General features: G+C 60.5%; 58 protein-coding genes and 1 pseudogene (1 of these 59 running past the window's edge). 23 read left to right on the forward strand and 36 right to left on the reverse strand.

Annotated features, from left to right (window positions below):
* Positions 1-55: 55 nt before the first annotated feature.
* Positions 56-811: a spermidine synthase gene (locus HX786_RS02070; RefSeq protein ID WP_087693646.1), complete on the reverse strand. Its 756-nt coding sequence runs from the start codon at positions 809-811 to the stop codon at positions 56-58.
* Between the two features lie 118 nt (positions 812-929).
* On the opposite strand from HX786_RS02070, the gene HX786_RS02075 reads away from it, so the two are divergent.
* Entirely contained in the window at positions 930-2,276 is a 1,347-nt protein-coding gene (locus HX786_RS02075) for a class II 3-deoxy-7-phosphoheptulonate synthase (RefSeq protein ID WP_178911669.1), read from the forward strand.
* On the opposite strand, the gene HX786_RS02080 is transcribed toward HX786_RS02075, so the two are convergent.
* Together HX786_RS02080 and HX786_RS02085 are read right to left on the reverse strand one after the other, a co-directional pair.
* Positions 2,266-3,483 carry a winged helix-turn-helix domain-containing protein gene (locus tag HX786_RS02080; RefSeq protein ID WP_178911670.1) on the reverse strand — a complete coding sequence of 406 codons (1,218 nt, stop codon included), beginning with the start codon at positions 3,481-3,483 and terminating at the stop codon, positions 2,266-2,268. The two genes, HX786_RS02075 and HX786_RS02080, sit on opposite strands and share 11 nt — an antisense overlap.
* Before the next feature lie 45 nt (positions 3,484-3,528).
* Positions 3,529-3,735, reverse strand: a complete 207-nt coding sequence (locus HX786_RS02085; protein ID WP_003218685.1) for a DUF1127 domain-containing protein — start codon at positions 3,733-3,735, stop codon at positions 3,529-3,531.
* A gap of 70 nt (positions 3,736-3,805) precedes the next feature.
* Between HX786_RS02085 and HX786_RS02090 the strand changes: the two genes are divergently transcribed.
* Positions 3,806-4,687 (forward strand): LysR family transcriptional regulator, encoded by an 882-nt coding sequence (locus HX786_RS02090; protein ID WP_023659060.1) that lies wholly within the window; start codon positions 3,806-3,808, stop codon positions 4,685-4,687.
* Here HX786_RS02090 and HX786_RS02095 read toward each other — a convergent pair.
* Entirely contained in the window at positions 4,677-5,426 is a 750-nt protein-coding gene (locus HX786_RS02095; RefSeq protein ID WP_032899680.1) for a sulfite exporter TauE/SafE family protein, read from the reverse strand. The genes HX786_RS02090 and HX786_RS02095 overlap by 11 nt on opposite strands.
* A gap of 108 nt (positions 5,427-5,534) precedes the next feature.
* Between HX786_RS02095 and HX786_RS02100 the strand changes: the two genes are divergently transcribed.
* From HX786_RS02100 to HX786_RS02115, 4 genes are all read left to right on the forward strand, one after another.
* The gene (locus HX786_RS02100; protein WP_008437773.1) at positions 5,535-6,485 is read left to right on the forward strand and encodes a LysR family transcriptional regulator; all 951 of its coding nucleotides are present in this window, start codon (positions 5,535-5,537) and stop codon (positions 6,483-6,485) included.
* A 77-nt stretch (positions 6,486-6,562) separates the two neighbouring features.
* Positions 6,563-7,015 (forward strand): MarR family winged helix-turn-helix transcriptional regulator, encoded by a 453-nt coding sequence (locus tag HX786_RS02105; protein ID WP_003218693.1) that lies wholly within the window; start codon positions 6,563-6,565, stop codon positions 7,013-7,015.
* Positions 7,016-7,268: 253 nt separating this feature from the next.
* Positions 7,269-7,688, forward strand: a complete 420-nt coding sequence (locus tag HX786_RS02110) for an organic hydroperoxide resistance protein (protein ID WP_003218695.1) — start codon at positions 7,269-7,271, stop codon at positions 7,686-7,688.
* Positions 7,689-7,713: 25 nt separating this feature from the next.
* Entirely contained in the window at positions 7,714-8,730 is a 1,017-nt protein-coding gene (locus HX786_RS02115) for an alpha/beta hydrolase (RefSeq protein ID WP_177117298.1), read from the forward strand.
* A gap of 67 nt (positions 8,731-8,797) precedes the next feature.
* Here the strand turns inward: HX786_RS02115 and HX786_RS02120 are convergent, their stop codons facing one another.
* Both HX786_RS02120 and earP read right to left on the reverse strand, forming a co-directional pair.
* The gene (locus tag HX786_RS02120) at positions 8,798-9,370 is read right to left on the reverse strand and encodes an elongation factor P (RefSeq protein ID WP_003218698.1); all 573 of its coding nucleotides are present in this window, start codon (positions 9,368-9,370) and stop codon (positions 8,798-8,800) included.
* A 49-nt stretch (positions 9,371-9,419) separates the two neighbouring features.
* Positions 9,420-10,553: an elongation factor P maturation arginine rhamnosyltransferase EarP gene (gene earP, locus HX786_RS02125; protein WP_177117297.1), complete on the reverse strand. Its 1,134-nt coding sequence runs from the start codon at positions 10,551-10,553 to the stop codon at positions 9,420-9,422.
* A 131-nt stretch (positions 10,554-10,684) separates the two neighbouring features.
* Between earP and HX786_RS02130 the strand changes: the two genes are divergently transcribed.
* Together HX786_RS02130 and HX786_RS02135 are read left to right on the forward strand one after the other, a co-directional pair.
* Positions 10,685-11,053 (forward strand): hypothetical protein, encoded by a 369-nt coding sequence (locus HX786_RS02130; protein ID WP_003218702.1) that lies wholly within the window; start codon positions 10,685-10,687, stop codon positions 11,051-11,053.
* A 15-nt stretch (positions 11,054-11,068) separates the two neighbouring features.
* Positions 11,069-11,551: a GreA/GreB family elongation factor gene (locus HX786_RS02135; protein ID WP_178911671.1), complete on the forward strand. Its 483-nt coding sequence runs from the start codon at positions 11,069-11,071 to the stop codon at positions 11,549-11,551.
* Positions 11,552-11,556: 5 nt separating this feature from the next.
* On the opposite strand, the gene cysB is transcribed toward HX786_RS02135, so the two are convergent.
* From cysB to HX786_RS02160, 5 genes are all read right to left on the reverse strand, one after another.
* On the reverse strand, positions 11,557-12,531 hold the full coding sequence (cysB, locus tag HX786_RS02140) for an HTH-type transcriptional regulator CysB (protein ID WP_003218707.1): 975 nt from the start codon (positions 12,529-12,531) through the stop codon (positions 11,557-11,559).
* A 104-nt stretch (positions 12,532-12,635) separates the two neighbouring features.
* Positions 12,636-13,136 (reverse strand): universal stress protein, encoded by a 501-nt coding sequence (locus tag HX786_RS02145; protein ID WP_003218709.1) that lies wholly within the window; start codon positions 13,134-13,136, stop codon positions 12,636-12,638.
* A 63-nt stretch (positions 13,137-13,199) separates the two neighbouring features.
* Positions 13,200-14,117: a 5'-nucleotidase gene (locus tag HX786_RS02150; protein WP_003218711.1), complete on the reverse strand. Its 918-nt coding sequence runs from the start codon at positions 14,115-14,117 to the stop codon at positions 13,200-13,202.
* A 14-nt stretch (positions 14,118-14,131) separates the two neighbouring features.
* Complete coding sequence (locus HX786_RS02155) at positions 14,132-15,094, reverse strand: putative 2-dehydropantoate 2-reductase (protein ID WP_102368441.1); 963 nt, start codon at positions 15,092-15,094, stop codon at positions 14,132-14,134.
* On the reverse strand, positions 15,091-15,483 hold the full coding sequence (locus tag HX786_RS02160) for a thioredoxin (RefSeq protein WP_102605075.1): 393 nt from the start codon (positions 15,481-15,483) through the stop codon (positions 15,091-15,093). Before HX786_RS02160 ends, HX786_RS02155 begins: the two co-directional genes overlap by 4 nt.
* Here HX786_RS02160 and HX786_RS02165 point away from each other — a divergent pair.
* Both HX786_RS02165 and HX786_RS02170 read left to right on the forward strand, forming a co-directional pair.
* The gene (locus tag HX786_RS02165) at positions 15,482-15,916 is read left to right on the forward strand and encodes a PilZ domain-containing protein (RefSeq protein WP_003218717.1); all 435 of its coding nucleotides are present in this window, start codon (positions 15,482-15,484) and stop codon (positions 15,914-15,916) included. The two genes, HX786_RS02160 and HX786_RS02165, sit on opposite strands and share 2 nt — an antisense overlap.
* A 133-nt stretch (positions 15,917-16,049) precedes the next feature.
* Entirely contained in the window at positions 16,050-17,126 is a 1,077-nt protein-coding gene (locus tag HX786_RS02170) for a 3-deoxy-7-phosphoheptulonate synthase (RefSeq protein WP_178911672.1), read from the forward strand.
* Positions 17,127-17,240: 114 nt separating this feature from the next.
* Here HX786_RS02170 and HX786_RS02175 read toward each other — a convergent pair whose 3' ends face one another.
* Complete coding sequence (locus HX786_RS02175) at positions 17,241-17,522, reverse strand: GNAT family N-acetyltransferase (protein WP_003189869.1); 282 nt, start codon at positions 17,520-17,522, stop codon at positions 17,241-17,243.
* A 626-nt stretch (positions 17,523-18,148) separates the two neighbouring features.
* On the opposite strand from HX786_RS02175, the gene oprI reads away from it, so the two are divergent.
* Positions 18,149-18,400, forward strand: a complete 252-nt coding sequence (gene oprI / locus HX786_RS02180; RefSeq protein ID WP_003172710.1) for an outer membrane lipoprotei OprI — start codon at positions 18,149-18,151, stop codon at positions 18,398-18,400.
* 132 nt (positions 18,401-18,532) lie between these two features.
* On the opposite strand, the gene HX786_RS02185 is transcribed toward oprI, so the two are convergent.
* From HX786_RS02185 to HX786_RS02195, 3 genes are all read right to left on the reverse strand, one after another.
* Complete coding sequence (locus HX786_RS02185; RefSeq protein ID WP_008437756.1) at positions 18,533-19,501, reverse strand: L,D-transpeptidase family protein; 969 nt, start codon at positions 19,499-19,501, stop codon at positions 18,533-18,535.
* A 72-nt stretch (positions 19,502-19,573) separates the two neighbouring features.
* Positions 19,574-19,867 (reverse strand): hypothetical protein, encoded by a 294-nt coding sequence (locus HX786_RS02190; protein WP_003218723.1) that lies wholly within the window; start codon positions 19,865-19,867, stop codon positions 19,574-19,576.
* Between the two features lie 58 nt (positions 19,868-19,925).
* Entirely contained in the window at positions 19,926-20,531 is a 606-nt protein-coding gene (locus tag HX786_RS02195; protein WP_178911673.1) for an arylesterase, read from the reverse strand.
* Between the two features lie 10 nt (positions 20,532-20,541).
* Here HX786_RS02195 and HX786_RS02200 point away from each other — a divergent pair, with 10 nt between their 5' ends.
* On the forward strand, positions 20,542-21,225 hold the full coding sequence (locus tag HX786_RS02200; RefSeq protein WP_003218726.1) for an ABC transporter ATP-binding protein: 684 nt from the start codon (positions 20,542-20,544) through the stop codon (positions 21,223-21,225).
* Complete coding sequence (locus HX786_RS02205; RefSeq protein WP_102605077.1) at positions 21,225-23,735, forward strand: ABC transporter permease; 2,511 nt, start codon at positions 21,225-21,227, stop codon at positions 23,733-23,735. The genes HX786_RS02200 and HX786_RS02205 overlap by 1 nt, the downstream gene beginning before the upstream one ends.
* Positions 23,736-23,781: 46 nt before the next feature.
* Here the strand turns inward: HX786_RS02205 and greB are convergent, their stop codons facing one another.
* A complete protein-coding gene (gene greB / locus HX786_RS02210; RefSeq protein WP_008437752.1) occupies positions 23,782-24,255 on the reverse strand; it encodes a transcription elongation factor GreB in 474 nt (157 codons plus the stop codon).
* A 152-nt stretch (positions 24,256-24,407) separates the two neighbouring features.
* Positions 24,408-25,637, reverse strand: coding sequence for a hypothetical protein (locus HX786_RS02215; RefSeq protein ID WP_177008076.1), 1,230 nt, complete (start codon positions 25,635-25,637; stop codon positions 24,408-24,410).
* A gap of 303 nt (positions 25,638-25,940) precedes the next feature.
* Here HX786_RS02215 and HX786_RS02220 point away from each other — a divergent pair, with 303 nt between their 5' ends.
* The 3 genes from HX786_RS02220 to HX786_RS02230 are packed head-to-tail and all read left to right on the forward strand — an operon-like array spanning position 25,941 to position 29,410.
* Complete coding sequence (locus HX786_RS02220) at positions 25,941-26,867, forward strand: ABC transporter ATP-binding protein (protein ID WP_023659064.1); 927 nt, start codon at positions 25,941-25,943, stop codon at positions 26,865-26,867.
* Positions 26,864-27,589 (forward strand): ABC transporter permease, encoded by a 726-nt coding sequence (locus HX786_RS02225; protein ID WP_003218734.1) that lies wholly within the window; start codon positions 26,864-26,866, stop codon positions 27,587-27,589. Before HX786_RS02220 ends, HX786_RS02225 begins: the two co-directional genes overlap by 4 nt.
* Before the next feature lie 15 nt (positions 27,590-27,604).
* Positions 27,605-29,410, forward strand: a complete 1,806-nt coding sequence (locus HX786_RS02230; RefSeq protein WP_178911674.1) for a Gldg family protein — start codon at positions 27,605-27,607, stop codon at positions 29,408-29,410.
* 4 nt (positions 29,411-29,414) lie between these two features.
* Here the strand turns inward: HX786_RS02230 and HX786_RS02235 are convergent, their stop codons facing one another.
* The 3 genes from HX786_RS02235 to HX786_RS02245 all read right to left on the reverse strand — a co-directional run bounded on the left by HX786_RS02235 (position 29,415) and on the right by HX786_RS02245 (position 31,939).
* Positions 29,415-29,723 (reverse strand): class I SAM-dependent methyltransferase, encoded by a 309-nt coding sequence (locus tag HX786_RS02235; protein ID WP_178911675.1) that lies wholly within the window; start codon positions 29,721-29,723, stop codon positions 29,415-29,417.
* Positions 29,724-29,978: 255 nt separating this feature from the next.
* Positions 29,979-30,413, reverse strand: a complete 435-nt coding sequence (locus HX786_RS02240; RefSeq protein ID WP_003218737.1) for a DoxX family protein — start codon at positions 30,411-30,413, stop codon at positions 29,979-29,981.
* Positions 30,414-30,517: 104 nt separating this feature from the next.
* Positions 30,518-31,939, reverse strand: a complete 1,422-nt coding sequence (locus HX786_RS02245; protein WP_003218738.1) for a transglycosylase SLT domain-containing protein — start codon at positions 31,937-31,939, stop codon at positions 30,518-30,520.
* A 238-nt stretch (positions 31,940-32,177) separates the two neighbouring features.
* On the opposite strand from HX786_RS02245, the gene HX786_RS02250 reads away from it, so the two are divergent.
* The 3 genes and pseudogenes from HX786_RS02250 to HX786_RS02260 form a co-directional block, all read left to right on the forward strand.
* Positions 32,178-32,984 carry a TatD family hydrolase gene (locus tag HX786_RS02250; RefSeq protein WP_003218739.1) on the forward strand — a complete coding sequence of 269 codons (807 nt, stop codon included), beginning with the start codon at positions 32,178-32,180 and terminating at the stop codon, positions 32,982-32,984.
* Positions 32,985-33,079: 95 nt separating this feature from the next.
* Positions 33,080-34,561, forward strand: coding sequence for a methyl-accepting chemotaxis protein (locus HX786_RS02255; protein ID WP_102605081.1), 1,482 nt, complete (start codon positions 33,080-33,082; stop codon positions 34,559-34,561).
* Between the two features lie 108 nt (positions 34,562-34,669).
* Positions 34,670-34,927, forward strand: a pseudogene (locus tag HX786_RS02260) (terminase); the annotation flags it as partial.
* A 19-nt stretch (positions 34,928-34,946) separates the two neighbouring features.
* Here the strand turns inward: HX786_RS02260 and HX786_RS02265 are convergent.
* The 3 genes from HX786_RS02265 to HX786_RS02275 all read right to left on the reverse strand — a co-directional run bounded on the left by HX786_RS02265 (position 34,947) and on the right by HX786_RS02275 (position 36,969).
* Entirely contained in the window at positions 34,947-35,744 is a 798-nt protein-coding gene (locus HX786_RS02265; RefSeq protein ID WP_008437738.1) for an acyl-CoA thioesterase II, read from the reverse strand.
* Positions 35,745-35,845: 101 nt separating this feature from the next.
* On the reverse strand, positions 35,846-36,610 hold the full coding sequence (locus HX786_RS02270) for a CHAD domain-containing protein (RefSeq protein WP_177036261.1): 765 nt from the start codon (positions 36,608-36,610) through the stop codon (positions 35,846-35,848).
* Between the two features lie 80 nt (positions 36,611-36,690).
* Positions 36,691-36,969, reverse strand: a complete 279-nt coding sequence (locus HX786_RS02275; RefSeq protein WP_003218744.1) for a hypothetical protein — start codon at positions 36,967-36,969, stop codon at positions 36,691-36,693.
* A gap of 217 nt (positions 36,970-37,186) precedes the next feature.
* On the opposite strand from HX786_RS02275, the gene HX786_RS02280 reads away from it, so the two are divergent.
* On the forward strand, positions 37,187-38,224 hold the full coding sequence (locus HX786_RS02280; RefSeq protein ID WP_008437733.1) for a patatin-like phospholipase family protein: 1,038 nt from the start codon (positions 37,187-37,189) through the stop codon (positions 38,222-38,224).
* Positions 38,225-38,352: 128 nt separating this feature from the next.
* Here HX786_RS02280 and HX786_RS02285 read toward each other — a convergent pair whose 3' ends face one another.
* The 6 genes from HX786_RS02285 to kdpF form a co-directional block, all read right to left on the reverse strand.
* Positions 38,353-39,048, reverse strand: coding sequence for a response regulator (locus HX786_RS02285; protein ID WP_003218747.1), 696 nt, complete (start codon positions 39,046-39,048; stop codon positions 38,353-38,355).
* Positions 39,049-39,085: 37 nt separating this feature from the next.
* Complete coding sequence (locus tag HX786_RS02290) at positions 39,086-41,737, reverse strand: sensor histidine kinase KdpD (RefSeq protein WP_134325985.1); 2,652 nt, start codon at positions 41,735-41,737, stop codon at positions 39,086-39,088.
* Positions 41,738-41,880: 143 nt separating this feature from the next.
* Complete coding sequence (kdpC, locus tag HX786_RS02295; protein WP_087693688.1) at positions 41,881-42,426, reverse strand: potassium-transporting ATPase subunit KdpC; 546 nt, start codon at positions 42,424-42,426, stop codon at positions 41,881-41,883.
* Positions 42,427-42,493: 67 nt separating this feature from the next.
* The gene (gene kdpB, locus HX786_RS02300) at positions 42,494-44,551 is read right to left on the reverse strand and encodes a potassium-transporting ATPase subunit KdpB (RefSeq protein WP_177080484.1); all 2,058 of its coding nucleotides are present in this window, start codon (positions 44,549-44,551) and stop codon (positions 42,494-42,496) included.
* A gap of 24 nt (positions 44,552-44,575) precedes the next feature.
* A complete protein-coding gene (gene kdpA, locus HX786_RS02305; RefSeq protein WP_087693686.1) occupies positions 44,576-46,273 on the reverse strand; it encodes a potassium-transporting ATPase subunit KdpA in 1,698 nt (565 codons plus the stop codon).
* A gap of 9 nt (positions 46,274-46,282) precedes the next feature.
* Entirely contained in the window at positions 46,283-46,372 is a 90-nt protein-coding gene (gene kdpF / locus HX786_RS02310) for a K(+)-transporting ATPase subunit F (RefSeq protein WP_003218754.1), read from the reverse strand.
* Between the two features lie 344 nt (positions 46,373-46,716).
* Between kdpF and eat the strand changes: the two genes are divergently transcribed.
* The 3 genes from eat to HX786_RS02325 all read left to right on the forward strand — a co-directional run bounded on the left by eat (position 46,717) and on the right by HX786_RS02325 (position 49,038).
* The gene (gene eat, locus HX786_RS02315) at positions 46,717-48,081 is read left to right on the forward strand and encodes an ethanolamine permease (protein WP_003218757.1); all 1,365 of its coding nucleotides are present in this window, start codon (positions 46,717-46,719) and stop codon (positions 48,079-48,081) included.
* A 110-nt stretch (positions 48,082-48,191) separates the two neighbouring features.
* Positions 48,192-48,359 (forward strand): DUF2897 family protein, encoded by a 168-nt coding sequence (locus HX786_RS02320; protein WP_008437727.1) that lies wholly within the window; start codon positions 48,192-48,194, stop codon positions 48,357-48,359.
* A 100-nt stretch (positions 48,360-48,459) separates the two neighbouring features.
* Positions 48,460-49,038, forward strand: coding sequence for a TetR/AcrR family transcriptional regulator (locus HX786_RS02325; protein WP_178903007.1), 579 nt, complete (start codon positions 48,460-48,462; stop codon positions 49,036-49,038).
* A 28-nt stretch (positions 49,039-49,066) separates the two neighbouring features.
* Here HX786_RS02325 and HX786_RS02330 read toward each other — a convergent pair whose 3' ends face one another.
* The 7 genes from HX786_RS02330 to HX786_RS02360 all read right to left on the reverse strand — a co-directional run.
* Entirely contained in the window at positions 49,067-49,399 is a 333-nt protein-coding gene (locus tag HX786_RS02330) for a ComEA family DNA-binding protein (RefSeq protein WP_008437725.1), read from the reverse strand.
* Positions 49,400-49,510: 111 nt separating this feature from the next.
* The gene (locus HX786_RS02335; RefSeq protein ID WP_008437723.1) at positions 49,511-51,505 is read right to left on the reverse strand and encodes a nucleoside-diphosphate sugar epimerase/dehydratase; all 1,995 of its coding nucleotides are present in this window, start codon (positions 51,503-51,505) and stop codon (positions 49,511-49,513) included.
* 164 nt (positions 51,506-51,669) lie between these two features.
* Positions 51,670-52,848 carry a DegT/DnrJ/EryC1/StrS aminotransferase family protein gene (locus HX786_RS02340; RefSeq protein WP_008437721.1) on the reverse strand — a complete coding sequence of 393 codons (1,179 nt, stop codon included), beginning with the start codon at positions 52,846-52,848 and terminating at the stop codon, positions 51,670-51,672.
* 99 nt (positions 52,849-52,947) lie between these two features.
* Entirely contained in the window at positions 52,948-53,574 is a 627-nt protein-coding gene (locus HX786_RS02345; protein ID WP_178911676.1) for an acetyltransferase, read from the reverse strand.
* Entirely contained in the window at positions 53,571-54,167 is a 597-nt protein-coding gene (locus HX786_RS02350; RefSeq protein ID WP_177008087.1) for a sugar transferase, read from the reverse strand. The genes HX786_RS02345 and HX786_RS02350 overlap by 4 nt, the downstream gene beginning before the upstream one ends.
* The gene (locus tag HX786_RS02355; RefSeq protein WP_177008088.1) at positions 54,164-55,381 is read right to left on the reverse strand and encodes a glycosyltransferase family 4 protein; all 1,218 of its coding nucleotides are present in this window, start codon (positions 55,379-55,381) and stop codon (positions 54,164-54,166) included. Before HX786_RS02355 ends, HX786_RS02350 begins: the two co-directional genes overlap by 4 nt.
* Positions 55,382-55,383: 2 nt before the next feature.
* Positions 55,384-55,622, reverse strand: the final stretch of a protein-coding gene (locus tag HX786_RS02360) for a heparinase II/III-family protein (RefSeq protein WP_371136004.1). The gene runs 1,306 nt beyond the window's last position; 239 of the gene's 1,545 nt are visible here — the last part of the coding sequence; its start codon lies beyond the right edge, outside the window; its stop codon occupies positions 55,384-55,386.

Raw genomic sequence — 55,622 nt, forward strand, 5'->3', positions numbered from 1 at the left:
AGCGGAACCATAAGCGGCCGCTACCGCAGCAACGGATATGTACACAATCAAAACCCTACGTAGCCGGCCGAATCGCCTTGATCAGCGACTGCAACGAATACCCCAACCGCGGCGCCAACGCCTCAGCCCGCGCAGACAACGCCGCCACATCAAGCACCTGATCCAGATCCGCCGGCACCAGCAAAATCACATTCCCCTCCTTCACCGGCAACTCCCAATAATGCCGGTGATACAACCCACGCAACAACGCCGCCCCCAAAGGCTTCCCATCATCCGTAGCCCACTGATTAATCACCAACCACCCCCCCGGGTTCAGCTTCTTCTGGCAATTCTCCAGAAACGTCCAGGCCAGGTGCCCAACCCCAGGGCCAACATCCGTATACAGGTCGACAAAAATCAGGTCCGCCGACTCAGCCGAAGGCAGCAATTCCAACGCATCCCCAACGCGGATATACAGCCGAGGATCATCATCCAGCCCCAAGTACTCAATGGCCAGACGCGGCACATCAGGCCGCAGCTCGATGGCTTCCACATCATCCAAAGGCAGAAACTTCAGGCAAGCCTGGGTCAACGTCCCAGCGCCCAAGCCCAGGAACAACGCACTCTCCGGCTGCTCATGGCACAACGCCCCAATCAGCATCGCGCGGGTGTAGTCATACTCCAACCAGCTCGGGTCAGCAGTAAACACACAACTCTGCTCGATGGCATCGCCAAACTCGAGAAAGCGGTAATCTGCCACTTCCAGCACGCGGATCATGCCGAAGTCATCATGGACCTCGGCCAGCAGGCGCTCGACGCGCTCCTCAGACATTGCAACTCCTAACGGCGTGCCAACGGGAAAGCCGGGATTGTGGGCGAACCGGCGGCAGCAGGTCACGTACTAATTGCTGATAACATGACGGCCCGACCGCAAATCACTCGAGTTCATGATGAGCCAACCCTGGAGCCCCGACAGCTGGCGCGCCCTGCCGATCCAGCAACAACCCCAGTACCCTGACGCCGCGCATTTGTCGCAGGTCGAGCAAACCCTGGCGAGCTATCCGCCGCTGGTGTTTGCCGGTGAAGCCCGTGAGTTGCGCCGTCAGTTTGCCGAGGTGACCCAGGGTCGCGCCTTCCTGTTGCAAGGCGGCGATTGCGCCGAGAGTTTTGCCGAGTTCTCGGCGGCAAAAATCCGCGACACCTTCAAGGTGCTGCTGCAGATGGCGATTGTGATGACCTTCGCTGCCGGCTGCCCGGTGGTCAAGGTCGGGCGTATGGCGGGCCAGTTCGCCAAGCCGCGCTCTTCCAACGATGAAACCATCGACGGCATCACCCTGCCCGCCTACCGCGGCGATATCGTCAACGGTATCGGCTTCGACGAAAAAAGCCGCGTGCCCGATCCGGACCGCCTGCTGCAGTCCTACCACCAGTCCACCGCCACCCTGAACCTGCTGCGGGCGTTTGCCCAGGGCGGTTTTGCCGACCTGCACCAGGTGCACAAGTGGAACCTGGACTTCATCGCCAACTCCGCCCTGGCCGAGAAGTACAGCCAACTGGCCGACCGCATCGACGAAACCCTGGCCTTCATGCGTGCCTGTGGCATGGACAGCTCGCCGCAACTGCGCGAGACCAGTTTCTTCACCGCCCACGAAGCGCTGCTGCTCAACTACGAACAAGCCTTCGTGCGCCGCGACAGCCTGACCAACGACTATTACGACTGCTCGGCACACATGCTCTGGATCGGTGATCGCACCCGCCAACTGGACGGTGCCCACGTCGAATTCCTGCGCGGGGTGAACAACCCGATCGGGGTCAAGGTCGGCCCGAGCATGAACCCCGACGACCTGATCCGCCTGATCGACATCCTCAACCCGGACAACGACCCGGGCCGCCTGAACCTGATTGCGCGCATGGGTGCCAGCAAGGTCAGCGACCATCTGCCCAACCTGATCCGCGCGGTACAGCGCGAGGGCAAGCAGGTGCTGTGGAGTTCCGACCCGATGCACGGCAACACCATCAAGGCCAGCAGCGGCTACAAGACACGGGACTTCGCGCAGATTCTCAGTGAGGTGAAGGAGTTCTTCCAGGTGCATGAAGCCGAAGGCACTTACGCCGGCGGGATTCATATCGAGATGACCGGGCAGAACGTCACCGAGTGCATCGGTGGCGCGCGGCCGATTACTGAAGACGGGCTGTCGGACCGCTACCACACCCACTGCGACCCACGGATGAATGCCGATCAGTCGCTGGAATTGGCATTCCTGATCGCCGAGACGCTAAAACAGGTCAAGCGTTAAGCTCTACCCGCAACCGTGCCGCACTGGCCCGCTGGCAATTGAGCTGTATCTGCTCAAGCCCGAGCCAGTCGGCCATCTGCCGCAGATTCAGGGCCAGCGCGCGCATGCCCTCCTCGTCCAGCCCCGGCTCTTCCTCGTGAACGGCATGCACCGCCAGGCGTCCGGCCGCCCGCTCCGCCCGCAGATCCACGCGCGCGGCAATCCGCTCGTTGTGCAGGAACGGCAGCACGTAGTAGCCATATACCCGCTTGTCCTGGGGCGTGTAGATCTCCAGGCGATAGCGGAAATCGAACAACCGCTCGGTACGGCTGCGCTCCCAGATCAGCGAATCAAAAGGCGATAACAGTGCGCTGGCAGGCACCTTGCGCGGGACTTTTGGCTCGGGCAGGCAATAAGCCGGCTGTTTCCAGCCCTGGACCTCGCAGGTGATCAATTGCCCATCCTCGACCAGCTCCGCCAGGCGCCCACGGCTGTCGGCCGGGTCCAGACGGAAGTAGTCGCGCAGGTCTTTTTCAGTGCCCACCCCCAGCGCCGTGGCGCTGTGCAGCAGCAAACCGCGTTGCGCCTCAGCCTCGTCCAAGGGGGCTTGCTGGAGAATGTCGGCCGGGATCACACGCTCCGGCAGGTCGTACAAACGCTCAAACCCCCGCCGCCCGGCGACGGTCACCTGGCCGGCGGCGAACAACCATTCCAGCGCATGCTTTTCATCGCTCCAGTCCCACCACGGGCCGGCGCGCTCCTCGCGGGTCGACAAACTGCCCGCACCCAGGGCGCCTTGTTGTTCGACGATGCCCAGCACCCGGGCGATGGTGGCCTGCTGCTCGCGACCAAAACGCGCCATTTGCTGATAGATCCCCTGCCCCCGGGCCGCCCGTTCCATGCGCCAGCGCATCAATGGGTACAACGCCATTGGCAACAACGACGCCTCATGGCCCCAATATTCGAACAGCGAGCGGCGCCGCCCCGAACTCCAGGCGGCTTGTTCTAGAATCAACGGAGAGTAATGCCCCAGACGGGAAAACAGCGGCAGGTAGTGCGAACGCACCACCGCATTTACCGAATCAATCTGCAACACGCCCAAACGCTCAACCAGGCGATTGACCTGCGCCGCCTTGATCAACGCCGGCGGCTGGCGCCCGGAAAAACCCTGGGCGGCCAGCGCCAGGCGTCGCGCCTGCTTGAGGGAAAAGGACAGTTCTGCGGGCATGGGCATCTCCTTGTGTGCTCGCGAACCACCCTACTGCATCCCGAGTCATTTTCGCAGCGGGTCTTCCCAAAAATGCCGGCGGCTTTCCTGCTCGACATCGCCACGGTTGAGCCCGATGTCCTTGAGCGCCTCATCGCTCATGCTCATCAACAGCTGACGCTCACGGTGCACGGCCATCCACCGGGAACCCAGTTGAAGCAGCCCGGAAAACGGCCGCTTCGCCATCAGTACAAAGCCTCTTTGACCTTTCATCATCTCGCCCTCCAGTGGGGATGACTGAAGTCTGTGCCTGGCGCTATGATCAATCCAACGAATGTTTCTTATGCAATACATCTCGGAGATTGATCAATTGTCCAGCTACCCGAGTATCGACACCGAGGTGCTGCGCACCTTCGTCGCCATCGCTGATCAAGGGGGCTTTACCCGCGCCGGCGAGCAGGTCAACCGCACCCAGTCGGCGGTAAGCATGCAGATGAAGCGCCTGGAAGAAGATGTGTTGCAGCGCAAGTTGTTCGAGCGCGATGGCCGCCAGGTGCGGTTAACGCCTGAAGGCCAGGTGCTGCTGGGCTACGCGCGCCGGATCCTGAAGCTGCACAGCGAGGTGTTCAACACGTTGCGCGAGCCGCACATGGTCGGGTTGGTGCGCATCGGCACACCCGACGATTACGTGATGCGCTACTTGCCGGGGATTCTCAAGCGCTTCTCCAAGGCTTACCCGCTGATCCAGATTGAAATGCACTGCGAGTCGTCGCCGGTGCTGATGCAGCGCCGGGACCTCGACCTGACCGTTATCAGCCGCGAACCGGGAAATGAAATCGGCGAACTGCTGCGCCATGAACGCATGGTGTGGGTGGCGGCGCCCTGCTTCTGTATGGATGAGCACAGCGCCCTGCCCCTGGCCATTTCCGGCCTCGACAGTTTTTGCACGCAGTGGGCACGCGCCGCGCTGGACGCCCAGGGGCAGGAGTACCGACTGGCGTATCACAGCTCCAACGGGGCCGCGATCCTCGCAGTGGTGGGTGCCGGCCTGGCCGTCACGATCAATATGGAAAGCCTGGTGACCGAAGACCTGCGCATATTGGGCACAGCGGACGGTTTTCCGCCGCTGCCGTCGGTCAACCTGCGGCTGTTGCGCAACCCGCGCACCACCTCGCCGATTACCGAATGCCTCGCCGAATACATCCTCGAAGGCTTCAAACTTTAAACGTCAGCATCACCGCACACACCGCCAGGAACCCGCAGAACAGCCCGCGTAACATGCGCTCCGGCATGGCGTGGGCGACTTTCACGCCCCAACTGATACTGAGCAAACCGCCGACGGCCAAAGGCAAGCCGATCAGCCAGTCCACTTCGTGGTGCCAGGCGTAGGTCACCAAGGTCACGCTGGTGCTCGGCAGCGCCAGGGCCAGCGACAGCCCTTGGGCCACCACCTGGCTGGTGCCGAAGATGCTGGTCAGCACCGGCGTGGCAACCACTGCACCGCCCACCCCGAACAAGCCACCCATGGAGCCTGACGCCGCGCCCAACACCCCAAGCCACGGCCAGGAATAACGCATCTGCGCTGACGGCGGTGCATTGTGGGTAAACATTCGCAGCAGGTTGTAGGACGCCAATACCAGCAGAAACGCGATAAAACCCACCCGCATCACGTCAGCATCGATCCCCACCGCCCAGATCGAGCCCAGCCAGGCGAAGGAAAAACCCATCACGCCCAACGGCAGTGCATGACGCAATTCAATCCGGTTGCGCTGGTGATAACGCCACAACGCCAGCATCACATTCGGCACCACCATCACCAGGGCCGTGCCTTGGGCGATCTGCTGGTCGAGGCCGAAAAATACCCCCAGCACGGGAATGGCAATCAGCCCGCCGCCGATGCCGAACAAGCCACCGACCGTGCCCAACGCTACGCCCAGCATTAAATACAACGCTAAATCTGCCACCCGCTCGCTCCTGCTGTTCCCAGGCTTTGCATGCTACGCAGTCCGCTCTGGTGCGGAAACGCACAGCAACGCACAATGGCTGTGCCAATCTCGCACAAGCAGACGCTGATGAACCCCAATACATTGACCGATCAACTGAGCCTGTTTCTCGACGTACTGGAAGCCGGCAGCTTTTCCGCAGCCGCGCGCCGTCACCCGCTCACGCCCTCGGCCGTGGCGCGGCGCATCGACAGCCTGGAAAGCTCGGTGGGTAGCCGGCTGTTTCAACGCAGTACCCATGCGGTGGTGCCGACGCCCGCCGGCCTGGCGTTTGCCGAGCGCGCCCGGCGGATTGTCAGCGAGCTGCAACTGGCGCGGGCCGAAGCGGTGTCGCTGAGTCATGCGCCTGAAGGGTTGATCCGCGTGGACGCACCGGCGGCTTTCGGCAGGCGGCATTTGGCGCCTGCCATCGCTGACTTTCTCAATGTCTATCCGGGACTGGACGTGCACCTGCACTTGATCGACAGCTTTGTCGACATGCAGGGCGAGCATTTGGGCAAGGTCGACCTGGTGCTGCGGGCCGGGCATATCGTCGACACCCGGCTGATTGCCACGCCACTGGCCAGCATCGTGCGCATCGCTTGCGCAAGCCCGGCCTACCTGAAAAGCCGTGGCACGCCGACCCATCCCAGCCAGTTAAGCGAGCATGACGGCCTGGATTGGGAAGGCCTGGCACCGATGTTCGCCTGGCGTTTTGAGCTCGATGGGCGCAAATCCACCTACCGCCCGCAGCGCATTCGCATGAGCGCCAATAACGCCGAAGCCCTGCTTTCAGGCGCGCTGGCCGGACTGGGTGTTGCGCATCTGCCCACCTGGCTCGCCAGTGAATACCTGGTGCGCGGTGAACTGGTCCCGCTGTTCTGCGAGAACGGCCTGCCGACGCCTGAAACCGCGGGCATCTATGCGCTCCGCCTGGAGCAACACGCCAACGCCCGCAGCCGCTTGTTGCTGGAATACCTCAAGGCGCGCTTCAGCCCTGTGCCGCCCTGGGACCTGGCACTGCAAAGCGGCCTGGGTTGACCGGCCGGACAGAATTGTCTGGCGCGTTAAAGATTTGCCCGCTAGATTCGAAACCAGACACGTTTTAAGGCACTGCCATGACCAAGCCCCTCGATACCTGCGAATCCTTGTTGCTCGACAACCAGCTGTGTTTTGCCCTGCATTCCACCTCGTTGTTGATGACCAAGGTCTACAAACCGCTGCTGCAAGCCCTTGGCCTGACCTATCCGCAGTACCTGGCCATGATGGTGCTGTGGGAAGAGGATGGCTTGACCGTAGGCGAAATCAGCAATCGCCTGCTGACGGATCCCGGCTCCCTGACGCCGCTGCTCAAGCGCCTGGAAGCCGAAGGCCTGCTCAGCCGCACCCGCAGCCGCGAAGACGAGCGCGTGGTGGTGGTTGAATTGACCGAGGCCGGGCGCGCCCTGCGGGACAAAGCCATGGATATTCCACAGTGCATCCTGGGCGCCAGCGGGCTGGACATCGAGCAGTTGCGCAAGCTGCAGGGCGATTTACTGGCACTGCGAAAAAACCTGCAAGTCTCCCTCTAAAGGCACCACGCATCAAAAAATGTGGGAGCGGGCTTGCTCGCGAATGCGGTGGATCAGTCAATGCATCTAGTGACTGTCACACCGCATTCGCGAGCAAGCCCGCTCCCACATTTGTTTGTGCAATGCCTGGCTATCAAAGCGCGCAAAATATTTTCCAAATATATCTTGCACACTAACTATTAGCGCGATACATTCACCTCGCCACTTACTTAGCGCGCAAACATTTAGCGCAAACACTGACGAGGAAATCACCATGCAAGCTCTCTACACCGCAGTAGCCACCGCCACCGGCGGCCGTGATGGTCGTGCTGTTTCCAGCGACAACATCCTCGATGTAAAACTCTCCACGCCAAAAGAACTGGGCGGCGCGGGTGGCCAGGCCACCAACCCGGAACAACTGTTCGCCGCCGGTTACTCCGCCTGCTTCATCGGTGCCCTGAAATTCGTCGCCAGCCAGACCAAACGCAAAATCCCGGATGACGCTTCGATCACTGCCCACGTCGGCATCGGTCAAATCCCCGGCGGTTTCGGCCTGGACATCGACCTGCACGTCAGCTTGCCCGGCCTGGCCCAGGACGACGCGCAAAGCCTGGTCGACGCTGCGCACCAGGTCTGCCCTTACTCCAACGCCACCCGTGGCAACGTCGATGTACGCCTGCACGTAACCGTCTGACCCACGCGGTTTTTTGGAGAAGAACATGAACACATTTGGCAAAGTACTCACCGGCACCCTGCTCGCCTTCTCGATCACCAATGCCTTTGCGGCCGGCGGTGACGTGGAGCACAACACCCAGGCGTTTCTCGATGTACTGAACGCCGGCACCGGCAAACCGATGGAGCAACTGACGCCCAGGGAAGCCCGTGCGGTGCTGACAGGTGCACAGTCAGGCGTGAAACTGACGCTGCCCAAGGCCGACGTGAGCCAGAAGACCATTCAGGTCGATGGCCAGCCGCTGAGCCTGACCATTGTGCGTCCGGCCGGGGTCAAGGGCACATTGCCGGTGTTCATGTTCTTCCACGGCGGTGGCTGGGTACTCGGGGATTTCCCGACCCACGAGCGCCTGGTGCGTGACCTGGTGGTGGGGTCGGGAGCGGCGGCGGTGTTCGTCAACTACACGCCATCACCTGAAGCGCACTACCCGGTGGCGATCAACCAGGCGTACGGGGCAACCAAGTGGGTGGCCGAACACGGCAGCGAGATCAACGTCGATGGCAAACGCCTGGCCGTCGCCGGCAACAGCGTCGGCGGCAACATGGCAGCGGTGGTCAGCCTGATGGCCAAGGACAAGGGCACACCGTCAATCAAGTTCCAATTGCTGTTGTGGCCGGTGACCGACGCCAACTTCGACACCGCGTCCTACAACCAGTTTGCCGAAGGCCACTTCCTGACCCGCAACATGATGAAGTGGTTCTGGGACAACTACACCACCGACACCAACCAGCGCGCCGAGATCTATGCGTCGCCCCTGCGGGCAAGCACCGCGCAGCTCAAGGGTTTGCCACCTGCGTTGATTCAGACCGCAGGCTCGGACGTGCTGCGTGACGAAGGCGAAGCCTATGCCCGCAAGCTGGATGAAGCCGGTGTACCGGTGACCGCCGTGCGCTACAACGGCATGATCCATGACTACGGTTTGCTGAATGTCGTCAGCCAGGTACCGGAGGTTCGTTCGGCGCTGCTGCAGGCGTCCGAGGAGCTGAAGCAACACCTGAAGTAAAAACCGGCACCCACAAAAAAGCCCGACGCATGGTCGGGCTTTTTTTATCGTACCGGTGGCGCAAGAATTACTTCTTGGCGCGACCTTTGTACGAACCACCTTCACGGGTGTCGATCTCGATCAGGTCGTCGATTTCGATGAAATCGGCTACTTGCAGTTCGGTACCGTTAGCCAGCTTGGCAGGCTTCATCACCTTGCCCGAAGTGTCGCCGCGAGCGGAACCTTCGGTGTAGGCAACCTTACGCACGATAGTGGTCGGCAGCTCTACGGAAACCAGACGGTCTTCGAAGAAGATAGCTTCGCAGACGTCTTCCATGCCTTCTTCCACGAACGGCAGAACGGCTTCGATGTCTTCAGCGTTCAGCTCGTACATGGTGTAGTCGGTGGTGTCCATGAACGTGTAGGTGTCGCCGCTGATGAAGGACAGGGTCGCTTCTTTGCGGTCGAGGATCACGTCGTCCAGTTTGTCATCGGCGCTGTAGACGATCTCGGTCTTGTAACCGGTCAGCAGGTTCTTCAGCTTGGTCTTCATGATTGCGCTGTTACGACCAGACTTGGTGAACTCAGCTTTCTGAACCAGCCAAGGGTCGTTTTCGAGACGGATCACTGTACCGGGTTTCAGTTCTTTACCAGTTTTCATTGCGAATATCCGAAATTTGGATGGGATTTACAAAAATCAAGGTCGCGTATCATATCCAATTTACATAAAACTGTACCAGCGCCGTCGCAAGATCGGTCCGCGAGCCTTGTTCCAGAGCCCATTTCTCGGCGTTCGCGGTCACTTCCGGCCAGTGTTCCAGCAGCATTTTCCAGCAAAGTGCCATATCGCCATCAGCGTTCCAGGCCTGCCAAAGGCCGACCAACGCGACTTTCGCAGCCGGAGACAGACCTTCGGTATACAACTCAAGGAACGCATCGAGCTTGTCCAGGTGAATGTCTTCGTCCTGGCGATAGATATGCCACAACAGTGGCCGCCCGGCCCATTGCGCCCGCACGAACGAATCTTCGCCGCGCACGGCGTTGAAGTCACAGCACCACAACAGCCGGTCGTATTGCTCCTGGCGCATAAACGGCAGCACTTGCACGGTCAACCCGTCGCGCCGGTGCACATCACCTACTTCCAATGACTCGACCCCCAGCCAGCCCTGCACATCTCCGAGGATCCGCCCTTCCGGCACCAGCAGATGAGTGGCGCGCCCATCGGCCGCCAGCACGTCGAGCCAACTGGCCAGCCCGGCGTTTTCATAGGCGAACAACGACATCATTCGCGCACCGTCCACCGGGAAAACCCCAAGCGCCTGCAGAAACTGCTGCCGGGCGGCGGCGTCTTGCTGGAAGGCATCGCGCTGTTCCAGCAGCCCCGCCTCACGCAATAAACCGCCGGTGCCGGGACGGAATCCGGGAAAGAAGAAGTACTTTTGCACGCCCTTGAATTTCACCGAGGGCAAACCGTGGCAGCCGACCACCCAGTCTTCGGCGCTCAGGTAATCCAGGTTCATCCACAGCGGCGTGCGGTCGCGTGCGGCCATCGCCTCCATGTAGTCAGACGGCAATTGACAGGCGAACGCAGCGATCACCACGTCTGCCGCGTCGGTCGCCGGCCAGTCGGAGGGCCAGTAGCGCACGTCGACGCCCTCTTGCCATTGCTGGTGCACCTGCACATCAATCTCGGGGCACATGCGTTCGAACGCCCGCAGGTCATCGACCCACAAGCGCACCGCACACCCTTGTTCCGCCACCAATTGCCGGGCCAGGCGCCAGGTCACGCCGATGTCGCCGTAGTTATCGACGACGCTGCAAAAAATATCCCAGCGGGCTTTCATTCCGGGCTCCAACGCTCAAAGGCTCGATTGTCCGTATAAATGCCTCGATACAGAAGGGTTGATCGCGATTATTCTGCGCGCGGCTGTGGGACAATCGGCGCCATGCCGCACGTGCCTGCCAGGAGGCCACCATGTCTGATCGTTCGTTCTCGCTGTTCAAACTCAGTATCGCCGTGGCCTTCGGCCTGTGGCTGGGGTTTATCGCCATTGTGCTGAGCGTGTGGCTGGCTTCCCGCTACCTGCCCGAGCAAACCGTGGCGCCGGTGGCCCGAGTGGTGCAGCAACTGGGCAAGCCGGAGGTGGTTGCACCGGAGCCGCCGAACCGGATGTTCGAGCAGTACCAGGAGAACCTGCGCAAGCAGGAGCAACAGCAAACCCTGGACCAGGCCCGTAACAACCCGCGCAACCTGTCCAACCCCAAATGCCAGTTCTGGCTGCAACAGGACCAGAACGCCCCCAACGACAAGAGCCGGGCCAACGTCCTGCAATTTTGCGATTGATCACGAAAGCCGCCCATGAATAAACACGCCGTTCACCAGTTGGTTTTGGACAAGCTCGCGGTCGATCTCGATGTCGCCCAGCGCGCCGCGCAAACCGCGTACGAAACCGCGACCCACGAAGAAAACATCGCCGAGAACAAGTACGACACCCTGGGCCTGGAGGCTTCTTACCTGGCAGCCGGCCAGGCCCGACGCGTCGAGGAGATCCGGCAGGCGCTGACGCTGTGCCAGAACATGCAGCTACGAGCCTACGATGACCAGCGCGGCATCGAAGTGGGCGCATTACTGGGGTTGGCAGATGAAAACGATCGCCAGCAGTGGCTATTCCTGGCGCCGGACGGCGCAGGCTTGAAGGTCGATGTGGTGGGGCAACCGGTGACCGTCATCACCCCACGCTCGCCCCTGGGCAAAAGCCTGTTGGGCAAGTTCGAAGGGGATGAGGTGGAGATTCTGGTGGGGGGCGCTCGGCAACAGTTTGCTGTTACCGAGGTGAAGTGAGCCAATCAGTGAACCGGTAGTTCAACGCCGTCGAACAGCTCTTCCAGTTCCTGCTTGTTGTGGCACTGGATGGCCTTGGCCATCACTTCGCGCGTCAGGTGCGGCGCGAACTTTTCGATGAAGTCGCACATGAAACCACGCAGGAAGGTGCCACGACGGAAACCGATCTTGGTCACGCTGGACTCGAACAGCTCGCTGGCATCGAGCACCACCAGGTCGTTGTCGAGCTTGGTGTCGACCGCCATCTTGGCGACGATACCGACACCCAGGCCCAGGCGCACATAAGTCTTGATGACGTCGGCGTCAGCCGCGGTGAACACCACTTTCGGCGTCAGGCCGCGATGGCTGAAGGCTTCGTCGAGTTTCGAACGGCCGGTGAAACCGAACACATAAGTCACGATCGGGTATTCAGCCAGGGCTTCCAGGGTCAGCTTCGGCAGCTTGGCCAATGGGTGGCCTTGTGGGACCACGACGCAACGGTTCCAGCGGTAGCACGGCATCATCACCAGGTCGCCGAACAATTCCAGCGCTTCGGTGGCAATCGCGAAATCGACGGTGCCGTCGGCGGCCATCTCGGCGATCTGCATCGGCGAGCCCTGGTGCATGTGCAAGGCCACGTCCGGGTACTGCTTGATAAAGCTGCTGATCACCGGCGGCAGCGCATAACGCGCCTGGGTGTGGGTGGTGGCGATCGACAGGGTGCCCTTTTTCTCGTTGGAGAATTCCTGGGCGATCTGCTTGATGCTTTCGACCTTGCGCAGGATCTCGCCGGCGGTGGTGATGATGCGCTCACCGGCCGGGGTGACACGGGTCAGGTGCTTGCCGCTGCGTGCGAACACTTCAACGCCCAACTCATCTTCGAGCAGGCGGATCTGCTTGCTGATACCGGGTTGCGAGGTGTAAAGGCTTTGAGCAGTAGCGGAAACGTTGAGGTCGTGGTGCGCCACTTCCCAGATGTAGCGCAGTTGTTGAAGCTTCATATGTGTCCCTCAAAGCGGATAGACGCCACGGGTATCAGCGACGGTATATAACTATATTAAAGGTTAGACGGATAAATCTAGAACTTTTTATCGTTTTCTACCAATCACACGTCGTCACTGCGTCGACGCTGCAACAGCGGCACCAGGTACACCGGCACCTGGGACAGCTGCAGCACCCGTGCTGCGGTTCTCCCCAGGGGTGTTGCCACCCCGACCGCCTGGCTGTGACTACCTACGATCAACAAATCCACAGAGAGTTTCTGCGACTGGTCGAGAATCACTTCACAAGGATCACCCTGGATCACCCGCACCGAACGGATCAACTTGAGGTCCTGCTCCCCGTCCCCCAGCTCCTCGCGAAAACTGTCGAGCACCCGTTGCTCGATGGTCGCCATCACCGTCGTCAGGCCCTGGCTTTGCCATTCACTCAAGGCCTTCTCATCAAGGTAGCTCTGCAACACCGATTCGGCGAACAGCCCGATGGGCTCGACCACGTGAATCACATACAGATCAGCCTTGAACGTTCGCGCCAGCGCCAGGGCATGTTGCATCACATAGGGGGCATACAGACCGAGGTCAGTGGCGTACAGCATCGAACGAATCATAGAACCTCCTGGGCAGCCAGGATGGCGGGGATTGATTCAGCTTAGCAGCGCCTTTGGCAGTGCTCAGCCCTCGGTCTGAATTTTCAACTCGTTACTGATGCCATGGGGGACGTGACCGGTAGCCACGAACTCCCGGGCCTTCTCGCAATGCCCTTCCTGGTCATCGAAAAACACATCGGCGGCGAAGGCTTCGAGGAACGCCGACTTCTCCAGGCCACCAAGAAACAGCGACTCGTCGAGACGGATATCCCACTCGCGCAGCGTGCGAATCACCCGCTCGTGGGAAGGCGCCGAACGGGCAGTCACCAGCGCAGTGCGGATGGGGCAGGACTCGTCGGGGAACTCGCGCTGCAACAGGTTGAGTGCCGCCAGGAAGCCCTTGAATGGGCCGCCGCGCAACGGCTCGCGGGCGGATTCGCGCTCGCTGGCCTGGAAGGCTTCAAGGCCGCCCGACTGATAAACGCGCTCGGACTCGTCGGAAAACAGCACCGCGTCGCCATCGAAGGCGATCCGCAATTCGGCACTGGAGGCCCGACCTGCGCCGCCCGACAGAATCGTCGCTGCGGCAAACCCGGCATCCAGGGCGCTGCGCACATCCTCGGCATGGGTGGACAGAAACAGGTGGCAGCCAAACGCCGCCAGATAAGGATAAGGGCTGCGCCCGCCGACAAACGCCGCGCGGGAGATGTCGAGCCCGTAATGCTGGATCGAATTGAATACACGCAAGCCGGTGTCGGCACTGTTGCGCGACACCAGCACCACCTCGACCCGGGCGCGGCCGAGGCTGGCGTTGAGGCTCAGGAGTTTCTTCACCAGCGGGAAGGCGTCACCGGGCTCGAGGGTTTCTTCCTCGTGGTCGATCTGGTACTTGCGGTACGCCTCGACGCCTTGGGCCAGGTAGACCTTGTGGCTCTCGCTCAGGTCGAACAGCGCTCGCGAGGAAATCGCCAGCACCAGTTTGTCGCCCAATCCCTTCGCCATGGTGTTCCCCCCAATCAGCGGTTATGCCGATCCATAAAACTCAAGGCCTGATACAGCGCCTGCATGCGTGGCAATTCACAACCCGCCGCGTTGGCCGCGGCCAAGGGGCGCGCGTAGATCGCCGCCAGTTCCAGCGGGCGCTTGTGCACGTAATCGTGATACATGCTGGGCAAGTAGTCATCCATGCTCTCGGTCATGGTGAACATCTGCCCGGCGTAACTGGCGGGAATCTCATGCCCGCAGGCGTGGGCGCCCTGCACCACTTCGGCCATCAGCGCCTGGATCAGTTCGCGGCTGGACTCATCCGCCATCATCGCCGTGGTGCCCGTGCCGAACACTACCGAGAGACCGTTGTAAGGCACGTTCCACACCAGTTTATGCCAGCGCGCCTGGTGCACATTGGCCATGGCCTGGGAATCGATACCGGCCTGGTGAAACAGCGCGGCGCCTTCTTCGACGATGGCTTGCCGACCGTTGTCATCGTTGGCCGCGGGGCCACTGTGGTAACCCAGGTTGACCCGGCCCAGCGCCTGATGCTCGACGATCCCGGGACCGGAACGGTGCACGCCGATGTAGCACAGGCCACCCAGCAGGTGCAGCGACGGCGGCAGGTGTTCACGCAGGCTGTCCTCTACGTCGAGGCCATTTTGCAACAGGATTATCCTGGCGTCCGGGGCGGCAACTTGAGCGATGGTCGGGGCCAGTTCGACATTCCCGGTCGATTTGGTGCCCACCAACAGCCAGTCGCACGGCGGCATGTCGGCGGCGCGGGCATAAGCCTGTACCGGGTGAAGGTGCACGGTTCCGTGGATCGTGCTGTTGAGTTGCAGGCCGCGCTCGCTGACCGCCGCGTACTCGCTGCGCAGCAGGAAATGCACATCGAAGCCGGCGCGCGCGAGCATCACACCGTAGTAGCCACCAATGGCCCCGGTGCCGATGATCCCGATCCGTGGCGACTGTTTTGTTACTTCGGTCATGGCAACTCCTCTGGTATTCGTTTGAGCGCCTGCTGCACACCTTGAGTCAGGTCGCTGGCGGTCAGACGCGTCAGTGACGCTAATATTCCATGGAATTTCCCGTTACACACCACAAACAACGCCGGCAGGTGAAAGATCTCGTAGCGCTCCACTGCCCCGCCATTGTGACCCGCATCCACCCAGCACACCCGGTCCACCGGCAAGTCCCACCCCGGCAGTTGCTGGTGCAGGAAGCGGCAACGCGAGCAGCCGTCACCGGTAAACACCACCAGCGACGTGCCGGGAAGCCCCAGTAATTGCTGGTCGATATCCAGGTCGGTAAGTTGCAGTTCTTTCACTATACTGCTGCCACCGCCGTCAACTGGACGGTGCTCGGAGTCCGTGTGCATGGGTCGTTTCTTTCCTCACCCTGATGATGTCGCTGTCGAAATAACCCAACGCCCCATTTCCGGCATTTCCCGCCAACGGCTGCACACTATCGGCCTGGGCGGCGTCGCATGCAATTGCCCACGCGCCTGGCGCCAGGGCGCGGCCATCGAGTTGCACATCCCCTCACTGGGCCAGACGGCCCGCTATCCGGGCTATGTGGCATGGTGCCGCAAGGCCGAAAACGGCTACCGCGTCGACATTGCCTTTACCGATGAGCAGGCCTTGTTCGGTGCGCGAATGGGTGAGCAAGTGTGCCAGATCGAACGGTACTGCCGCCTCCACGAAGGCGTCGAGCCCACACCCGGGCAGAGCGAAGCGCTGGCCCGGGAATGGGTCACGCGCCATGCCGGCGAGTTCTCCCATGAGGCTTTTGTGCTGCCAGCGCTGGATTAAAGCGGACGTTGCCCATTGTCTCGCAGCCTTGTAACGCGCTAAGGTTCCGCTCCCCGCTGCACTTAAATCATGCTGTGCTCCGCCGCACGGGGATCGCTGGCGGCCGGCACCCGTGACCCTGACGAGTAACACGATGGCTGATTTACCGATCAACGACCTTAACGTCGAATCCAACGAGACCCTGATCACGCCCGATCAGCTCAAGCGCGAAATCCCCCTGAGCGACGCTGCCCTGCAGACCGTCACCAAGGGCCGCGAAGTCATCCGTGAGATTCTCGACGGCACCGACCACCGCCTGTTCGTGGTCATCGGGCCGTGCTCGATCCATGACCTCAAGGCTGCCCACGAATACGCCGAGCGCCTGAAGGTGCTGGCGGCGGAAGTGTCCGACACCTTGTACCTGGTGATGCGTGTCTATTTCGAGAAGCCGCGTACCACCGTCGGCTGGAAAGGCTTGATCAACGACCCGTACCTGGACGACTCGTTCAAGATCCAGGATGGCCTGCACATCGGTCGTCAATTGCTGCTGGACCTGGCGGAAATGGGCCTGCCGACGGCAACCGAAGCCCTGGACCCGATTTCCCCGCAGTACCTGCAAGACCTGATCAGCTGGTCGGCAATTGGTGCACGCACCACCGAATCCCAGACTCACCGCGAAATGGCTTCCGGCCTGTCCTCGGCCGTGGGTTTCAAGAACGGTACCGATGGCGGCCTGACCGTGGCGATCAACGCCCTGCAGTCGGTCTCCAGCCCGCACCGCTTCCTGGGCATCAACCAGGAAGGTGGCGTGTCCATCGTCACCACCAAGGGCAACGCCTACGGTCACGTGGTACTGCGTGGCGGCAATGGCAAGCCCAACTATGATTCGGTCAGCGTGGCCTTGTGCGAACAGGCGCTGAACAAGGCGAAGATCAAGCCGAACATCATGGTCGATTGCAGCCACGCCAACTCCAACAAGGACCCGGCCCTGCAACCGCTGGTGATGGAGAACGTGGCCAACCAGATTCTGGAAGGCAACCAGTCGATCATCGGCCTGATGGTCGAAAGCCACCTGAACTGGGGCTGCCAGGCGATTCCAAAGGACCTGGCCGACCTGCAATACGGCGTGTCGATCACCGATGCGTGCATCGACTGGTCTGCCACCGAGACCACCTTGCGCAGCATGCACGCCAAGCTCAAGGACGTGTTGCCCAAGCGCCAGCGCGACTGAGCACAGACTGCGGACACAAAAACGCCGGGCTAAACCCGGCGTTTTTTTTGATCGTTCCCCCGCCCTGCGTGGGAATGCATCCTGGGATGCTCTGCGTACCGCCCTACTCAATGCTCAAAGCTTCGCGGCATGGCGCTGGTGGCGCTCCATGTAGCGCTCAACGTAGGAGCAGGACGGGATCACCGTATAACCTGCCTCTTCGGCGAACTTCAACGCTTCCTCGGTCAGCGCGGCAGCAATGCCACGGCCGCGCAATGCGTTGGGCACGAAGGTGCGATAGATATCCAGGGTCTGCTTCCCGAGATCCATATAGGTCAGATAGGCACGATGACCGTCCACATTGGTCTCGAACTGATGACCAGCCTGGTCATGGTGGATGGACAACGCCTCGCTCATCACTACTCCTCGCGGGTCTTGGTTTCTGACCCCTACCTTACCGATGTTTTTCCGGCGAAGGAACATCTACGCCACCCGGTGCCGGTTTCGACAACGAGAAAAGCGGCCAGTGCCTTGCACTAGCGCTCACAACCAGCACAGGGAAATAGTAGGCGCCAATCGCACAATTGCTCAAGACGCGCTCGTCTTCCGTTGCGCTGGCGGACATAGAAAGGGCCAATCGAGATTCCTTACGTCGATGGCCTGAACATTGCCGGCAGTTGAAGCTTGAGACGAACACGCGCTCTTAAAGTCACCTCAACATGCACAAAAGATACCGAATGGCGAAAAGACAATCTGAACAATAGTGTCAGGGACGATATATAAAATGACTTATGTTTACATGGCTTAACACATGCCAGCCGGCCCTTTCAGGCTGGATCCAATCCTCGGCCGAGTGCAAAAATCTGCATATTTTTTATACAGACTCTCGAAAGATTAGCCAAAATAGATTGGACGCGAGAATTTTTTTTGCTTCTTGCGCTACGTCAGTTTACTTACTACAAGTAATGGGTAGTATGTACGCCGGCTATTAGCTCACTCTGAGAAAGTAGCCATTTAATAGAAAGTCCTTGAAGGGGAACACGATGAACAACGTTCTGAAATTCTCTGCTCTGGCTCTGGCCGCAGTTCTGGCTACCGGTTGCAGCAGCGTCTCCAAAGAAACCGAAGCTCGTCTGACTGCAACTGAAGACGCAGCAGCACGCTCCCAGGCTCGTGCAGACGAAGCCTACCGTAAAGCTGATGAAGCTCTGGCTGCTGCTCAAAAAGCACAACAGACTGCTGACGAAGCTAACGAGCGCGCTCTGCGCATGCTTGAAAAAGCAAGCCGCAAGTAATAATCCTCCGGGGTTGTTATCAAGCCGATCCATTCTTGGATCGGCTTTTTTTTGCCTGTGATTTGGCTGGATTCCAGACAATAAAAAACCCGTCACCGCGCGAGGCGATAACGGGTTATGGATCGTGCAGGCTTACTGCTGCAGATCGACCGGCGTACTCGATACCATCGGCGCCCCGCCGGGTACACCGATTTCCGTCGGCAAACCGTCTTCAGCCGCAACCACGTCACGCACCTGGTCCCAGTTGACCCGCAGGTTGCTGGACAGGTCTTCACGCTTGAGCAAGGCGTTGATGACGGCGGTGTGCTTGTCGACGACCGATGGGGTGCCATCGTCGTTCAGCGGCGTATGGGCTTCCAGGTAGACCTTGCCCCCGGCCGCGCCGAACTTGTAGGCGTCGTTGATAATCCGCACCGACGTGCCCACCGGCACCATGTCGGCCATTTCCAGCACGTTGTTGTTGAACATGCGGAAGCAACCGTGGCTGGTACGGGTACCGATGCCGAACTTCATGTTGGAACCGTGGATCAGGTAGCCCGGCGTGCCGAGGGTGAACTTGAACGGCCCCAGCGGGTTGTCCGGGCCGGCCGGCACGACGTTGGGCAACGGGTCGCCATTGGCGGCGTGTTCTGCCTTGATCGAGGCTGGCGGGGTCCAGGTCGGGTTCGGGATCTTGCCCGTGATGGTGGTGTGGGCCACTGGCGAGCCCCAGCCTTCACGGCCAATCCCCAACGGGAACGTGTACACCACGTTCTGGCCCTTGGGGTAGTAGTAGAGCCGGTACTCCGCCAGGTTGATCACGATGCCTTCACGCGGGCCGGGCGGCAGGATGAAGCGCGTCGGCAACACGATCTCGGTACCCGCTCCCGGCAGCCAGGCATCCACGCCCGGGTTGGCCGCGACCATCTCCGAATAACCCAGGTCGTAGGTGGTGCCGAGGTCCGCGAAGGTATCTTCGTACTTGGCCTTGATCACCTGGACCTGGCCAACGATATCTTCACCCGGTGGCGGCAAAGGCAACTGCAAGGCTGCAGCAGGACCGGCCGCGCAGAGCGCAGCGAGAGACAGGCAGCAGGTGACGGCGGAAAGGCGCGACAACATCCGGGAATTCCTTCGCAGATCGACGGGTAGTAGAAAATGGATTGTACACGGCTGCCCGGCGGGCACCCATATTCAAAGCTCGAAGCGCAGCTCTGGCCAGATCGGCGGTGTGCCGCGTTTTTGCGACTCGAGGATCGCCCGGCACAGGGGGCACAAACGCTGGTCCTGGAAGATCGAGCGATCCACCGATGACCAGCGCGGCTGGGCAGGCAACAACGTGCCGCAGAGGGTGCGGTCGATGGACCCGCCCAACTCCAATTGACGCGTCACCAGATGCACCCGGACTTCCTGGCAGGCGAACAGATCCAGCTGTTCGTCAGGCTCGATCAGTTGGTAGGCAAACAGTGACCAGGCAGGACGCGACATCGGGGGCTCCAAATCGGGGGGGCGCCACCTTAGCCGAAAGACCGCTGCTAGAAAAGCGTCATAGCAGTGGTTTTAGCGTTGGCCAGACATTTTCCAGCAACTTGCCCTGCGCGCCAACCGCCGGGTGCAATTGGTCAGCCTGCATCAGCTCTGGATGGCCGCCGATTCCTTCCAGGAAAAACGGTACCAGCGGGACGCTTTTCTCCTTGGCCAACGCCCCGTAGACCTCGGCAAACGCGGTGGTGTATTTCGGGCCGTAATTGGGCGGTAACTGCATGCCCAGCAGCAGCACCTTGGCACCACTGGCCTTGGACTGTTCAATCATCGATGCAAGATTTTGTTTCAATTGCTCGGGGGGCTGCCCACGCAGGCCGTCATTGCCGCCCAGCTCAATGATCACCAGGTCCGGCTTATGCTCTGCAAGCGCCGCCGGCAGCCGTGCCAGGCCCCCGGCACTGGTGTCGCCGCTGATAGAGGCGTTGACCACTTTATCGTCGAAACCTTCGCTCTTGAGCCGTTGTCCCAACAACGCTACCCACCCTTTGCTGGTATCCAGCCCGAAACCGGCACTGATACTATCGCCAACGATCAGGACTGTACCCGCCGCTGCGTTCTGGGCCATGCACATCAAGGCCAGGCCAGCACTCAAAAACCACATTCGCATTGGATTCTCCATGGGCGCAAGCATTCTCACCGCGCGAAACCTTAGCAAAGTGGTTCCCAGCGCGGAAGGTGAACTGACTATCCTGCACGAACTGAGCCTGGAACTGAACAAGGGCGATAGCCTGGCTATCGTCGGCGCCTCCGGTTCCGGCAAATCCACCCTCCTCGGCCTGCTGGCCGGCCTCGACCTGCCCAGCAGTGGCGAAGTCACCCTCGCCGGCCAGGCCCTGAGTACCCTCGACGAAGACCAGCGTGCACGCATCCGCGCCGAGCACGTGGGATTTGTGTTCCAGTCCTTCCAGTTGCTCGACAGCCTCAACGCGCTGGAAAACGTGATGCTGCCCCTGGAGCTGGACGGTCGCAAGGACGCCCGCGAGCGCGCCAAACACCTGCTGGAGCGTGTCGGCCTGGGCCAGCGTCTCACCCACTCGCCGCGCCAACTTTCGGGGGGTGAGCAGCAACGGGTAGCGATTGCCCGGGCGTTTGCTGCCGAACCGGACGTGCTGTTTGCCGATGAACCCACCGGCAACCTCGACAGCCACACCGGCGAGCGCATCAGCGACCTGCTGTTCGAACTCAACAAAGAGAGCGGCACGACCCTGGTGCTGGTGACCCATGACGAGCGCCTGGCCCACCGTTGCCGTCGCCTGATCCGTCTTGAAGCCGGCCTGATGGTCGCGCCCCTGGAGCCTTGATGGCACGCTTGCCCTTGTTGCGCCTGTTCAGCCTTGCCCTTCGCCAGTTGCTGCGCGATGCCCGCGCCGGCGAACTGCGTGTGCTGTTCTTCGCCCTGCTGGTGGCCGTGGCCGCCAGCACCGCCATCGGTTACTTCGGTGCCCGCCTGAACGGCGCGATGATGTTGCGCGCCACCGAGTTCCTGGCGGCCGACCTGGTGCTGGAAGGCAGTTCACCCGCCCGCACCGAGCAAATCCAGAGTGGCACCGAGCTGGGCCTGCAGCACGCCAGGGTGGTGGAATTCTCCAGCGTGATTGCCACTGACGCTGGCATCCAGCTGTCCAGCATCAAGGCGGTCAACGAGGCGTATCCGTTGCGCGGCGAGCTGAAGAGCGCCGCCGAACCCTTCGCCGAAGAAACTGCCGGAGGTGGCCCCAAACCCGGTGAAGCCTGGGTGGAAGCACGGCTGTTGACGGCACTGAACCTGAAAATCGGCGACAGCATCGACGTCGGCATGAAGACCCTGCGCCTTTCCCGCGTGCTGACCTATGAGCCGGATCGCGCCGGCAACTTCTATAGCCTGACGCCCAGGGTGATGATCAACCTGGCCGACCTTGACGCCACCGGCGTGGTGCAGCCCGGCAGTCGCGTGAGTTATCGCGACCTGTGGCGAGCGCCACAGGGCGGCACCGTGCTGCAAACCTATCGCGACCTGGTCAAGCCCGGCCTGGCTGCCAACCAGCGGCTGCAGGATGCGCGCGACGGCAACCAGCAGATCGGCGGCGCGCTGGGCAAGGCCGAACGTTACTTGAACATGGCCAGCCTGGTGGCGGTGCTGCTCTCCGGCGTGGCCGTGGCGCTCTCGGCCAATCGCTTCGCCAGCCGACGCTTTGATGCCAGCGCCTTGCTGCGCTGCCTCGGGTTGTCGCGACGCGAAACCATGTTGCTGTTCAGCCTGCAATTGGCCGTGCTGGGGTTGCTGGCCAGCCTGACCGGCGCCCTGCTCGGCTGGCTGGCGCAATTGGGCCTGTTTGCGCTGTTGCATGACCTGCTGCCGGCGGACGTTCCACCCGGCGGGCTGCTGCCGGCCGTTGCCGGGATTGGCACCGGGCTGGTAGCCCTCGCCGGTTTCGCCCTGCCGCCGCTGGCCGCCCTGGGGCGGGTGCCGCCACTGCGGGTATTGCGCCGCGACTTGCTGCCAATCCCTTCCAGCACCTGGATGGTCTACGGTGCGGCGCTCTTCGCCCTGGGCCTGATCATGTGGCGCTTGAGCCTCGACCTGGTGCTGACCTTCGCCCTGCTGGGCGGCGGCGTGATTGCCGCGCTGGTTCTCGGCGGCCTGCTGCTCCTGTTGCTGCAAAGCCTGCGACGCCTGCTGGCCCGGGCCTCCTTGCCCTGGCGCCTGGGGCTGGGCCAGTTGCTGCGTCATCCCCTGGCGGCCGCGGGGCAGTCACTGGCGTTCGGGCTGATCCTGTTATCGATGGGCTTGATCGCGTTGTTGCGCGGCGAATTGCTGGACACCTGGCAGAACCAGTTGCCCAAGGACGCCCCCAACTATTTCGCCCTGAACATCCTGCCCGCCGACAAAGACACCTTCGGCGCACGCCTGCTGGAATTACAGGCGCAATCGGCTCCGTTGTATCCGGTGGTACCGGGACGACTGATCAGCATCAATGGCGCGCCAGTGCAGGAGATTGTCAGCAAGGACTCCAGCGGCGATCGTGCAGTACAGCGAGACTTGAGCCTGACCTGGGCCGCCGACCTGCCACCGGGCAACAAGCTGACGGCGGGCTCCTGGTGGACGGCGCAACCGACCGACGAGATTCCAGGCGTCTCGGTGGAGGCCAAGGTCGCCGACAGCCTGAAACTCAAGCTCAACGATCACCTGGTGTTTACCGTCGGCGGGGAAAACCGCGAAGCGCGGGTCACCAGCCTGCGGGAAATCAACTGGGACAACTTCCAGCCCAACTTCTTCATGATCTTCCAGCCCGGCACCCTGAAGGACCTGCCGGCCACCTACCTGACCAGCTTCTACCTCGCACCCGGCCATGACCAACAGATCGTCGACCTGTCCCGGGCTTTCCCGGCGGTGACCATCCTGCAGGTGGAGGCACTGCTGGAACAACTGCGCAGCATCCTGGCCCAGGTCACCCTGGCGGTGGAGTACGTGCTGTTGTTTGTCCTGGCAGCGGGGATGGCCGTGTTGTTCTCCGGGCTCCAGGCAACCCTCGATGAGCGGATTCGCCAGGGCGCCCTGCTGCGGGCGTTGGGGGCTGAGCGCAAGTTGCTGGTCAAGGCCCGGCGTATCGAGTTCGGGTTGTTGGGCGCAGTCAGCGGGTTGTTGGCAGCGCTGGGCACCGAACTGGTGACACTGGTGCTGTACCGCTACGCGTTCGACCTGACCTGGCACCCGCATCCGTGGCTATTGCTGCTGCCGGTGATCGGCGCCGTGCTGATCGGCGGTGCCGGCGTGTTCGGCACCCGCCGCGCACTGAATGCCAGCCCGTTGACGGTGCTGCGCGAGGGCTGAAAACGCAAATGGCCCGCACGCGTTCATGCGTACGGGCCATCCGTTGTCACTTCACATATTCGATAGCGGTGATCCACCAGCACACTTCGCCACTGGGGGTCTGCACGAGCGCCTCGTCATCCACTTCCTTGCGCAACAGTGCCCGGGCCATGGGTGAATCGATGGAGATGTAGTCCATACGCTCATAGATCTCGTCGTACCCCACGATGCGAAACCGCTTGGTCTCGCCCTGTTCGTTTTCAATCTCCACCCAGGCGCCGAAAAACACCTTCCCTTCCTGCTCGGGCATGTACTCGACCACGCGCATGTCTTCCAGGCGCTTGCGCAAATAACGCACCCGACGATCAATTTCCCGCAGCAGCTTCTTGTTGTACTGGTAGTCAGCGTTTTCGCTCCTGTCCCCCAGGGAGGCCGCCCACGTCACTTTGCGGGTGGTATCAGGGCGCTTTTCTCGCCACAGGTAATCAAGCTCCTTTTTCAGGGCCTCATGACCTTCTTTGGTAATCAGCTTGGTGCTCAAAAGCTCTACATCCCCTGGAAGTTTGCATTTTTCAGACCCGCTGCCGCATCAGGCACAACGCATTTAACGCCCGATGTCGGCTGTGGGGGTCGATGATAAATGAACTCGGGAAAGTAGCCAGACCCACCGGCGGATTCCGGCAACGACGCGTATCAGTCAGCCTCCGTCTGGGTCGGGCCGCATTCAGGCTGGCCGCGCCCGTTCTCGCCAAGCCATGCAAGTGACTCATCCAGGGATTGAAGCGTAACCCTCAGGTTGTCCCGCAGGACAGGCAACTGGAACAGCGCAGCCGTCAGCTGTTGCTCCTTGAGGCGCACCGCAAGGTCACGGTCATGCAACTGGGCTTCCTGGCTCTCCAGGTAGCGCGCACGCTCGTCCATTCGACGCTGCTCTGTCTGGTTCAGCGCCGAGCTGCCAGCCAGATGCTCTTCCCGGAGGGCCAGCGTGCGGGCCAACTGTTCCAGGGACGTTTCCTTTTCGGCAATCCTGTCGGCACTCCGCTGACTCTCCTGCTCAAGGTCAGCCTTTTCCTGGCGCAGTTCGAGACGCAACTGATCAAGCGCTTCTTCCTGCTTGAGCACGCTGAGCTTTTGCTGCGTCAGCTCCTGTGACAATCGGGAAAGATTGGCCAGCGTATCGTCCACTTCAAACAACGAGGATGACTCATTCCGGGCAGGCATGGGCGGCGGCGCCTGGGGGACCGGTTCAGGTTGTTGGACTATGGGCGCCGGCACTGGCGCAGCGACAGCAGGCGCCTCGATCGGTGCCTGTAGTGGCGCCTCAACGAGCGGCTCGGATATCTCGAGCTCAGCCTCGGGCGCCTGCGCCACCGGCTCGGGCAATGACCGCGCAGGCTCTGAAGGATCGGGGGACCTGGGAGCAGACACCATTCTTGAGGAGAAACGAATCGACGGCACGATCAACGTATTGCTTTCAATGGCGGGCAAACCGGGCGCCGACGTTCCCAGGGTAATCACCTTCATCACCAGGGATTTCTTGATCGTCAACGAGTGATGATCTTCAGGCCTGGCCGGGGGCAATTTGCAGCCTTTCAAATCAACAAAATGAAAGGGAATCTGAGTTTCGCCGCTGCTTGCAGATTTTGCCCCGGGAGCAGCCGCGAGCGTCAGGATTTGCTTGAAGACATGGGTCGCTATTTGCAGGTCTTCCTTGGAGTCTATCGCCCCCAGAAAGTAACGTTCGGACTTTTTGCGCAACGCTGCGATGTACACCCGTGAACTACCGGGCTCTGTTTCTTCATCCAGACTGTAGGCAAGAAAGTTTGAAGAGATCTGCGCCACCGCAAAACCACAAAGCAGTGCACCATTGACCGGCGCATCATGCCCGGACTGTTCAAGAACAAGGGTACGTAGAAGCAGCATGACATCAGGCTCCATTTCAAATTGGCATAAACTTTAAATAAACACCAAATAAACAACGACTGTAATTAAATCATCAAAAGCAAAACAATTGTTTCAGCGAGTCATAGTCTGGCATGTAGGACTTATCTTATTCAGCCCCCTCAGCATTTCCAAGAGCGTTTATTGAACGTACCATTTTTTAACAGTGCGACGTCGGAAAAGCTTCAACATAAAAGATTTCAAGCATTGAATTTCGAACATTCACAACCTGCTGTTCACCCAGGTTAATCCAGCCTTGCCATATCCATTCAGTAGAAAAGCATAATGATCGAGATAACGAGCCTGACAAAAACCATGGGCGGAAAAAACATTATTCATGACTTCTCATTCAACGCCCAACCCCAGGAATGCCTCGGGCTGTTTGGAAATGATGGTGCGGGAAAAACAACTATTATCAAAATGATCTCAGGCTCGACTACACCCTCTTCAGGCCATATAAAAATATTCGGTAACGATATCGCCCTGAACGCATTCCAGGCAAAGAAAGTCACCGGCTACCAGCCAGAGCGACTCTTGAGCCATGGTGCAATGAGTGTAAAGGCCTTTCTCGGTTTCATTGCCGAAATACGCGGATTCCGCGGCGCGGAAAAACGCAAGATGATTGACCGGGCAGTTGCACGGCTTGAGTTGTGGCGGATACTCAAAAGCCCGGTGGAAACCCTCACGGACGGGTTGAAACGCAAGGTAGCCATCGCCCAGGCAATCCTGCATGACCCCAGCCTGCTGTTGCTCGATGAGCCAACAGAAGGTCTGAATGCCGACCAGAAACACAAAGTCAGAATGCTCATCAAGTCGCTCAGCGACGAGATGACGGTCATTGTCGCGTCCCGTGCGCCGGAAGAACTGACCGGTATTTGTACCCGCGCACTGGTGATAGCCGACGGCCGATTGGTGGCAGACACTTCGGTGCCCGAACTGCAGCGCAGCTCCCGTCATCACCAGGCGGTCACCCTTGCAGCCGACACACCGCTGGACCTGTTGGCCCTGGCGGTATTGCCCGGGGTCGCCGGCATCGAGGAAGACCGCGAGACTCCCGGCACAGTGACCGTACTCGCCCTGCCGGGGCAAATCATCTACCCCCACATCAATGCACTGGTCACCCAGCGCCGCTGGAAGCTCAATGCCCTGAACCTGGAAGCCGGGCGCCTGGATGACGTTGTGCACCATATGAGCCAGGAGGCATCGATTTGAAACTTCTCCCGGTCATATTCAAGCGTCAACTGGTCAGTTATCTTTCGGCTCCCCTTACTTACCTGAGCACTGCGGTTTTCCTGACCGCCGCTGCTGTATTTGGCTTCCATGCAACCCGGTTACTGGAAGTCGGCAGTGCCGACTTGCAGGGCTTCTTCCAGTTGCACCCCTGGCTCTACTTACTGTTGACACCTGTCCTATGCACTCGGCTTTGGGCCGACGAGCCCACCACCGGTTCCATGGAGTTCCTGAAAACCCTGCCCGTCACACGTTTCGAGATAGTGGTCGGAAAGTTTCTGGCGGCCTGGATTGTTTCTGGCGTGGCCCTGCTGTTGACCTTCCCGATAGTCATCACCGTCAACTATTTTGGCAATCCGGATAATACAGTCATTGCGTCACAATACCTGGGAAGTTGGGTATTGGCCGGATGTTATCTATCCGTGGGCTGTTTTATCTGCGCACTGACACACCATCGCGCGATTATATTCACCGTAACCCTGTGCTTGCTGCTGACCGCCAGTGGCCTGTCATCCATTCTTGATGCGATTGAACATCAAGTTCCGGTATGGCTGATTGACCGACTTCTTTCCCTGAGCCCGTCTGCGCGTTTTGACGCCATTGACCAAGGGGTACTGGCTCTTCAAGACAGTTTGTACTTCATCAGTATGATCATCGCCTTTCTTGGCGCGACGGTCATTGTCCTGAATGTAAGAAACGGTTGAGAAGGACACATCACGATGAAAACGCGACTAAGTGCCAGCCTCACAATTATCACGCTCCTGTTACTGTTTCTCGCTTTTAACCTGGTCTGGGCACTGAAACTTCCAAATCCACGGCTGGATTTTTCGGAACAGAACATCCATACACTTTCCGATCCTGTACAGACTATGCTCGGCTCACTGGAAAGACCGGTCGATCTGTACTTCTTCAATTCAAGCAACCGTGCACACAAAGCCAACGCCGTTGAAAGCTACGCTAAACGGGTAGAGCTGTTGCTCAAGGAATATGAAAAAGCGGCAAAGGGCAAAGTCAATCTGCACCTCATCGACCCCACCCCTTTTTCTGAAGATGAATACAAAGCCAGGTTACTGGGACTTGACGAACAACACGGATTCTTCGGCCTGGTGGGTACCAGCGCGGGCCATGCGCCCCATAGCATCCCGTCATTCAGCCCGGACCGGGAGTCACTGCTGGAGTATGAAATCAGCCATTTGATTCATAAGGTGATCCACCCCGAGCAACCCATTGTGGGCGTGATCTCCCGGCTGCCAATAAACGGTGAGCGAGATGAACGCAACGGCGTTAATACGCCTCCCTGGCAGGTGTTGCAGGAGATCCGTCGCCAGTTCAACGTGGTGAGCCTGGAGCCGGGTATCGCGCAAATTCCTGAACACGTCAAAACCCTGATGGTGGTTCATCCCGGCAACCTGCCTGACCAAACCCTTTACGCAATAGACCAGTTTGTATTGGGCGCAGGCAAGTTGATGATGTTTATCGACCCGCTTGTCGGGCTGGACACCAGCGTCACGGCCCCGGAAAACCCCAGGCTGGAGGCATTGCTGTCCGCCTGGGGCATCCAGATGCCCGCGAACAAGGTGATTGCCGATCGCGACTATGCCACTTCGGTGATCCTGACCACGGGCCAGCCGCCTGTGCGCCATCCCGCGGCACTGACCTTGCCCCGCCAGGCGATGGCACAGGATGACATCAGCGCCTGGAAACTTCACAACGTCAACGTCTTGAGCAGCGGCGCCCTGGCCCCTGCCAAGAGAAGCCGCATGACCTTCACCCCGTTGCTGCAAAGCTCCGCGCACGCCGCGCTGTTTGAGGCAGAGCGCTTCGCCCTGCCAGCGCAGCTCAATTCACTGATCAATGAAACAGCCACTCGCGCTCAACAACAGGTGATCGCCGCCCGCGTCGAAGGGCCCGCCTATTCCGCCTTTCCTGACGGCATCAGTGGGCGTAACACCGGCTTGCAAAAGGCTGCGAACATCCATGTGGTCGTGGTCGCCGACACTGACCTGCTCAGCGATCGTGTGTCTGGAATGCTCCAGAAGCATCGCGCGGCGGGTGGCCCGTTGTCAGATAACGCGATGTTTGTATTGAACACCCTGGACAACCTGGCGGCGCCCGATGCACTGATGAACATTCGCCCCCGTGCAGGCGGTGCTCGATCACTGCAGGTGCTGCAGGCAATGCGCGAAGACGCGGCACTGGCCTACGGTGAGAAGTCCGCCGAACTGGCGCAACGCCTGGAACAAACGGAAAAGGAATGGCAACTGCTCAACCCCCCGACAATTTCCCCGGGCCCTCAGGCTGCAACCTCCAACACACTGCTGCAAGCGCTCAACAAGGAGCGCTTGCGAATCCCCATGGAAATTCACGCGCTGAAGGTCCAGTCATACGCCGAGGTTCACGCCCTGGAACGCAAAGTGAAGCTGCTCAATATCGTGCCTGTACCGCTGATACTGTGCCTGATTGCGGGGGGTATTTTCCTGTTGCGTCGCCGTCGCCGGCACCTGCCTTCAGCAGCGTTCTACTGAGGGCTCAACGCCGGGCGATCAGCCCTTGCCGGGCAATGCGGGTCAGTTGGCGTATCACTTCGCCCGCGTCGCTGGCACTGGGCGCCTGAATGACGGCCAGGTCGAAGCTGTTGGACGCAAAGCGCGCAAGGGAGTCGCCGTCTTCGACAAACTGGATCAGAAAGGCCGAAGGCCGCCCCGTGCGGCGCGGCCAGCCATCCAGATAGCGCAGCAACGTCGGCTGATGCTTGCCGCCCAAGAGGATTTTAAGATTGCGTTGGGTCAGGTCCGCGGTGATCGGGGCCAGGCGTATGAGGGGGCGTAGTGCATTCATTGTGTCGTGTCTCTGCCTCAAAAGTCTGCGGGCAGGTGAGAGGCAACACCGAACCAGCGCTTTAGCGGAATTTCGAAGCTGGCTCATGGCTCTGGCTTCTGTCGGGACTGTGATCAGTCACCCGTGGCGCCCCGCAATTAGCTGTTTAAATCGGCGCATGGGCAACATCCTAGAGAAGCCTGTAGGGCGGTGTCAAGAATCCCGAGCAACGAAAAGGCCCGCACTGGGCGGGCCTTTTAAGGGGGGTTCGCGGTATCAGTGAGTGATGGCGCGGTCTGCGGACAATTTGCCCGCACCTTCCAACAACACGGCCAGCGTACCGCCCAGCAGCGCCAGGGCGAACTCGTAGCCGTTGTTGGCCATGAACAAACCGTTATGGATATGCACCGAGAAAATCGCCACCAGGGAAATGATCGACAGGCCGAGTGCCGCCGGCCGTGCCAGCAAGCCAATGATCAGCGCCAGCCCGGCGAAGAACTCGGTACCACCGGACAGCACCGCCATCAGGGTACCTGGGGCCAGGCCGATACTTTCCATCCACTGGGCAGTGCCCGCCAGGCCGCCGCCGCCAAACCAGCCAAAGAGTTTTTGCGAACCGTGGGCGGCGAAGATGATCCCGACAAAAATCCGCAGAACAGTCAGGCCGTAGCCGGCGCGGGTGGAGAGGATGCGGGTGATCAATGGGCTCATGCTGATAATCCTTTTCAAGGTAGGGGTTGGGTTGGCCGCTATATTAATCAGTTTAAACAATGATAAAAGCCGATAAAGCGGCTCATAATTATCGAATTAATAGATTATTTACGTGAGGCAACCCGTGGCGCTGCCGGCTCCAACGACTCCCGCTCACGATCAAACGCCAGGTAATACTTGTTCACGCTATTAACATAGCTGACGCCGCTCATTCCCACCTGCTCCATGGCAATGCGCTCGACCTGGAAAAACCATTGGTTTGGGTTAAGCCCCCGCCGCCGCGCCTCGGCACGCATTCCCTGGACCCGCTCGGGCCCCATGTTGTAGGCCGCCAGCACAAACGCCATGCGCTCGCGCTCGTTGAGCTTGGGGCTTGAGAAGAACTTGCGCCGGATCATCGCCAGGTACCGCGCGCCCGCCTGCACATTGCTGTCCAGGCTTTCGATGTTGTTCACCCCGACCCGCTGCGCCGCCGATGGCGTGATCTGCATCAGCCCGGTGGGGCCGCCGCTGCTGCGAGCGCCAGGGTCCAGGGCAGACTCCTTGAACGCCAGCGCGGCCAGGTTCAGCCAGTCCATGCCCTGCTCGCGGGCATGCTTTTGCAGCACCGGGCGCAGTTTTTCCAGGCGCTGGCGGTCGACGCGAGCCAGTGGATAACGTACCTGGTAGAGGCGGCGGTAGATGCGCTGGAACGCCACATCCTGATCGGACGGCGTGCGGTAGGTCTTGAGGAAGCGATCAATACTGGCCCGCAGCATCGAGGCATCCTGGCGCACAAACCAATACTCTTCGCCCGGCTCGCTGATGGTCACTTGCCGGTCGAAACGCAGCTTGGGCAGGATCTTCGCCCAGCGTTCGGCAATCGGCCGCTCGACAATGGTCAGGTGGAAAATCCCGGCCTGTACCATCTCCAGCACGTCCTCTACCGCGAGGCTCGGATCCACCCATTCCACCTTCACCGGCGGCAATTTGTGCAGCGCCAGCTTCTGGTTGACCTGGCTGATCGCATCCGACGCGGCACTGCCCGTGGTCAAGGCCAGCGTGCGCCCGGACAGTTGCTCCAGCCGGGTAAACCGCCGCTCGCCCTTCAGCCCCACCAGCCATAACGGCACGTCGCTGGCGATCGGGTCGCTGGTGGCAATCTTGTGGGCGGCCTTCACATCCAGCAATTCGCCGGGTGCCACCAGGTCGCCCTCGCCACGGGCCAATGCGCCAATCAGCTGATCCTTGGCCTTGGGAATAATCTTGAGGTTGATTTCCTCGCCGTCACGGGCGTGACCGTTGAGGTATTGCTCGAAAGCGCGCAGGCGATGGTATTCAACACCGATGGCCTGGCCCTGGACTTCGCCGGAACTGTTGCGGCTCTGGTTGACCAATACCCGCAAGGTGCGGCTGCTGCGGATTTCCGCAAGGTCGCGGACCTTGCCGGGCCGGGTCACTTCCAGCGGCCCGTCCAGACGCGCAACCGCCGCCATGGGCAGCAGTAACGTCAGGCACAACACAAGCAACGCCGAGGGTCGGATCATCCGCTCTCCGGAAGAAAGAATACTGCCCATTGCTTCGCGAAAAACGAGGCGTTGGGGGACAGAAACAGAGCGCCATGAGCGCAGGCTTTGGGCGCAAGGGTGGCACGGCAGATGGCGACAAACCAAACACGGTGTTACTTGCGACTTTCAAAGACAGCTTTAACTCGTTGTAGTTCTTGGCTTTTCTTATAAATCTACAGCTCTGATATGCTTTCCGACCGCAGGCGGAGGTAGCACCATGCAACTCATTGATATCGGCGTCAACCTGACCAACCCAAGTTTCGACGAAAAGCACCAGGCCGTTCTCGACCGTGCCTACGCCGCCGGGGTGAGCCAATTGGTGCTCACCGGTACCAGTGTCGACGGCAGCGAACAGGCCCTGGAGCTGTGCCAGCAACTGGACGAAAGTGGCCAACGCCTGTTCGCCACCGCCGGCATTCACCCCCACTCTGCCAGTGACTGGAACGCCGAAAGCGCCAGGCGCCTGCGCGGCCTGCTCAAGGAAAGTCGCGTGCGTGCGGTGGGTGAATGCGGGCTGGATTTCAACCGGGATTTCTCACCGCGCCCCCAGCAGGAAAAAGTCCTCGAAGAACACCTGGCCCTGGCCGTGGAGTTGAAGCTCCCGGTATTCCTCCACGAACGTGACGCCAACCAGCGCCTGCTGGAAATCCTGCGGGACTACCGCGATCACCTGTCGGCCGCCGTGGTGCACTGCTTCACCGGCGAGCAGCGGGCGCTGTTCAGCTACCTCGACCTGGACCTGCATATCGGTATCACCGGCTGGATCTGTGACGAGCGCCGTGGGACGCACCTGCATCCGCTGGTCAGGGAAATCCCCCGGGGCCGCCTGATGCTGGAAAGCGACGCGCCCTACCTGCTGCCTCGCACCCTGCGGCCCAAGCCGAAAAACGGTCGCAACGAACCCGCCTATTTACCGGAAGTCCTACGGGAGGTCGCGTTGCACCGCGAAGAAACCGTGGAAGACCTGGCGCAACACAGCACCGCCTGTGCCCGCGCCTTTTTTGGATTGCCTGTGCCGGATTGACGCGGCGCATTGACCCATATCAAAACCCGGCATCCCGATAGCGGCAAAATAATGGCACCTTGCCAATGCTGTTTCCGCTATCAGAGAAACCTTCCATGGGTGCCTGGCTTAGCAACATCTCGCTGAAGTACAAATTCTGGGCCGTGAACGCGGTCGCCTTCATCACCACCCTGCTGCTGGTGTTGTACGCCGTGCAGCTCGAACAACAGGCCCGCAGCCAGGCCTCACAGGCGTCGGCGCAAGCCCAGGGGCGCTTGCTCGGTGCCTGGCCCGCCGGCCAGCCACTGCCCAAGGGCGAGCACTGGCTGACGTTTGCCAGGGGCAAAGTCCCACAACTGGGCGACGAAGATCTGTCAGCCCTGGCCAACGCCAGTGGCTGGGTGGATTTCAATCACATGCCACTGCTCGGCGAAAACCCGCTGATGGGCGCCGAAGTAATCAGCCGTGCCGACGGTCAACAGGTCGCCGTGCTGGCCTACGGGCCCAGCTTGAGCCAAGTGTTCGAAGAACGCTTCGCCAACTACGCCGTAGCGGTGATGATTCTGATGCTGGCCATGCTCGGCGCCTCACAGCTGCTGATCCGCTTTCTCCTCAGCCAGCTCAACACCTTGAAAGACGTGATGCTGCACGTCGAGAAAACCGGCGACCTCTCGGCCCGCGTCCCCCTGGCCTGCAAGGATGAAGTCGGGCAGATGGCCAGCGCGTTCAACGCGATGCAGGCGGGTTATCAACGGGTGGTCAACACGGTTGCGCGCACCGCCAGGCAACTGGACGACGGCGCCGCACGCCTGGCCAGCAGCATGAACGAGGTGCAGCACGGCATGCTCGGCCAGCAAAGCGAAACCGACCAGGCCGCCACGGCGATCAACGAGATGACCGCCACCGTCTACCACATCGCCCAGCACGCCGGCGCCACCCGCGACCTGTCCCAGACGGCCGACACTCTCGCCGGCAGCGGCCAGGAAGTGGTCAGCCGGGTACAGCGCTCGATTGCCGGGCTGTCCACCGGCGTGCAGCAGACCGCCGAAATGATCCAGAAGCTGGCCGAGGACAGCCAGAAAATCAATGGCGTGGTCGGGGTGATTCACAGCATCGCCGAACAGACCAACCTGCTGGCCCTCAACGCCGCCATCGAAGCCGCCCGCGCCGGCGAAATGGGCCGGGGTTTTGCCGTGGTCGCCGACGAAGTGCGCAACCTGGCCAAGCGGGTGCAAAGCTCCACCGATGAAATCACCCGCATGGTGTCCGCCCTGCAAGCCGGCACCCGGGACGCGGTGGATTTCATGCAGGAAAGCTCGTTCAAGGCCGACGACTGTGTGCAACAGGCTCAAGAAGCCGGGATTGCCCTCGCCGAGATCACCGGCGCGGTGGCGCAGATGCGCGAGAGCAACACGCAGATTGCCGTGGCTGCCGAGCAGCAAAGCCATGTGGCCGAGGAAATGAATCGGGCGGTGGTGAGCATTCGGGACGTCACCGAAAACACCGTGCAGCAGACGGTAGACTCGGCGACCACCAGCAATGAGCTGGCGACCCTGGCCGGGGAACTGAGCAAGGCCATCGGCCAGTTGCGGCTTTAACCCCTGAAGGGGTGGCTATGGCCCCCATAGCCATCCTTGATTCGCGGCCCCACCCTGCCCGACCTAAACTCTGCTCAAGATGTTTCAACGGACAGAGGAATCACGATCATGGGCAAACGTCATCCAAATATCCCCGCCTGGCAATGGCGCACCCACCCGCAAAATCACCAGCACGGGACCAATCAAGTGTTGCAGCTGATTGCGCTGCCACTCCTGGTCATCGGTTTTCTGTTGATGGCATCGGGCGTGTTCAGCGAGAACCTGGCGAGTGCCGCCATCGGTATCGTCGGCATTCTGGCAGCCCTTGGATTGCAGCATCACGGTCGCCGCCTGGAGGCACGCGGCAGCGACGCCTCCAGCGATCAACACTTGCTGGTCTGAGGACTCAGGCGAACACCACCACCGACTGGCGGCTGATAGCGATCAACTGGCCGTCGGGGCTCCACAACTGCGCAGCCGCATGGCCATAGCCATCGCGGGCGTGCTCGATGTGGACCAGGTATTGGCACCAGTCCAGGGTGCTCAGGTTTTGCAGCGGTTGGACAAATTCGATGGTCCAAGTCAGGGTGCTGCCGGCCGCCGGTTGTTTCAGGTGCGGCAACACCGACGGTGGCCACGCATCCACCAGCGCGAGGATGTGCGCTTCGGTCAGCGGCTCTTCTTTTACATCGCCACGCAAGCGCACCCAGCCGCCCATCTCCCGGGATGTATTGCCGGTGAACGGCAGGCCACCGACGCTCCAGCGCATCGCCAGGTGGCGCATGAACTCCGGCGTCACGCCTTTGATGTAGGGCAACTCCTGGCATTCATCCCAATGCTTGAAGGTGGGCGCCGGTTCGGCGGCGACGTCAATCTGCGAAGGCCGTGATGCGCCAAAACTGGCCTGCACCAGGGTCATCGTTTCACCGTTCTGCACCACACGTCCCAGCACTTGGCTGACGGCCTTGCCTTCGCGCAGCACTTCAACTTCGTAGCGGGCCGGCACGTCCGGCGCCACCGGGCCCACAAAGGTGATCGCCAGTGAGCGCAACGGGCGATCCGCCGGGACCTTCGCCCGCAAGGCCTCGTACTCCAACGCCGCAACCAGCCCGCCAAAGCTGGCGCGGCCCTGGGCCCATTCGGCCGGGATCGAAACGTCCAACGGGTGGCTGCGGGCAGCGTCGAGCAAATCACTAAAGCGCATGGCGGTCTCAACTTGAAAAAGGAGTTGAGGGATCTTAACCAGCCGGCCTACACCACGCAGCGCCTATTCCGGCCAAAATCCCGGACAGATAGGTCGCAGGGTCAAGCGAAGCAGTCGGCGTTCAACTTATCCAAAACCCGATCCGCCTGCCCTTCCGCCTCGGCCATGGTGCGGTGCCAACCAGGCACGCACGGCTGCAAATCGGGCTCGTGCCCGGCTTGCGCCAGCCATTGCCAGCAATCGTGCCAATCACCCAGGGCGCCCTGGGCCGCCTTGAGACGCGATATGGCTTTGGGCGGTAGCTTGTTCAGCTCGGGATAAGCCTCGGCCGCATAACGCACGCGCTTGATCAACAGGCGCAGGCGATGACGGTCGTGGTTGGGGTCGTGCAGCGCTTCGCCGAGCTTCTTCCATTGCTTGGCCAGGCGTTTTTCAATGCGCGTGCGCAGGCCATTGAGCAATTTCTGCCGTTGGGAGGCGCGGATAAAGCGGGGGAATGCTTCGAGGATCAACAGCAGTTGCGCCAGCTCAGGCCCTTGTGCAACCGAGCGGTAGGTGGCCGGCTGCTGCCGGATACGCCGCTCGGCCGCCTCATGATGGCCGTGTTGGTGGAGGTACGCCGCCAGCACTTCGCGGTCGCGAAACGGCGTGGTCAGTTGGCCGACGGCACTGGCGGCCGCCTCGAGTTGCTCGACACCGGGCAACCCACGCAATGGCCGCAACAGGCTGCGCAAGCGCCGCACCGTGGTGCGCAGATCATGCAGGGCCTCGTCGTCCGTGACGGCGGCGAGGCGCGCCTGGCAGCTCAGTAACCCAACTTCCAGGCCGATGACCTGCGCGACTAGCTGATCGACCAAGGCTGACATCCTTTCCTCCTCAATGATTAAACCTTCGGGCTTGAGGCCGCCGACGCAACCTCGTTGCACTCGACAACTGCTACGCGGGGTTAGCGCCCGGCGCGCGACTCACGAATATAGAAGCGGGCTTTCTCGGCCTTGGTCGAGCAGCCTTCGAAGGCTTCGAACTGCTGCTGGGTCTTGGCGCCAGTCAACAACGACAGAGCCTTGGAGTAACTCACGGTGCCGGCGAAACCTTCGGCCTTGGCCAGGTCCAGCTCGTGCCACGCAGCATCCAGTTGCGTGCCGCAGCTGTCGCGATAAGCGGTTTTCCCGGCACAACCGGCCAGGGCCAACACGATCACAGGCACACACATCCAGGCTTTCATCAAATGACACCTCAAGAAAAGAAAAAACAGTCACAGGTGTAGACGTTGCCTACACCGAAAAGTGCCTTATCCGACTGCCTGAATCCGCAGTCCCGATTGCCAGAGCATACCCGAGCGTGGTGGCCCGCTCGCGAAAATAATCGGTTGTGACAGTGATGATTGAAGCGCGCCCCTCGATGGGTGCATTGTGGTCACCTGTTTTGCGAAGGATCAGGTCATGAAGAAACGTGTTGCATTGGTGCTGGGCTCCGGCGGCGCCCGGGGCTACGCCCATATCGGCGTGATCGAGGAAATCGAAAAACGCGGCTACGACATCGCCTGCATCGCCGGCTGTTCCATGGGTGCGGTGGTGGGTGGGATCTATGCTGCGGGTAAGCTGGACGAGTACCGAAACTGGATCGAAAGCCTCGACTACCTGGACGTACTGCGCCTGGTAGACGTGAGCTTTCGCCTGGGGGCGATTCGTGGCGAGAAGGTGTTCGGGCAGATCCGCAAGATCGTCGGCGAGATCAATATCGAAGACCTGCGCATTCCCTACACCGCCGTGGCCACGGACCTGACCAACCAGCAGGAAATCTGGTTCCAGGAAGGCTGCCTGCACCAGGCCATGCGGGCCTCGGCGGCGATTCCCAGCCTGTTCACCCCGGTGATGCAGGGCAATCGCATGCTGGTGGACGGCGGCTTGCTGAACCCTCTGCCGATCGTGCCGGTGGTGTCGAGCCACTGCGACCTGATCATTGCGGTCAACCTCAACTCCACCAACCAGAAGCACTACAAGCTTCCGGTGATCCAGCGTCCGCCGGCGTTCAGGAGCCGCTTCGACAACCTGGTGCGTTCACTGGGTTCGCACTTGCCGTTTCGGCGCAAGCAGGCCGAGCAGTTATTGATGCTGGAACAGGAAGCGCTGCTGGCCCAGGCTGCCGATATCAACCCGTGGCTGGACTCTGCCGAACCCGAGGCGCAACAACCGGCGGCGGCACCGGAAAAGGCCGGGGCGCCAAAGTCGGCGACCGGCTCGTTCATCATCGATAACGTGGGGCCTGCATCGCTGCTGGATTTGATCAACCAGAGCTTTGAGGTGATGCAGACGTCATTGGCGCAGTACAAGATCGCCGGGTATCCGCCGGATATTCTGATCAACGTGCCGAAGCGCGTGTGCCGGTTTTTCGAGTTTTACAAAGCGCCGGAGTTGATCGCGCTGGGGCGGGAGATCGCGAGCGATACGCTGGATCGTTACGAGAGCGAGCAACACTGAGGTTTGATAAGCAGGGCTTGTGTGGCGAGGGAGCTTGCTCCCGCTGGAGTGCGAAGCGCTCCCAGGATTCTGGGGCTGCTGCGCAGCCCAGCGGGAGCAAGCTCCCTCGCCACAGGTGAGCTAACGCTTCAGGCTTCGGTGTTCAATAGCCGATACCCAACACCGGCCTCAGTCACGATAAACCGTGGTTGGGTCGGATCATCCGCCAGTTTCTGGCGCAGATGCCCCACCACAATCCGCAGGTAATGGCTGTCTTCGGTATGGGTCGGGCCCCAGATATCCTTGAGCAGTTGCTGCTGGGTGATCACCCGCCCGGGATGCCGCGCCAGTTGCGCCAGTACCGCGTATTCCTTGCGGGTCAGCGCCACTTCGACACCGTCCAGCAGCACCCGCCGATAAGCCAGGTCTACCGTCAGCGGGCCAAAACGTAGTGCCGCTTCCTGGGCCTCCCCCGCCGGCGCCTGGCGCAACAACGCCCGCACCCGTGCAAGAAACTCCTGGATGCCAAATGGCTTGGTCACATAGTCATTGGCGCCGTTGTCCAGCGCCTCGACTTTTTGCACTTCACTGGCTCGCACCGACAACACCAGTACCGGTACCGTGGACCACTCACGAAACTCGCGCAGCACCTGCTGGCCGTCCATGTCCGGCAGGCCGAGGTCCAGCACCAGCAGGTCCGGTTTACTCAAGGCGGCCTGCGCCAGGCCTTCGTTGCCGGTGCCGGCCTCGATCACTTTGTAGCCCTGGGAGGCCAGGCTGATACGCAAGAACTTGCGGATCTGCGGTTCGTCGTCAATGACCAAAATCGTCGCAGTCTGGCTCATGGTGTCCAATCAAAATCCGTGAAGAAAAGAGGGTAGCTCAAGGTTCGCTTTCCAGGCCAGGCTGGGCCTGCAATGGCAGGAATAAAGTGATGCAGGTGCCACGGCCCTCAATGCCGTCGGCCACGCTGATATGCCCGCCGTGGGCGCCGACCATGCCCTGGCAGATCGCCAGGCCGAGCCCGGTGCCCTGCCCGCCGCGATCCCCCCTGGCGGCGGTGTAGAACATATCGAAAATCTTCGCCCGCTCCTCCTCGGGAATCCCCGGACCTTCATCGGCAACAGCAAAAAACAACTGGTTATCCTGCACGCCCGCGCTGAGTTTCAGCCGGCCTTGTGGCGGCGAGAAGCGTGCGGCATTTTCCAGTACGTTGACCAGTGCTTGCTCGATCAACGCGGCATGCACGTAGAGCAGCGGCAGCTCGGGCGGCACGTCGGTGATCACCTGCAGCGGCGCCAATACCGCACGCAAGCGGCCCAGGGAGCTGCCGACGATATCGCCGGGTGACACCCAGTCCCGCGCCAGCTTCAGGGCGCCGTGACCCAGACGCGTCATGTCCAGCAGGTTCTGGATGTAGCGATCCAGACGCTCGGCCTCATCGCGAGTGCCTTCCAGCAGCTCCCGGCGATCTTCCAGGGGAATCGCCTCGCCGAGGGCCAGCAGGCTGTCGATGCTGCCACGCATGGAGGTCAGCGGTGTGCGCAAATCGTGAGACACCGAGGCCAGCAAGGCGCTGCGCAATTGCTCGGTTTCGCCGTGCAGGCGCGCGGCTTCCAGCTCCTGGCCGAGTTGTGCACGGGCCAGGGCCTGGGCCAAGGGCTGGCTCAAGGCCGTGAGCAGGCGACGGCGCTGGCCGCTCAGTTCAAGCCCGGCCTTCGGGCTGACCCCCAGCAGACCCAACGGGCCTTCTTCGCTGGACAACGGCCACCACCACCAGCGCCCGAACGGCAAGGTGCCGGTGCCCATGCCGGCCGGCTGATCGTGCTGCCAGGCCCAGTCGGCGGCGGCGCGCTCGGCTTCGGTAAAGGTGATCGGGCCTCCGGTCTCGACCTTCCAGTCGCCCTGCCCGTCGCGGTTGAGCAGGCACAATTGCAGGTCGCTCCAGCCTTCCAGATGATGCGCGGCGGCACTGATCACTGCCTGGCGATCGGTGGCGGCGGTGAGTTTGCGGGACAGGTCGAGCAGCTCGGTGGTTTCTTCCTGGGTATCGCGCAGCGCCTGCAACTGCCGGCGCTGGCGTGCAGCGAGATTACCGGTGAGCGCCGCCATCAGCAGGAAGAACAACAGCGTCAGCACGTCTTCTTCACGCTGGATCGCGAAGGAGAAATTCGGCGGGATGAACAGGAAGTCGTAGCTCAGGAATGACAGCGCCGCACACGCCAGCGCCGGCCCCAGGCTACTGCGCACCGCCACCAGCAATACGGCGGCGAGGAACACCAGCGAGATATTCGGCAACGGCAAGGCACTGGCGACACCCCATGCGACTGCGGCCGCGATCACGGTCGCCACCACCGCCAGGGCATAGTCAAACCACACCAGCCCACGCACATCCGGCAGGCGCGGAGGGGCCGGCACTTCGTCGCTGTCGAGGACGTTGATTTCCAGGCCCCGGGCATTGCGCAACAAACGCGACGCCAGGCCACCACCAAACACGGTGCGATGCCAGCGCGGCCGGGATTGCCCCACCAGGATCAAGCTGGCACGACGCTCGGCGGCGTGCTGGATCAGGGTCTTGGCCACCTCCCCCGCTCGCAGCAACACCACTTCACCGCCAAGACGCTCGGCCAGTTGCTGGGCGTTTTGCAGGCGCAGGCGCGATTGTTCATCGCGCACCCGGCCGTTATCCACATGCACCAGGCTCCACGGCAAATGCCGACGCTGGGCTACGCGGCTGGCATGACGCACCAGGCGTTCGGCCTGGGCATCGCCGTCCACGCCCACCAGCAAGCGGCCACGCACAGCCGGTGCGGCCTGGCCCAATTGGCGATAACCCTGGGCCAGGTCATCGTCGACATGGGCCGCGGCGGTTTGCATCGCCAGCTCGCGCAGGGCCATGAGGTTGGTCTGGGTGAAGAAGGCATCGATGGCAGCACGGGCCTGTTCCGGCACGTAGACCTTGCCGTCCCGCAGGCGCTCCAGCAGTTCCCGGGATGGCAGGTCGATCAGCAGCAGTTCATCGGCTTCCTGCAAGACCCAGTCGGGCAAGGTCTCGCGAACTTGCACGCCGGTAATGCCGCGCACCTGGTCGTTGAGGCTTTCCAGGTGCTGGACGTTGACCGTGGTGAAGACGTTGATGCCCGCCGAGAGCAATTCCTGAATGTCTTGCCAGCGTTTTTCGTGGCGGCTGCCGGGGGCGTTGCTGTGGGCCAGTTCGTCCACCAGCACCAGTTTGGGCTTGGCGGCGAGCAGGCCGTCGAGGTCCATTTCCTCCAGCATCACGCCGCGGTATTCGGAACGCAGCAGCGGCTGTTGTGGCAAGCCGCTGAGCAAGGCTTCGGTCTCGGCGCGGCCGTGGGTTTCCACTACGCCGGCAATCAGCCGCACGCCCTGGCGCAGCTGGGTGTGGGCGGCCTGGAGCATGGCGTAGGTCTTGCCCACGCCGGGCGCGGCGCCGAGGAAGACTTTGAGCCGGCCACGGCCGTCCCGGGGTAGATCGGCTAACAGGGCATCGGCGCGGCCGGAGTCGCTCATGCGGGCGGTCTTCCTTCAGGTGTTGATGTGGGTTTCTTGAGTCCGCCTTCGCGAGCAAGCCCGCTCCCACATTTGACCGCATTCCAAAGGTGAAACTCAGTCGAATGTGGGAGCGGGCCTGCTCGCGAAAGCGGCGCCACGGCTTACAGTTTTTCCAAGGCCATGTTCAACGCCAGCACGTTCACCACCGGCGGCCCCACCAGCGGGCTTTCGATGTGCTCATCCATCAAGCGCTGCAGGGTCGCCACCGGCAGATTACGCGCGGCAGCTACCCGGGCCAGTTGATAGGCAATTGCCTGCGGTGGCAAGTGTGGATCAAGACCGCTGCCGGAGGTAGTCAGCAATGCCATCGGCACCGGTCCCTGGTCTGGCACCAGCATTTTCCTGGCATCGTCAAATACACGAGTGGCCAGTGCTGGGTTGCTTGGGCCGAGGTTGCTGGCGCTGCTGGAAACCGTAGCAAACGCACCAGCAGATGGCCGTGGGTGGAACCAGCCGTCACCGGTGAAATCCTGGGCAATCAGGCTCGAACCGCGAACCTTGCCGCTGGCATCGTGCACCAGGCTGCCGTTGGCCTGGTCAGGGAACGCGACTTGCGCCACGCCGGTAACAACCAGGGGATAGGCCACGCCGGTGATCAGGCTCATCAACACCAGCAGGCTCAGGGCCGGGCGGATAATGTTGGACATTTCAAATTCCTCAATTCGGTCATTGTAACCTGCAGGCACCGGTTTGCCGGTACCTGCGGGCATCGAGTCAAACCAGGTGCAGCGCGGTCAACAGCATGTCGATCGCCTTGATGCCCACGAACGGCACCACGATCCCGCCCAGGCCGTAGATCAGCAGGTTGCGACGCAGCAACGCCGCCGCACTCGCCGCCTGTACACGTACACCGCGCAGCGCCAGGGGGATCAGCACCACGATGATCAGCGCGTTGAACACGATGGCCGAGAGGATCGCGCTCTGCGGGCTTTGCAGGTGCATCACGTTGAGCACACCCAGTTGCGGGTAGATCGAGGCGAACAGCGCCGGCAGGATCGCGAAGTACTTGGCCACGTCGTTGGCAATGGAAAAGGTGGTCAGCGCACCACGGGTTACCAGCAATTCCTTGCCGATCTGCACCACGTCCAGCAGCTTGGTCGGGTCGCTGTCGAGGTCGACCATGTTGGCCGCTTCACGGGCGGCTTGCGTGCCGTCGTTCATTGCCATGCCGACGTCAGCCTGGGCCAGCGCCGGGGCGTCGTTGGCGCCGTCGCCGCACATCGCAACCAGGCGACCATCGTTCTGTTCGTGACGAATGCGCGCGAGTTTTTTCTCCGGAGTAGCCTCGGCCAGCACGTCATCCACGCCGGCTTCAGCGGCAATCGCGGCGGCGGTCAGCGGGTTGTCGCCGGTCACCATCACCGTGCGAATCCCCAGCTTGCGCAGCTCGGCAAACCGTTCGCGGATGCCGGGCTTGACCACGTCCTTGAGGTGAATCGCGCCGAGCAACTTGCCGTCGGCACACACCAGCAACGGCGTGCCGCCGCTCTGGGCGATCTTGTCGATTTCCCGCGACAGCGCCGGTTGCAGGTCGCGGCGTTGCAGGCCAATGAACGCCAGCAGCGAATCCACGGCGCCCTTACGGAACACACGGCCCTGGTAGTCGACGCCGGACAGGCGGGTTTCCGCGCTGAACGGTACCGAGGTCAGCTCATCCGTCGACGGCTCGGCTTGTGGGTGCTGGCCGCGCAGGTATTCGACGATGGACTTACCTTCGGCCGTGTCGTCCGCCAGGGATGCCAGCAGCGCGCCCTCGGCCAGTTCCTTGCCGCTGACACCCGGCGCGGCGATCACGTTGGTGCAACGACGGTTACCGAAAGTGATGGTGCCGGTCTTGTCCAGCAACAGCACGTGCACGTCCCCCGCCGCCTCCACCGCGCGACCGGATTTGGCGATCACGTTGAGGCGCACCAGGCGGTCCATGCCGGCAATACCGATGGCCGACAACAGGCCGCCGATGGTGGTCGGGATCAGCGTGACCAGCAGCGCCACCAGGAACACCAGCGGCAGGTTGCCATTGGCGAAGTGGGCGAACGGCTGCAGGGTCACCACCACCAGCAGGAAGATCAGCGTCAGGCCGATCAGCAGGATGTCCAGCGCGATTTCGTTGGGGGTTTTCTGGCGCTTGGCGCCTTCCACCAGGGCGATCATGCGGTCCAGGGTCGACTCGCCCGGGTTGGCGGTGATGCGAATCATCAACCAGTCCGAGACCAGGCGGGTGTTGCCGGTGACGGCCGAGCGGTCGCCGCCGGATTCACGGATGACCGGGGCCGATTCGCCGGTGATGGCCGCTTCGTTGACCGCGGCAATCCCTTCGATGACTTCGCCGTCGCCCGGGATCATTTCCCCGGCGACCACGCGTACCACATCACCTTTACGCAGGCTGGTGGCCGGCACGACCTTGAAGCTGCCGTCGGCTTCCTTGCGGCGGGCGCTGAGGCCCTCGCTGCCGGCCTTGAGGCTGTCGGCGCGGGCCTTGCCGCGGCCTTCAGCCAAGGCTTCGGCGAAGTTGGCAAACAGCACGGTGAACCACAGCCACACGGCGATTTGCACGGAGACGTAGGTCGGTACGGCCACCTCCGGCACAAAGCACAGGATGGTGGTGAGGATCGCGGTCAGTTCGACCACCAGCATCACCGGCGAGCGTTGCAACTGGCGCGGGTCCAGCTTGACGAACGCCTGGACCAGCGCCGGGCGCCACAGGGCCGACATTGCGGTCTTGGCTGGCTCCTGGGTTTTCACGGGAGCCGCGTTTTTTGCAGGCAAGTTCATTTTCATATCCCCTAGGCTCTTCATTTAAAAAGCAGCCATGCTCAAATGTTCAGCGATAGGCCCAAGTGCCAGCGTCGGCAGGAAGGTCAGGCCGCCCACCAGCAAAATGGTCACGGTCAACAGGGTCACGAACAGCGGGCCGTGGGTCGGGAAGCTGTTCTGGCCAATCGGTGCGGTCTTCTTCATCGCCAGGCTGCCGGCCAGGGCCAGTACCGGGAGGATGTAACCGAAGCGACCGAGCAACATCGACAGGCTCAACATCAGGTTGTGGAACGCGGTGTTGGCACTGAAGCCGCCGAACGCCGAACCGTTGTTGGCACTGGCCGAGGTGTAGGCGTACAGCAACTGGCTGAAACCGTGGGGGCCAGGGTTACTGATGGCACCGGCCGGGCCAGGCAGGCTGGCGGCGATGGCACCGAGTACCAGGGTGCCGACCGGCATCACCAGCAAGGTCACGACCAGCAACTGCACTTCCTTGGCCTGGAGTTTCTTGCCGAGGTATTCCGGTGTACGGCCAATCATCAAGCCGGCGAGGAACACCGCAATCAACACGTTGAGCAACATGCCGTACATGCCGGCGCCGACGCCGCCGAAGATCACTTCGCCGACCATCATGTTGACCAGCGACACCATCCCGCTCAGGGGGTTGAGGCTGTCTTGCATACCGTTGACCGAACCGTTGGACGCGGCGGTGGTCGCCACCGACCACAACACGGTGCCAGTGGTGCCGAAGCGCGCTTCTTTACCTTCCTGCGGCGCGGCCTGTTCAACCGCCGGGTTGTTCAGCGCCGGGTTGGGCTGGTATTCGGCCCACATGGCGGTTGCGCCGCCGATGATGAACAAGGCCAGCATGCAACCGAGGATCGCCCGGCTCTGACGCAGGTCTTTCACGTAGTGGCCAAAGGTGAACACCAGCGCCACCGGAATCAGGATGATCGCGCCCAGCTCAAACAGGTTGGCCCAGGCAGTCGGGTCTTCGAACGGATGCGCCGAGTTGACGCCGAAGAAGCCACCACCGTTGGTGCCCAGTTGCTTGATCGCAATCTGGCTGGCAGCCGGGCCCAGTGGGATGACCTGGTCAACGCCCTGCATGGTGACCGCGTTCACATAGTGAGCGAAGGTTTGTGGCACGCCCTGCCAGACCAGGAACAACGCGAACACCAGGCACAACGGCAACAGGCCGTAGAGCGTGGCGCGAGTCATGTCGACCCAGAAGTTGCCCAAAGTCTTGGTGGATTTGCGACCGATCCCACGGCACAACGCGACCAGTACGGCGAGGCCGGTGGCGGCACTGACGAAGTTCTGCACGGTGAGGCCGACCATCTGACTGAGGTAGCTCAGGGACGCTTCACCGCTGTAGTTCTGCCAGTTGGTGTTGGTCATGAAACTGATGGCGGTGTTGAACGCCAGGGTCCATTCCTGACCCGGCAATTTCTGCGGGTTCAGCGGCAGGTATTCCTGGAACAGCAGGATCGCGAACAGCAGCACGAAACCGGCAAGGTTGAACGCCAGCAACGCCAGCGCGTATTTCTGCCAGCTCTGTTCCTGGTCTGCATCGACACCCGAAAGGCGATAGCACACGCGCTCGACCGGGCCGAACACCGGCGTGAGCCAGGTTCGCTGCCCTTCCATTACCTTGTAGTAAAACCGCCCCAGGGCCGGTGCCGGAATCAGCACCAAGGCAAAGAAGGCGATGATCAGCCAATAGTCATAACTGTGCATAGCCTGCTCCTAGTTCCGATCCGCGCGTAACAGCGCAACCAGCAGATAAATGAACAGCGCCACAGCCAACAGCAGTGACACCCCGTCCAGAACGCTCATGGAAGTTTCTCCGTCGTGCGGCGACTGCCGCGTGTAGGAGGATTGTCCGCAGGAGTGGCGTAAAGGAACGAGAGCGACGGTATGGGTGGGGCGTAAAGACGGCGTAAAGAGTGGGTTTATGCGGGGTTTACGGGGGGTATGCACTTCAAATGTGGGAGCCGGGCTTGCCCGCGATAGCGTCAGACCAGACACCAACGCCCTTATCTGGTGCAGCGCTTGAAATGATTCAAACGCCAAACCGTTCCCTCGGCGACAGTTCGGCGCCTTTACGACACGGCTTTGGTTAATGGCATGTCCGCTGCAATGCCCTGAAACATTCCAAACCGTTCAGGGAGCGCTACACGATGAACACACAACTCAAACCCACCTTGGGCACTCTGCATTTGTGGGGCATCGCAGTCGGGCTGGTGATTTCCGGAGAGTATTTCGGCTGGAGTTATGGCTGGGGCGTGGCGGGAACATTGGGCTTCCTGGTGACCTCGTTAATGGTCGCCGCCATGTACACCTGCTTTATATTCAGTTTCACCGAGCTGACCACCGCGATTCCTCACGCTGGCGGCCCGTTTGCCTACAGCCGCCGGGCGTTTGGCGAGAAAGGTGGCTTGATTGCCGGGCTGGCGACGCTGATCGAGTTCGTCTTCGCCCCGCCCGCGATCGCCCTGGCCATCGGCGCGTACCTGAACGTGCAGTTTCCGGCCCTCGATCCGAAACATGCGGCCGTCGGCGCCTACATTGTGTTCATGGGCCTGAACATCCTCGGGGTGAAGCTCGCCGCCACCTTTGAATTGGTGGTCTGCGTGCTTGCCGTGGCCGAGTTGCTGGTGTTCATGGGCGTGGTCGCTCCCGCCTTCAGCTTCAGCAACTTCGCCCTCAACGGCTGGGCCGGCTCCGACACCTTCGGCGCACCGGCGATCGCCGGAATGTTTGCGGCCATACCCTTTGCCATCTGGTTCTTCCTCGCCATCGAAGGCGCCGCCATGGCGGCCGAAGAGGCGAAAGATCCCAAGCGCACTATTCCAAAGGCCTACATCAGCGGCATCCTCACCCTGGTGATTCTGGCCATGGGCGTGATGTTCTTTGCCGGTGGCGTGGGTGACTGGCGCACCCTGTCGAACATCAACGACCCGCTGCCCCAGGCGATGAAAACCGTGGTCGGCGACAGCTCGGGCTGGCTGCACATGCTGGTGTGGATCGGCCTGTTCGGCCTGGTGGCCAGCTTCCACGGGATCATCCTGGGTTACTCCCGCCAATTCTTCGCCCTGGCGCGCGCGGGCTACCTGCCCTCCTTCCTCGCCAAACTGTCGCGCTTCCAGACGCCGCACCGGGCAATCATCGCCGGCGGCATCGTCGGCATCGCCGCCATCTACAGCGACGGGCTGATCAACCTGGGCGGCATGACCCTGACCGCCGCGATGATCACCATGGCGGTGTTCGGTGCCATCGTCATGTACATCATGAGCATGCTCAGCCTGTTCAAACTGCGCAAGACCGAACCGCTGCTGGAGCGGACCTTCCGCGCCCCGGGCTATCCAATCGTGCCGGGGATTGCGCTGGTACTGGCCGTGGTCTGCCTGGTGGCCATGGCGTGGTTCAACGCGCTGATCGGGCTGATCTTCCTGGGCTTCATGGTGGTGGGTTTTGTGTACTTCCAACTGACCGCGCAAGACCGCGCCGATGCACCGGCGGACGCTATGTTGACCGGGCTGTAAGGCTACCGGGGCAGAACGGGCCTACAATGAACTACTAAGAAAGCCCGTTACTCAAAGCAGTCATTACCGTGGGAAATCTCCCCACGGTTTGCTGCCTCAAGGAGAGCCCTATGCCGTGGTATGCCTGGTTGATTTTAGTAGTCGCGATCGGTTCGATCGTCGGTGGTTTGTTGATGCTGCGAGACAGCGCCAACAAGGTTGAATTGACTGATGAACAACGTAAGCGCGTGGCAGAACGCAATGCCCAAGCGGACGCCAAGGATGCGCAGGATCGCTGAGACTGAAGCGGCTCCATTGTTGAGCCGCACAATTTTGTAAACACCCGCGTATGCCCAGCGAAGCTTGGTTAATATGGCCTGATGTTTCGGAGGCCTTCCCATGCGCTATTCACAAGACCACAAAGCTCAAACCCACCAGCGCATCATCAAGGAGGCCTCGGTACGCTTTCGCCGCGACGGCATTGGCGCTACCGGCCTGCAGCCGCTGATGAAGTCGCTGAACCTGACGCATGGCGGGTTTTACGCGCACTTCAGGTCAAAGGACGAGTTGGTGGAAAAGGCGTTGCAAGAGGCCGCAGCTCAACTGGATGAACATTGCAAAAAGCTGTTCAGCCAACAGCGACCGTTGGACGCGTTCATTGATAGCTACCTGTCGCAATGGCATCAGACATCACCTCATGAGGGGTGCCCGCTGCCCACGATGTCTTCCGAGCTGGGGTTGCGCGGGCAGAACAGCAGGACGACGGATGAGGTGCTTAACGCCCGGCTCAAGCAGGTCGAAGCCGCCCTCGAGAGCCCGAATGCCCGCGAACAGGGCCTTGTGCTGATGTCGACGCTGGTGGGAGCGTTGGTGTTGGCAAGAAGTGTGGAGAGCGCCGAATTGGCCACGCGGATTCTTGATGTGGTGCGGGGGAGCTTGAAAGCGGGGTTCTGCGGCCAGAAGAAAGCCGGTCAATGACCGGCCTCCTCGCCTGCTTTTCAGATGTTCAATTGACCTCAAGCCTGTCGCGGTTCTTCTCCAGCAATGCCTTGCCGATACCTTTTACTTCCAGCAACTCATCTATCGCAGTGAAGGGCCCGTTGGTTTCGCGGTAAGCGACGATGGCCTTGGCTTTGGCTGCGCCAATGCCGAAGAGGTCCCGGCGCAGGGTTTCGGCGTCTGCGGAGTTGAGGCTGACCTTGGTGGTGTGGTCGACCTTGGTCATTTGTGTGGAAATGGAGGTTGGCGTTTCGGGTTTGGTGGAAGGTGCGGCAGTAGTGGCTAGGGAGAGGCTGGCAAGAAAGGCAAAGACAAAGGATGAGAAATAAGCTTTACGCATAGGTGACACTCCATGACATCGATAAGGGAAAAGCAGCTTTTCCGAAGCTGCTTTTCAAACTTAGGCGATGTTTGGGGAGAGTCAAAAATGGGTGAGTTACAGGGTGTGAGCTCAGGGCTCAAGACGACGCTGCTGGTAGATCCAGTCGACGATTTCACCGTCCGGGGAATAGCCGCTGACCGTTTCGCGCAGCAACTGACGCACACGCGTGTAGTCATCCTGTTCAACGGCGCTGAGCAGCTCCGTTAATCGGCCCTTCAACACCTCCCAGGGCAAGTAGTCTTCATTGGCACTCATAATCATCGGGTGCGGCGTCGTGACTACGTTGTCGCCGATCAACAGTTCCTCATAAAGTTTTTCGCCGGGACGCAGCCCCGTAAACTCAATGGAGATGTCACCTTGAAGATTTTTATCAGAGCGAATACTCAAGCCGGAAAGGTGCACCATCTTCTCGGCCAGCTCGACGATTTTCACCGGCTCGCCCATATCCAGAACAAATACGTCACCGCCCAGCCCCATGGAGCCCGCCTGGATAACCAATTGAGCGGCTTCAGGGATGCTCATGAAATACCGGGTAATCTTGGGGTGCGTAACCGTCAGCGGGCCACCGGATTTGATTTGCTTGTGGAACAACGGGATCACTGATCCTGATGAGCCCAGCACATTGCCGAACCGCACCATGGTAAAGCGGGTCTTGTTCACACGGGAAACATTCGAAGTCTCACCGAAAAGCACCGGAGCAATTTCACTGCTGAGCGCCTGCAGTGTCATTTCTGCGAGACGCTTGGTGCTTCCCATTACATTGGTGGGACGCACCGCCTTATCAGTAGAAATCAGCACGAAGTTCGCCACATTGGCGCGTAAAGAGGCTTGCGCGGCGCTCAGCGTGCCCATCACATTATTCAGCACGCCTTCAGCAATATTATGCTCGACCATCGGTACATGCTTGTAAGCCGCCGCATGGTAGACCGTGTTCACGCGCCAGGTTTTCATGACGTCAAAGAGCTTTTCCTGATTGCGCACAGAACCCAGGATTGGCAATAACTTAACTGAAAGCGACTCACGCACGATTCGCTGCTCAAGCTCTTGCAGGATGCTGTAGAGATTGAACTCGCTATGCTCATACAACAGCAGTGTCGTGGGTTGCAGCGTGAGAATCTGCCGGCAAAGCTCAGACCCGATTGAACCGCCCGCCCCGGTTATAAGAACCGACTGCTCCTTGATGCAATGTTCAAGCAGCTCGTCCTGAGGAGGGACAGAGTCACGGCCCAACAAGTCAGCAATATCAACTTCCTGGATATCATCGACTTTCACTCGCCCGCTGGCCAAATCCATAAAACCGGGCACGCTTTGCACATGGAGTGCGAACCCCTCCAGGAAGGTCAATATCTCCCGGCGGCGCCCACGATTGGCAGACGGAATGGCGAGAAGAATCTGCTGGGCACCGGTGACGTCAACCATCTGCTGGATATGCTTTGGCTTATAGACATGCAAGCCTGAAATCACACGATCGGCAATGCTGCTGTCATCATCAATAAAGGCGACAGGACGCAACAGCCTCCCCATGCGCAATGCAGCAACCAATTGATTACCGGCTGCCCCCGCACCATAGATGGCCACCTTCGGCAGTCCATCATCTCGATTGGTAAAAGGAACATGTTGCGCAGCCGCGAACCAATCTCCCAGGAAATACTGGCGCATCGCGAGGCGTAGCCCCCCGATCATGACCATGCTCAACCACCAGTAATTGAAGATGACCGAGCGTGGAACAAACAACTGATGGTTGCCGCTCCAGTAAACAACCAGCGCGAGAATCAACGATGACAGGCTGACGGCCTTGATAATTGCGATCAGCGCATCGTTTCCAAAATAGCGCATGACTGCACGGTACATACCAAACCGTACAAACAGCGGAATAGCGATGACCGTGGCGCTCAGGAATAGCCATAGGTATTCAGTGAAAGGATTGATCAGCTCATCAATCCCCAAACGAACGACAAAGGCCATCCAAAGGGCAAACCAGACAAGAAAAACGTCGGTCACTACCTGGAAGGCACGTTTCTGCCGCCGCGTTAAACCCAGTAATAAGGTTCTCAACTTATCCATAACGCCTTGAAACACCTCTGTTACTCCTAAAGTACATCCGCCACCACCATGGATGATTCCAAGGGACCTCATACCATGATGATGGAAAATTCCATTTGACTGGCCCGCAGCTCAAATCCTTCTGCGTTGCAAACAAAGACGGGCATTCCTGACTGTCTAACTGATTACTCTTCGGTAGCCAACTGCATAACGGCCTTGAGCACCGAGCATGTCTTGTCGATCTCATGCTGCGTCAACGTCGGGTGCACGAGAAACATTACACTTGTTTCGCCGAGCTCCCGTGCTACCGGCAACCGGCTCGCCGGACGCCAGCCAGTATTGTCAAACGCCTTCTCCAGATAGACCTCGGAGCAGGAACCGGAAAATACCGGAACGTCTCGTGCCGAAATCTCCGCCAGAATACGATCACGATCCCATCCGGCCTTGAGAGCCTGAGGCTCGACAAACACGTAGCACTTATACGCCGCGTGAACACTGCCCTCAGGCATGATTGGCACACGCAAGCCTTTGAGTTGGCTGGCGCACTCCCATATCTGCCCGGCATTCGCCAGCCGGCTGGCCTGCCAGTCGGTCATGCGCTTGAGCTGAATCCGACCGATGACGGCCTGAACTTCGAGCATTCTCCAGTTCGTACCGAAGCTTTCATGCAACCAGCGAAAACCAGGAGGATGGTTACGTTCGTAGACAGCTTCCCAGCTTTTGCCATGATCCTTGAACGACCACATGTCCGACCACAACTTACGATCGTTGGTTGTGACCATTCCGCCCTCGCCACCTGTGGTCATGATCTTGTCCTGACAAAAGGACCAGGCAGAGATATGGCCAATTGACCCCACCGGGCGCCCCTTGTAACGGGCGCCATGGGCCTGGGCACAGTCTTCGATCACTTTAAGGTCGAATTCCTCGGCCAGGGCCATGATCGGATCCATATCGCAAGGCCAGCCAGCCAAATGCACACAGATTACGGCCCGGGTGCGAGGAGTCAGTACAGCGCGGATAGTCTGCGCGTTGAAGTTTTGCGAATCGCGATCCACATCGGCGAAAACCGGAACAGCCCCGGCATTCACAATGCTCGAGACGGAAGCAAGAAACGTGCGTGAGGTGACAATCACTTCATCGCCAGCACCGATACCCAACGCCTTCAAGGCAAGGTCCAGGGCAACCGTTCCGTTAGCCAGGCCGATGGCGTATTCGGTGCCCGCCCATGCAGCGAACTCCTTCTCAAACTCACGCCCCTGTGTACCGGTCCAGTAGTTGACCTTATTGGACAGAATCACATCACGTACGGCGTCAGCTTCCTCTTCAGTAAAAGAAGGCCAAGGAGAAAATGGTGAATTCAACACAACCAGTACCCGTCAGTTTTCATTCGAAAATATGAAAGACTCGTCACTACGAGCCCCGTTGCAATTCGCTCAATCCGCTGTTCGCGCGGCGACGACTTTTCAAGAGCCGTCCAATAACCTGGCCGGCACGCCGGCGACCGTAACCTTGTCTGGCACGTCTCTGACAACTACGGCACCCGCACCAACCATGACCTGTGAACCGATGCTCACGAGTTGTCGTATGCAGGCACCTATGCCAATCCAGCTCAGATCCTGTACGCAGACGCCCCCTGCAAGCCGGGCGCCGGGGCTGATGTGCACACACGACCCCAATAGACAATCGTGGTCGACACTGCTGCCCGTATTGAGAATAGCGCCCCTGCCAACTTTGGCATCGGCGTTTACCACCGCGCCAGCAAACACCACCGACCCCTCACCAAGCGTGGCATACCGGCTGACGGTTGAATCCGGATGGCGCAGCGTTACCAGCGTAGCGCCTGCCGCCTTCATCTGGTCCAGTTTTGCCTGGCGAACCCGATTATTGCCGATCGCCACCAACACACCGTCATATTCATGCACAGCCGCCAACAGTCTCTCGGTGTTGCCTACGACGCTCCAGGCACCATTTCGAAGCAAACCGGGCCAGGCGTCATCAAAGAATTCAATCGTGTCCCAACCGCAGCATTCGGCCGTATCCGCGACGACTTTGCCATGGCCGCTTGCACCCAGCACCGCAAGGCGGCTCATGGCTTGGAGCCCGTGAACTTCGATGCTGTAGCTTCGCCTTCGGCACTGATACCGTCACGCACCAGAACTTTCTTGATCGTCAGGAAAATCACCTTCATATCCAGCCAAAAAGACTGATTATCGACATACCAGGTGTCCAGCTTGAACTTTTCTTCCCAGCCTATTGCGTTGCGCCCGTTGACCTGTGCCCAGCCGCTGACGCCAGGGCGAACCTCATGGCGACGATATTGTTCGGCGCTGTAGAGAGGCAGGTATTCCATCAGCAACGGTCGCGGGCCCACCAGGCTCATATCGCCCTTGACCACATTCCACAACTCGGGCAATTCATCCAGGCTGCTGGATCGCAGAAAACTGCCAAAGGCTGTCATGCGCTGGGAGTCTGGCAAAGGCTCACCGTTTGCGTCATGAGCATCACGCATCGTACGGAACTTGATCATTTCGAACGGTTTGCCATTCCGACCTGGTCGAACCTGACGAAACAGAACGGGAGATCCCAATTTCTTGCGAATGTTCCAGGCAATTACTGCTATGACCGGAGAAAGCAGAATTAGTCCAAGCAACGACGCAAATAAATCAAAACCACGCTTGATCATCTGGCAACACCCTCCAGCCAATCCACAAACCGGTCAGCCAATTTACGTCGGTCAAACTCTCTGACCGCCAATTCTCTGCCTCGTGCGCCCTTCGCCCGCAGCTCGTCACGATCATCTGCCGCCTGTATCAACGCATCTGCGAAAAGCGCAGCATCATCTGGAGGTACGACAAAACCGCAGTTCTCGGTGGAAATCATCTCGGCGAGCCAGCCCGGGTAGTTATTTAAAACAGGCAACCCTGACGCGATATAGTCGAAAAACTTGTTAGGCGACGTTCCGTAGTAAAAGGCCGGTACGTTTGCCAATATCTGCAGCCCCAGGTCCGCGCTGGCCATCAAACCGGACAACCGGGCCTTGTTCACCGGGTCATGAAATATCACATTGTCCAGTTGCTCTTCCGCTGCACGCTTCTGAAGCGCGGGCTTGAGCTTGCCCTGCCCGATCAAAACCAGCCGGATATCATCGCGCTTACGCAGTTTAAGCTCTCGAGCCGCATCGAGCACCGCGTCCAGCTTGTTGGCCACTCCATGAGTACCCGCGAAGACCGCTACCAGATGGCTTTTATCCACTCCAGCCGGCAACCATGGCTCAGCAGGCGTGTTGAAAATATCAAGGTCACAACCGTTTGGGATCATTTCGATTCGATCACGCGCCACACCGCGGTGCGCAATGCCATCCACAATACCTGGAGACAATCCAATGACCCGGTGAGCCGAGCGATAACTTGCCCACTCAAGAAAAGACATGGCGGCAAGGATTACCGGATTACGAATGACGCCCATCGCTTTCGGCAGCTCGGGCCAGAGATCCCGGACCTCAAATACAAACGGCTTATTGCGAAACCACCGGGCGAATATCCCGGGGATACCGGCTGTCAATGGCGTCGTGGTCGCAAAGACCAGGTCGTAACGCTCGGTTAGCGCAATACCGATACTGCGCACTGCAAACTTTAAAAAGCTGAGCGCTCGAACGAACAGGCCATCGCTGTTGGAGTACGCCAGGTCAAATTCGATGATCTCGATACCGTCGACGGTACCTTTGCGTTTTCCACCAACGAAAGGGCTTTCCAGCCCCGTTTGGCCACCACCGTAGCTGCCGCAGACCATCGTCACCTGATGCCCCCTCGCAACCAGGCGGCGGGCCATCTCATAGGACCGGATACCGGTCGCTCCTTTCGGAGTAGAAAAATGCTGATGAAAATAAAGGACTTTCATGTCTACCAGTGATACTCCGTAGTCAAAACGCCCGCCGAAGTCACCTCAACCTCAAGCACCGGCACTTCAGTTTTTTGTAAGTAGTAACGAGACTCCCAACCCTGGACGAGCGCTCGTCGCACGATAGGCATGCTGCCTGCAACCGACAATCGATGGGAGCCGTTGGTCAGGACGTCGCCCTCAAGCCGCCAGTCCCCCGGCTGCAAACGCCAGCGTAGAACTGCACGATCCTTGAATCCGC

It is taken from the genome of Pseudomonas sp. 21615526 (assembly GCF_013386245.1).
Lineage (GTDB): Bacteria > Pseudomonadota > Gammaproteobacteria > Pseudomonadales > Pseudomonadaceae > Aquipseudomonas.

Excerpts from the sequence above, each read along its gene's own strand:
- oprI (WP_003172710.1), top strand. The coding sequence starts at position 18,149 with ATGAACAACGTTCTGAAATTCTCTGCTCTGGCTCTGGCCGCAGTTCTG.
- HX786_RS02120 (WP_003218698.1), bottom strand. The coding sequence starts at position 9,370 with ATGAAAACTGGTAAAGAACTGAAACCCGGTACAGTGATCCGTCTCGAA.
- eat (WP_003218757.1), top strand. The coding sequence starts at position 46,717 with ATGAACACACAACTCAAACCCACCTTGGGCACTCTGCATTTGTGGGGC.
- HX786_RS02185 (WP_008437756.1), bottom strand. The coding sequence starts at position 19,501 with ATGTTGTCGCGCCTTTCCGCCGTCACCTGCTGCCTGTCTCTCGCTGCG.
- HX786_RS02135 (WP_178911671.1), top strand. The coding sequence starts at position 11,069 with ATGAATAAACACGCCGTTCACCAGTTGGTTTTGGACAAGCTCGCGGTC.
- HX786_RS02175 (WP_003189869.1), bottom strand. The coding sequence starts at position 17,522 with ATGAGCGAGGCGTTGTCCATCCACCATGACCAGGCTGGTCATCAGTTC.
- HX786_RS02165 (WP_003218717.1), top strand. The coding sequence starts at position 15,482 with ATGGGTCGTTTCTTTCCTCACCCTGATGATGTCGCTGTCGAAATAACC.
- HX786_RS02170 (WP_178911672.1), top strand. The coding sequence starts at position 16,050 with ATGGCTGATTTACCGATCAACGACCTTAACGTCGAATCCAACGAGACC.
- HX786_RS02255 (WP_102605081.1), top strand. The coding sequence starts at position 33,080 with ATGGGTGCCTGGCTTAGCAACATCTCGCTGAAGTACAAATTCTGGGCC.
- HX786_RS02075 (WP_178911669.1), top strand. The coding sequence starts at position 930 with ATGAGCCAACCCTGGAGCCCCGACAGCTGGCGCGCCCTGCCGATCCAG.
- HX786_RS02350 (WP_177008087.1), bottom strand. The coding sequence starts at position 54,167 with ATGATCAAGCGTGGTTTTGATTTATTTGCGTCGTTGCTTGGACTAATT.
- HX786_RS02150 (WP_003218711.1), bottom strand. The coding sequence starts at position 14,117 with ATGGCGAAGGGATTGGGCGACAAACTGGTGCTGGCGATTTCCTCGCGA.
- kdpA (WP_087693686.1), bottom strand. The coding sequence starts at position 46,273 with ATGCACAGTTATGACTATTGGCTGATCATCGCCTTCTTTGCCTTGGTG.
- HX786_RS02115 (WP_177117298.1), top strand. The coding sequence starts at position 7,714 with ATGAACACATTTGGCAAAGTACTCACCGGCACCCTGCTCGCCTTCTCG.
- HX786_RS02330 (WP_008437725.1), bottom strand. The coding sequence starts at position 49,399 with ATGCGTAAAGCTTATTTCTCATCCTTTGTCTTTGCCTTTCTTGCCAGC.
- HX786_RS02245 (WP_003218738.1), bottom strand. The coding sequence starts at position 31,939 with ATGATCCGACCCTCGGCGTTGCTTGTGTTGTGCCTGACGTTACTGCTG.
- earP (WP_177117297.1), bottom strand. The coding sequence starts at position 10,553 with ATGAAAGCCCGCTGGGATATTTTTTGCAGCGTCGTCGATAACTACGGC.
- HX786_RS02190 (WP_003218723.1), bottom strand. The coding sequence starts at position 19,867 with ATGTCGCGTCCTGCCTGGTCACTGTTTGCCTACCAACTGATCGAGCCT.
- HX786_RS02280 (WP_008437733.1), top strand. The coding sequence starts at position 37,187 with ATGAAGAAACGTGTTGCATTGGTGCTGGGCTCCGGCGGCGCCCGGGGC.
- HX786_RS02130 (WP_003218702.1), top strand. The coding sequence starts at position 10,685 with ATGTCTGATCGTTCGTTCTCGCTGTTCAAACTCAGTATCGCCGTGGCC.
- HX786_RS02285 (WP_003218747.1), bottom strand. The coding sequence starts at position 39,048 with ATGAGCCAGACTGCGACGATTTTGGTCATTGACGACGAACCGCAGATC.
- HX786_RS02080 (WP_178911670.1), bottom strand. The coding sequence starts at position 3,483 with ATGCCCGCAGAACTGTCCTTTTCCCTCAAGCAGGCGCGACGCCTGGCG.
- HX786_RS02100 (WP_008437773.1), top strand. The coding sequence starts at position 5,535 with ATGAACCCCAATACATTGACCGATCAACTGAGCCTGTTTCTCGACGTA.
- HX786_RS02230 (WP_178911674.1), top strand. The coding sequence starts at position 27,605 with ATGAAAACGCGACTAAGTGCCAGCCTCACAATTATCACGCTCCTGTTA.
- HX786_RS02110 (WP_003218695.1), top strand. The coding sequence starts at position 7,269 with ATGCAAGCTCTCTACACCGCAGTAGCCACCGCCACCGGCGGCCGTGAT.
- HX786_RS02205 (WP_102605077.1), top strand. The coding sequence starts at position 21,225 with ATGGCACGCTTGCCCTTGTTGCGCCTGTTCAGCCTTGCCCTTCGCCAG.
- HX786_RS02145 (WP_003218709.1), bottom strand. The coding sequence starts at position 13,136 with ATGATTCGTTCGATGCTGTACGCCACTGACCTCGGTCTGTATGCCCCC.
- HX786_RS02200 (WP_003218726.1), top strand. The coding sequence starts at position 20,542 with ATGGGCGCAAGCATTCTCACCGCGCGAAACCTTAGCAAAGTGGTTCCC.
- HX786_RS02325 (WP_178903007.1), top strand. The coding sequence starts at position 48,460 with ATGCGCTATTCACAAGACCACAAAGCTCAAACCCACCAGCGCATCATC.
- HX786_RS02070 (WP_087693646.1), bottom strand. The coding sequence starts at position 811 with ATGTCTGAGGAGCGCGTCGAGCGCCTGCTGGCCGAGGTCCATGATGAC.
- HX786_RS02155 (WP_102368441.1), bottom strand. The coding sequence starts at position 15,094 with ATGACCGAAGTAACAAAACAGTCGCCACGGATCGGGATCATCGGCACC.
- cysB (WP_003218707.1), bottom strand. The coding sequence starts at position 12,531 with ATGAAGCTTCAACAACTGCGCTACATCTGGGAAGTGGCGCACCACGAC.
- HX786_RS02235 (WP_178911675.1), bottom strand. The coding sequence starts at position 29,723 with ATGAATGCACTACGCCCCCTCATACGCCTGGCCCCGATCACCGCGGAC.
- HX786_RS02290 (WP_134325985.1), bottom strand. The coding sequence starts at position 41,737 with ATGAGCGACTCCGGCCGCGCCGATGCCCTGTTAGCCGATCTACCCCGG.
- HX786_RS02250 (WP_003218739.1), top strand. The coding sequence starts at position 32,178 with ATGCAACTCATTGATATCGGCGTCAACCTGACCAACCCAAGTTTCGAC.
- HX786_RS02335 (WP_008437723.1), bottom strand. The coding sequence starts at position 51,505 with ATGGATAAGTTGAGAACCTTATTACTGGGTTTAACGCGGCGGCAGAAA.
- HX786_RS02085 (WP_003218685.1), bottom strand. The coding sequence starts at position 3,735 with ATGAAAGGTCAAAGAGGCTTTGTACTGATGGCGAAGCGGCCGTTTTCC.
- HX786_RS02240 (WP_003218737.1), bottom strand. The coding sequence starts at position 30,413 with ATGAGCCCATTGATCACCCGCATCCTCTCCACCCGCGCCGGCTACGGC.
- kdpB (WP_177080484.1), bottom strand. The coding sequence starts at position 44,551 with ATGAACTTGCCTGCAAAAAACGCGGCTCCCGTGAAAACCCAGGAGCCA.
- HX786_RS02160 (WP_102605075.1), bottom strand. The coding sequence starts at position 15,483 with ATGCACACGGACTCCGAGCACCGTCCAGTTGACGGCGGTGGCAGCAGT.
- HX786_RS02270 (WP_177036261.1), bottom strand. The coding sequence starts at position 36,610 with ATGTCAGCCTTGGTCGATCAGCTAGTCGCGCAGGTCATCGGCCTGGAA.
- HX786_RS02215 (WP_177008076.1), bottom strand. The coding sequence starts at position 25,637 with ATGCTGCTTCTACGTACCCTTGTTCTTGAACAGTCCGGGCATGATGCG.
- kdpC (WP_087693688.1), bottom strand. The coding sequence starts at position 42,426 with ATGTCCAACATTATCCGCCCGGCCCTGAGCCTGCTGGTGTTGATGAGC.
- HX786_RS02320 (WP_008437727.1), top strand. The coding sequence starts at position 48,192 with ATGCCGTGGTATGCCTGGTTGATTTTAGTAGTCGCGATCGGTTCGATC.
- kdpF (WP_003218754.1), bottom strand. The coding sequence starts at position 46,372 with ATGAGCGTTCTGGACGGGGTGTCACTGCTGTTGGCTGTGGCGCTGTTC.
- HX786_RS02195 (WP_178911673.1), bottom strand. The coding sequence starts at position 20,531 with ATGCGAATGTGGTTTTTGAGTGCTGGCCTGGCCTTGATGTGCATGGCC.
- HX786_RS02355 (WP_177008088.1), bottom strand. The coding sequence starts at position 55,381 with ATGAAAGTCCTTTATTTTCATCAGCATTTTTCTACTCCGAAAGGAGCG.
- HX786_RS02265 (WP_008437738.1), bottom strand. The coding sequence starts at position 35,744 with ATGCGCTTTAGTGATTTGCTCGACGCTGCCCGCAGCCACCCGTTGGAC.
- HX786_RS02090 (WP_023659060.1), top strand. The coding sequence starts at position 3,806 with ATGCAATACATCTCGGAGATTGATCAATTGTCCAGCTACCCGAGTATC.
- HX786_RS02105 (WP_003218693.1), top strand. The coding sequence starts at position 6,563 with ATGACCAAGCCCCTCGATACCTGCGAATCCTTGTTGCTCGACAACCAG.
- HX786_RS02275 (WP_003218744.1), bottom strand. The coding sequence starts at position 36,969 with ATGAAAGCCTGGATGTGTGTGCCTGTGATCGTGTTGGCCCTGGCCGGT.
- HX786_RS02220 (WP_023659064.1), top strand. The coding sequence starts at position 25,941 with ATGATCGAGATAACGAGCCTGACAAAAACCATGGGCGGAAAAAACATT.
- HX786_RS02345 (WP_178911676.1), bottom strand. The coding sequence starts at position 53,574 with ATGAGCCGCCTTGCGGTGCTGGGTGCAAGCGGCCATGGCAAAGTCGTC.